The organism is Tateyamaria sp., from assembly GCF_059783535.1.
Window position 1 is genome coordinate 1 of the sequence record NZ_JBYNDP010000005.1, and the last position, 57203, is coordinate 57203.

The window sequence follows — 57203 nt, forward strand, 5'->3', positions numbered from 1 at the left end:
TGAATACGGGCGAGGCCCATGCCGATCTCGATCTGCTGCGCCGTCCCAAACGGGTTGTTATCGTTGGACAGGTCCGCAGGAGACACCGCATTCAGCAGCTCGCGCGAGCGCGGGCCCATGACGGCCAGGACGCCTTCGCCCGGAGTCACGTCAGTAATCACCACATTGAAATCGCCCACATGGCGTTCCATCCACGTTTGGTCTGCCAACCGCGTAGCTGCCGGAGTCACAACCAGATACGCCGTCTCGGTCAGTCGTGTGACGGTCACATCCGCCTCGACCCCGCCGCGATTGTTCAGGAATTGGGTATAGACGATCTTACCATTCGGCACCGAATAGTTACCGCCGCCCACATAATTCATGAACGCCTCGGCGTCGCGTCCCTCGACACGGATTTTGCCAAAGGAAGACATGTCATACATGCCTACGTTCTGGCGGATGGCCATGTGCTCTTCGCGTACGTTGTCAAAGAAGTTCTGGCGGTTCCAGCTGTATTCATATTCCGGCGTCTGGCCTGCTCGGGCAATCCAGTTGGCGCGTTCCCACCCGGCGAATTCGCCCATGACCGCGCCGCGTTCCATCAGATGCCCATGGAAGGGCGAGCGGCGAACGCCGCGTGCCGTAGCCTTTTGGCGGAAGGGGAAGTGATCTGCGTAAAGCAGGCCCAGCGTTTCCTTGGACCGTTCAGCCAGATAGGTCTTGTTACCCTGGAACGGCTGCATCCGGCTGATATCCACATCACCGAGATCAAAGGGCTTGTCACCATCTTCCATCCATTGCGCGAGCGCCATACCCGCGCCACCAGCCGACTGGATACCGATGGAGTTGAAACCACAGGCGACCCAGACATTGTCCATCTCGGGCGCAAGACCCAGGTGGTAGGCATCGTCAGGAGTGAACGACTCAGGCCCATTGAAGAACGTGTGGATGCCCGCCTCGGCCAGCATCGGCAGACGGTTCACTGCTGCTTCAAGGATCGGCTCGAAGTGGTCAAAATCTTCGGGCAATTGGTCGAATTCAAAGTCCTTCGGGATGCCATCCACAGCCCAGGGTTTGGCGTTCGGTTCAAACGCGCCCAGCAGGATTTTGCCTGCATCTTCCTTGTAGTAAGCGCACTCGTCAGGAATGCGCAGCACGGGCAATTGCTTCAGATCCTTGATGGACTCCGTCACGATGTAGAAATGTTCGCAGGCTTGCAGCGGCACGTTCACGCCCGCCATGCGGCCCACCTCGTGACCCCACATACCCGCACAGTTCACGATCATGTCGCAGGCGATGTGGCCGTCGCTGCCATCTTCGCCTTTCCAATCCACGCCGGTGACCTTGCGACCTTCACGCACGATGTTGGTGACAGCCACACGTTCCTGTACCTTGGCGCCGTTCTGACGTGCGCCCTTGGCCAGCGCCAGCGCGATGTTGGCCGGGTCGCCCTGACCGTCCAGCGGCAAGTACACACCGCCGGTCACACCGTCGATGTTCATGTGCTCGTAACGGGCTTTGACTTCGGAGGGCGAGATTTCCTCGACATCCACGCCAAAGGACCGGGCCATGCCGGCCTGACGGCGCAGCTCCTCCAACCGCTCATCGGTCAGGGCAGCCGTGATCGACCCCACGCGCTTAAACCCAGTGGCAACACCGGTTTCAGCCTCAAGCGTGCCGTAGAGTTCTTGAGAATATCGGGCCAGCTTGGTCATGTTGGCCGTCGCGCGCAGCTGGGCAATCAGACCAGCGGCGTGCCATGTGGTGCCCGATGTCAACTGCTTGCGTTCCAGCAGCACCACGTCTTTCCACCCGAGCTTGGTCAGGTGATAGGCAACCGAACAGCCAATGACGCCACCACCAATGATGACAACGCGGGCGTTGGAGGGAAGATCAGGCATAGTACATCCTCAGACGATTATATGCCCGGCGGCTTTCAGGCGTCGGGCGATTTCAGCGATATGGGCGGGGCCAACCTCGCAACAGCCGCCCACGATGGTGGCGCCTGCGTCGATCCACGACATCACGTGGTCAGCATAGAGAGCAGGGGTGAAGTCACGCCGCGCCGACAGGCTGTCGACGGTGGGCTTGTCTTCAAGAAAATCCGAGGTGATCTGTTCGAAGCCATTGGCATAGGCACCATACGGCAGCTTGCTTGTCGTCAGCGCAGCAAGGGCAGCCGAGATCGCCTCGGGCGCCGAACAGTTTACAAGCAGTGCGCTGGCACCACCGTCTTCGGCCACCGGCACGGCACTCGCAACCGGTTCGCCTGACCGCAGTTTGGACCCATCGCGATCATCAACCGTCAGGGCAAGCCAAACTGGTAAGCCCGTTGGCACGCTGGCCGCGAGAATGTCACGCGCATGAGCCACGGACGCGACCGTCTCACAGATCAGCAAATCACATGCCGGTGCAAGCAACTCTGCCACCTCGGCGAAGAGGGACACAGCCACATCCGAAGCGGGGTGCAGGTCCGGGCGATAACTTGCCCGCAACGGACCAATTGCCCCGGCAATGCGACCCGATCCGTGCTCGCGTCGCGCCGTGCGCGCTTCGTACAGCGCGCTTTGGTGAAGGGCCGAAAACGCACCCTCGACGGGTGTGTCCGTCAGACGGTCGTGATGAATGGCATAGCTGTTAGTGGTCGCAATCGTGGCGCCCGCAGCAAAGAAATCCGCGTGCACCTGCGTGACCAAACCGGGATGATCCAGCATGATCTGTGTCGACCACAGCGGCGTGGGCTTGTCCCCGGCGCGGTGCACCAGTTCCTGCCCCATGCCACCGTCCAACAGCGTAATCTCAGCCATCAGCTCACTCCGAAAGGGATTCGATCACGCCCGCAGCCGTTCGTTTTCAGGATCCCACAGCGGTTGGTCTGCCTGCACAACAGCCTTGTAGCGCTTGCCGTACATTTCGACCTCCAACTCGGTCCCCGGAGCGGCCAAATCGGTACGCACTACGCCAAGCGCAATGGACGCGTTGATCCGATAGCCCCACGCGCCGGATGTGGTTTCTCCAACAACATCGTCGCCATTCCAGACAGTGGACATGTAGGGCGCGTCCTGATCACCGGCCTCGACAAGCATGGTGACGAAACGCTTATTCGATCCCTGCTGCTTCTCGGCTTGCAGTGCCGCCTTGCCCGGGAAGTCCTGCGGCTTGTCGAGACGCACGAAGCGGTCAAGACCACCTTCGAACATGGTGTAGTCGGTCGACAGATCGCCTTTCCACGTGCGGTAGCTTTTCTCCAGACGCATCGAGTTCAGCGCATACATGCCAAACGGTGTGGCACCGGCATCGCGGATCGCCTCATAGACCTTGGCCGCCTGATCGGTTGGTGCGTGCACCTCCCAACCCAGCTCACCCACGAAGGACACGCGGGCCATGGTCACGGGCACGCCCGCCACGTTTGCGGATTGATGGGTCAGCCAGCCAAGGGACAGGTCGGCATCCGAGATTCCGGCAAACAGATCCCGCGATTTGGGACCGGTGACCAGCATGGTGGTGACCTCATTGGAGAGGTCTGTCAGCTCAACCGCTTCCGGCGCACGGCTGGCAAGGATTTCAAAGTCATGCCACTGCGCGACCGCGGCAGTCATGATCGTGAAATCATCCTCGTCATGACGGATGACCGATACCTCGGTCAGGATACGGCCGCGGCTGTCAGCGAAGTAAGACAGGTTCATACGACCCGCTTTGGGCAGCGCGCCCGTGATCTGCGTCCGCAAAAACTCCGCGGCACCCGCCCCCTTGAGCGCGTAGCGAGAGAAGCCGCACATGTCGATGACACCCACGCCATCGCGCACGGCTTCGACCTCTTCCTTGATGCGGGCCTCCCACGGACCGTTGCGGTCCCATGTCTGTGTCGCCTCTTCGGACGTGTTATCGCCGTCTTTGGCAAACCAGTTGGCCCGCTCCCAACCATTATAGGCACCCATCTGGCCGCCATCGGCGACAAGACGGTCGTGGTTCGGCGAAAGTTTCTTGTTCCGCCCGGCAGGCCATTCGTGATGCGGGAAGTGCATCGCATATTCGTGGCCGTATGTTTCCAGCGCTTTCGACAGGCAATAGTCGTGATCGGCGTGGTCGGTGTAGCGGCGCGGGTCAACGGCCCACATGTCCCACTCGGTCTCGCCATGCATGATCCACTCGGCCAAGGTCTTGCCTGCACCGCCACCCTGGGCGATGCCGAAGGTGAATGAGTGCGCCTCAAACGCGTTTTTCACGCCAGGCATCGGGCCGATCATCGGCAGACCGTCGGGCGCGTAGGGGATCGGGCCGTTGATGTTGCGACCAACGCCGGCAGTGCCCAGCGCGGGCACACGCTCCATCGCGTCTTCGATGTAGAATTCCAGACGCTCCAGATCGTCCGGATAAAGCTGGAAGCTGAAGTCTTCGGGCATCGGATCGTCGGGGGTGACCCAGTGCGCCTTACAGTTCCGCTCATACGGCCCAAGGTTCAGACCGTTCTTGTCCTGACGCAGGTAATAGCTGATGTCCACATCGCGGATCATCGGCATCTTGTGCCCCTTTTCCTTGGTCCATGCGGCCAGTTCAGGGATCTCGTCAGTCAGGAAGTACTGGTGGGACATGACCACCATGGGCACGGTGCGGCCACCGAAGGGCTTGAACATCTCACCCACGCGCTGCGCGTAGTAGCCAGCGCAGTTGGCCACGTATTCAGCGCGGATTTCACCCTTTTCAGTCTTCACGATCCACTCGTCACCATCGCGGTCGATACCAATAACGGGGCAGAAACGTTCGATCCGGCCGCCCGCATCGCGTGCGCCTTTGGCGAGGGCCTGCGTCAGCTGCGCCGGGTCGATGTCACCATCCAGCGGGTCCCAAAGACCACCGGCCAGATCATGCGTTTCCATGAACGGGTTGAACTCTTTTAACTCGTCAGGCGTGCACATCTGCATCTCAAGGCCCTGATAACGGCCCATGCCTGCAACGCGCTCAAACTCCTGCATCCGCTCCTTCGTGTGGGCGAGACGCAGGGCGCCCGTCACGTGGTAGTTCATCGGGTAATCGACGTCGTCAGCCAGCGTTCGATACATCTCGAGCCCATAGCGCTGCATGTTCATCACGGCCCAGGACGACGAAAAGTTCGGGCAGTTGCCCGCCGCGTGCCAGGTGGAGCCCGCCGTCAGTTCGTTTTTCTCCAGCAGAACACAATCGCTCCAACCCGCCTTGGCCAGATGATACAAGGTTGAGGTGCCAACGACACCACCCCCGATGATGACCACGCGGGCCGTTGTTGGAAAATCTGCCATTTGAGTAGCTCCCTATTGGTCGTGTTGCGGACGTCCATCCGCGATGTCGTAGTAGTCGCCCTTGTCGGCGACAAAGATGTGTTTTTCTGTGGTGATCCCGGTCGGCCCGTCCAAAGTCCCCGACATGACGGACACTGCACCGCCATCGTCCTCGTGCCGCCAGAAAAGGGATGAACCACAGCGGTTGCAAAACCCACGCTGCGCCTTTGGCGAGGATTGATACCAGACCAGCGTGTCGTCACGTGTGATCTCAAGCTGGTCGGGTGCAACTTGCGTTGCCGAGACATAGTGTCCGCTCGTCTTCCGACATTGGAGGCAATGGCAGGCAACGGAATTGCGCAGCTCTCCGGAAAGGGTGTAGGCGACACCGCCACACAAGCAGCTTCCTGTCTTCATGTCAGGACCTCCCCGGCGTTGCTGATGTGCCCAGAAGCAACCCGTAGACAACGAAACATGTTGCCATCACACGCCGGAACCAGACGTTGAACACCGCACTGATGGCGGCCCGCCCGATACCTGCGCCCAGCGCGGTGAAGCCCGAATAGCTGAGTGCTGTAATCGTCAACGCTGTTGGAATGATCTGCCACATCTGATCCCAAACGGGCACGTCCGGCTGCACGAATTGCGAAAAGGCAGCGAGATAACCCGCCACGCTCTTTGGATTGATCGTCGCAATTGCGAAAGCGCGGGCGTAAACGGATTTGCCAGATTGTACGGCCAACTTGGGCGGCGTCCGGGCCGTGAGCCAACCCCGCACGCCGAGATAGATCAGGAAGCCCGCTCCGATCAGTTTAGCCACGAAAAACGCAGTCGGGGACGCGGTGATCAGCGCCGTAATGCCCGCTGCCGACAAGATCAGAAACAGCAACGCTTGCGTCAGGATCGCAAGAACGCCGGGAAGCGACCGACGAAACCCCAGGGTCATGCCGTTGTTGATGCAGTTGATAGCGTTTGGGCCAGGGGTGGTGACAAAGACCACCCAGAACATCGCGAATATGACCCAGGCTTCGAACGACATCAGTACACCGGCGGCGCAATGACCCAGATCGCGACTGCAGGCGCGTCATAGGGATTCTTCCAGCGAAAGGGCTCGCCCCGGATGCGGAAACTGTCCCCCGGTGCGATGGCATACGTCTGGCCGGCAATTTCCAGGTCCAGACGACCGGAGATCAGATACCCCACCTCCTGTGTCGGTCGGGTGACGGCTTGGGCGATCTCGCTGTGCGGCTCAAAAGTCGAGTGCACCATCTCGAAATCATCGGTCAGATCCGGCGACAGCAGTTCTTCGACCAGACCTGCCGTACGCGACCCGATGGGCCGCCGCGCACCACTGCGCACGACATAACCCTCTTCGTTGGCAGGGGCCGCGCCCCGGCGAAACAGGGTCGATACGGCAATGTCCAACTCCGCCGCGATGTGGCGCAAATCCGTGATCGAAGGCTCGGACAGATCACGCTCGACCTGGCTGACCCAACCCACGGATCGACCCAATGCGTCCGCCAAATCCTGCAATGTCAGCCCGCGCGCTTTCCGCAAGGCACGCAGGTCCGCGCCAAGGCTGTGGGCAATGGTTGGATCGGATTGCAGCATGAGCCGTGAAATTCCCTTTCAGAATTTCACGTAAGGGAAGTCAAAATGAAAAATCAAGATAGATTTTCACGCGCGGGCAAAAACATTCCCAAGAATCGCTGCCAATGCGTCGGCATCGCCCTGTGTGAAGGCATCAGGTTGGTCGCTATCGATATCGAAAACTGCAATCAGTTCACCCGAGGCTGACGTGACCGGCAGCACCAATTCCGAGCGTGTCGAACTTGCACACGCGATGTGTCCCGCAAAGGCATCCACATCCGCGACCAACTGCGCCTCACCCGTCCGCGCCGCCGCGCCGCATACACCGCGCGAAAACGGAATTTGCAGGCACCCATGCCCACCCTGATAGGGGCCGATCTTCAACATCTCGGGGCTGGTCACACGATAGAACCCGGTCCAGTCGAACCGGTCGTCACTGTGATGCACCTCACATGCAACTGTCGCCATCAAGGCAATCGGATCGTCCTCGCCGTCGGTCAGACTTTGGATCGTTTTGGCAAGCAGGTCATAGTCAGGCACTGGCAGTTCCCCTTGGGTCGCAACAATCTGGGGCGCCGCCCCGAACCCTGTCGTATTTTCAGTCAGAAGAAACTCACACGCGTTCTATGGCGATGGCCGTTCCTTCGCCACCACCAATGCAAATGGCTGCGACGCCGCGTTTGAGGTTCCGTTTTTCCAACGCGTTCAGGAGAGTCACGATGATACGTGCTCCAGATGCACCAATCGGGTGACCCAAGGCGCAAGCACCTCCGTTCACATTCACGATCTCGTGGTCGAGCCCCATTTCACGCATAAACGCAAGCGGCACGACGGCAAAGGCCTCGTTCACCTCCCACAGATCCACGTCATCCTTGCTCCAACCGATGCGATCCAGCAGCTTTTTTGCTGCGGGCACGGGTGCCGTGGTAAACAAAGCGGGCGCCTGCGCGTGGCTTGCATGACCCAAGATGCGCGCGCGTACGTTCATGTTCTGCGTCTCAGCCACCTCCTCAGACGCCAGGACAAGCGCCGCAGCTCCATCGGAGATCGAGGATGAATTGGCCGCTGTTACGGTTCCACCATCCCGAAACGCCGGTTTCAGGTGTGGGATTTTGTCAGGCCTCGCGCTGCCCGGTTGTTCGTCCGCATCCACAGTTACCGAACCCTTGCGGGTTGAAATCTCAACCGGCGTCACTTCATCCGCGAAAGCTCCGGTCTGGATTGCGGATTGTGCTCGGCTTAACGAAGCAAGTGCGTAGTGATCCTGCACCTCGCGGGTGAACTGATACGTCTCGGCGCAGTCCTCGGCAAAAGTGCCCATGAGGCGACCCTTGTCATAGGCATCTTCGAGACCATCCAAAAACATGTGATCAATCACCTGTCCGTGGCCCAAACGTGCGCCGCCTCGCATCTTGGGCAGCATGTATGGCGCGTTTGTCATGCTCTCCATGCCGCCGGCCACCATGGTCGCGGTATGACCCAACGCAATTTGGTCAAACGCCATCATCGCCGCCTTCATCCCCGACCCGCACATCTTGTTCAGCGTCGTGGCGGGGACATCCTCGGCCAGGCCTGCAGCAAAACCCGCCTGACGCGCCGGGGCCTGGCCCTGACCGGCAGGCAGCACACAGCCCATCAGCACTTCGTCCACGGTTGACGCGCCAGCACCGTCCATCGCTGCCTTGATCGCGATGCCGCCAAGGGCCGACGCTGACATGTCTGACAACGCGCCCTGAAACCCGCCCATGGGGGTACGCGATGCTCCGGCGATCACAACTGGTTTCATGCTCTGGGTCTCCTGTCAGAAGGTGGCAACCGAATAGTAAGGATTGCGACCTAGACAGACAATGTAACCAGAGAATTGCAAGAGGGCGCGCATGGATCTTCGCAGCCGATCAGAAGACAGCCTGCAGGTGGTGTCTGTACATGACAGCCGCATCGATGCGGCAGTAGCTATCGAGTTCAAGGAAGCGATGCGCAGTGCCACCGACAGCGGCGACGACACCGTTGTGCTGGACCTAAGCGAGGTCCAGTTCATCGATTCTAGTGGCTTGGGCGCAATCGTCGCCGCGATGAAACAGATGGGTCAGTCGCGGAAACTGGCTCTTGCCGGCCTGACACCAACCGTGGAGAAGGTGTTCCGCCTGACACGGATGGACAGTGTTTTCCCGGTGTTCCCCACACTTGACGGGGCAATTGCCGAACTAAAAGCCTAAACTTGTCGACCCAGATGGAAGTCCGTTCGATGACCCGCACAACATTCTTGCCTGCATTTCATATTTCGGTGGTGAGTGGTCAGATGGCCGTCAGAACGGCGCTCGGCCAACTGCTTGATGGTTTAAAACCCCTGTCGCTTGATGTTGAGGAAGCAGGGACTGTTGAACTCGTGATGGCAGAGGCGCTGAACAACATTGTCGAACACGCCTATCCCGAAGACCAAAAGGCCGGGCCGATTGATATCACATGCGCCCATGCATCTGACGGCCTGCATCTGACAGTCGTGGATTCGGGGCGGGCAATGCCAGACGGCCAAACCCCCGTTGGTGGTGCTGCCGATATCGATGTGGACTTCTGTGATATGCCCGAAGGTGGGTTCGGGTGGTTCCTGATCAAGGACCTGGCCAAGGACGTCACCTATCAGCGACAGAATACAGAGAACCTGCTACAGCTCCGGCTTGCGGTTGCACTGGCATAGGCCGTCGGACACGCGCCCCGCGCGATGATTCCGCAAAACAGCCTCCCGCCGACCATAATCCTGCCCGATTCCACCGGCATACCTGTACCTGTAGCTGCAAATAGCTTCCCTCGGTGTCGCGTGTAATTGCCCCCACCCAGTGCGCGGCACCGAGGATATTTTCTCCCCCATTCTTCTGTGGACAAGACATCTGCGACAGTTACGTTGCCCGGTGCAATCAGACTATGGGGATTTCCATGCGCGACTTTCACCTGCCCGGCCGTTCACCTGTTCTTGCATCGTCCGGCATGTGCGCCACGTCACACCCGCTTGCGGCCCAAACGGCCGTGGAAATCCTGAAAGCTGGCGGCAACGCCATGGATGCGGCCATTGCAGGGGCAGTCTTGCTGGGCATCTGTGAGCCGCAGATGACCGGGATAGGCGGTGACTGTTTCGTTCTATGGTCCGATACGGACGGCAATGTGCGTTCCCTTAACGGGTCAGGCCGCGCACCGATGGCGCTCGACGCGGCCGCGCTGCGGGCCGCAGGCGAAACAACCGTTCCACCCTACAGCGCGCACGCAGTCACCATTCCGGGTGCCATAGACGCCTTCTGCACCCTGTCCGACCGCGTCGGTCGATTGGGCCTCGACCGCATTCTGGCGCCTGCAATCCACTACGCCGAAACCGGCGTGCCTGTCGCCCCGCGCGTCGCCTTTGACTGGGCCAAGGACGAAGCCGTCCTCCAAGGATCCGCCCGCGAAGCGTACCTCATCAACGGCGCTGTCCCGACAACCGGTCAGATGTTTGCCGCACCCAAGCAAGCCGACGTCCTGCGCCGCATCGCCAAGAACGGGCGCGACGCCTTCTACAGCGGAGAGGTGGCCGAAGACATGCTGGCCACCCTCAACGCCCTGGGTGGCAAACACACGGTGGACGACTTCGCATCGACCAATTGCACAGACACCACGCCGATCAGCAGCAGCTATCAGGGCCTCGACCTGATCGAACACCCGGCCAACGGGCAAGGCGCAACCGCGAACCTGATGCTCAATATCCTCAAGCAATTCGACATCGCGGATATGGCCCCGTGGGGTACCCAACGCGCGCATATCGAGGCAGAAGCCGCCAAGCTGGCATACGACGCGCGCAACCGCTTCATCGCAGATCCAGATTGTGCCACGCGCATGGACCACATGATGTCTCAGGAAACAGCGGCACAGCTCGCGGCTCTGATCGACCCCGGCAAGGCAATGCCGAACGCAACGGCGCTCAGTGAACAGGTGCACAAGGACACAATCTATATCACCGTTGTGGATCGCGACGGCATGGCCGTCTCGCTGATCTACTCGATTTTCCATGGGTTCGGGTCAGGTATCGCCAGCGACAAGTTCGGCATCCTGTTCCAGAACCGCGGCGCTGGCTTCACGTTGGAAGAAGGGCACCCGAATGAGCTCAAAGGCGGCAAACGCCCGATGCACACGATCATCCCCGGTATGTTGGCCAAGAATGGCAAACCGATCATGCCGTTTGGTGTGATGGGCGGGGCATACCAGCCCAACGGCCACGCGCGCTTTGTCTCGAACCTCACGGATTTCGGCCTCGACCCTCAATCGGCAATCGACGCACCGCGCGCCTTCTCGGATGCAGGTGACATGAAGGTCGAACGGGGCTATTCCGAACAGGTCCGGTCAGAGCTTGCGGATCTGGGCCACAATGTCAGCATCCCTGACACCGCCATCGGCGGCGCGCAGGCAATCCTGATCCGGGACGACGGCGTGCTGGAAGGCGCAAGCGACCCCCGCAAAGATGGCTGTGCGCTCGGGTACTAGGAACCGGGTAAGGCGGAGGTGTCCTCCGCCCCGCACGTCAATTCAGCTGAAAATGCAGCGGATAGGATCCGTCCTCGAACGGGCCAAAAAGATCCGGGATGTCCGGATGATCCACCGGTTGCCCGGAATAGTCGGCAACAAGGTTCTGCTCAGACACATAAGCCACGTAGTAGCTTTGATCGTTCTCAGCCAGCAGGTGATAAAACGGCTGTGCCTTTTTCGGACGGCTGTCCTCCGGGATCGCCTCGTACCACTCTTCGGTATTCGCAAACTCGGGATCCACATCAAAGATCACCCCACGAAAAGGATGCTTTTTGTGGCGGACAACCTGACCCAAGTGATATTTTGCGCGTGTTCTAAGCATAACATTGCGCCCCCTAAGGCACCTGACTACACGGTGCAAGGGACACTTGTCCAATAATTGAGCACAATTTCGCTGGAAACAGTTTGTGAACATTGCCTTAACAGTCCTGCAAATCGTCGCGCCTGTCTTCCTGCTCGCAGGGATCGGATTCACATGGGTGAAGGTCGGGCTGGAATACCGTATTCAGTTCGTCACGCAGTTGGCCATGACCCTCTCATTGCCCTGCCTCATCTTCGTCTCCCTGATGCGGACAGAGATTGATCCCGTCGCCTTGGGAACCTTGTCAGTCGCATCCGTCGTCGCCTACGTCGGCGTCACTGTGGTCATGTTGGCATTGGTGCGCATGGCGCGTCTGAACACACGCACTTATGCCGCCCCCCTGATCTTTGGAAACACTGGCAACCTCGGGCTGCCTTTGGCGCTCTTTGCGTTCGGCGATGTCGGGCTCAGCTACGCGATCATAGTGTTCGCCATCATGGCGCTCTGGTCATACACCTTTGGCATTTGGCTGGTGGCTGGGGCGGGCTCATTCGGCAAGGTGCTGCGCGAACCGCTGGTATGGGGAACCGTTCTTGGCGCGCTGTTTCTGTGGCAGGGCTGGCAGACGCCCATGTTCCTCACCAACGCGCTTGACCTGATCGGGCAAATGGCGATCCCCATGATGCTGATCACACTGGGCGTTGCCGTGGCCCGACTGTCGACCAAGGGAATGCTGCAAGCTGCGGCGCTGTCAGCGATCAAGCTGGCCCTGTGCACCGGCATTGCCTGGGTCGTTGGGCGGTTCTTCGCCCTTGATCCGATTGCGTTTGGAGTGCTGGTTCTTCAGGTCGCCACACCCGTCGCCGTAACCTCCTATCTGCTTGCAGAAAAGTATGGCGCGCAGTCGGACAAGGTCGCGGGACTCGTCGTCGCCTCAACCCTGATGGCGGTCGCGGCACTGCCTTTGATCCTCGCGCTTGTGCTTTGACAAAACGTGATTTCCACACGGCTCATTTTCCTGTAAACTAACAAAAAAACATAAAAGCGAGTGAGGCAGATGAGCAGACTCTTTCGCGCAATGGCTTTGGTTCTTTTGGCTGCCAGCTGTGGTGGCGGGTCGGGTACGGCCCCCAACCAGTTGGACAACGCCTGTTCCATTGTCCGTGAGCGCCCTGAATACCTTCGCGCCTTCAAGGCGGTTGAACGCAAATATGGCGTGCCGGTGCATGTGCAGATGGCGACCATCTATCAGGAAAGCAAATTCGTGTCGGATGCGCGCCCCCCGTATCGCTATGCGGCCGGTGTCATTCCGACGGGGCGCATTTCCAGTGCCTTTGGCTACAGCCAGGCCTTGGACGGAACATGGGATGAATATCGCACATCCACAGGCAAGCGTGTGGCCCGACGCGATCGTATCCGCGACGCAACGGACTTTATGGGCTGGTATATGGCGGAAACCAACGCACGGCTGGGCATTCCCCTCAGCGATACGCGCAACCAGTACCTTGCCTACCACGAAGGACGCACGGGCTATACACGCGGCAGTTACCGCAACAAGGCATGGCTGATGCGTGTTGCTGGTGAGGTCGATGCAAGGTCCGATTTGTACGCGCGGCAGCTACGGTCCTGCTAGGGCCCGAAGTTAGTCTGACGTGCGACGCGGCGCATCAAACAGGCGGTTCGACAGCGAACCGCCTGTTTGCAACTCACCGAGAACAACGGTTGTCTGACCGCCGCCACTGTCGTTCACAACCCATTGGCGCAATTGCACCGGGTTGCCGGTGAACTTCATTTCGATATTGCCATATTCCGGATGCTCGGGATCTTGCGCCGTGACAACCGTCGCCGTGCCATCAAAATCATGGCCAACTACCATGTTGGCCCGACCGAGGTTTACATTGCGCGCCAGGATCAGCGACAACGGCGTGCGGCGCAGCGGATATGTCTCGGGTGGCTGGTTCGACTTTGAGTCGACAATGTAAACGGCGTTCGCACTCGCAACCATCAGCGTTTCATTGGGCGCGTTGTACTCAAACCGCATCTTGCCGGGCCGCTTGATATAGATATTGCCGGTATCGACAGTTCCATCATCATTGATCTGCGTAAATGTACCCTGCACCGTGCTCAGATCGTTCAGATAGCTGGAAATCGCACTCAGCGGCAGTTTGTCCGCCCAAGCAGCAAGCGGGAAACAGCAACTAACACAAACAAGAACGAGATATCGCATAATCAGACCCTTTCATCAGTTTTCAGAACATAGGTTCGAAGACCGTGATATGCGATAGCGTCAGCGGTTCTAGGAAGCGCCTGAGGGTGTTTATTCAGCGAACAGATCAGACCTACCCGGAGCGGCCTTGGTCAACTCCTCCTTAAGTCCACCAAGATCGACCTCAAACGACACCGGGCGGTCAGCTTGGTATGCAAAGTACTGAAGTTGCATGCTCGACTGAAACAGAAGTTCGCGAAACTCGGACGTGCTCAGTGGCACCACAACACGGCATCCGTCTGGAAAACAGACGGCCAAATCAGCGTCGTAAGTCTTGTCATCCGCTAGGATCCGGATGCCGGGTTCAATTGCCAATCCAAGTGGAACAACAATAGCCATTCCTTGGGTATCTGTGTCCTGTTCGACAAGAACCTGGATCGTGGCGAGCCGTACATCGTTCTCTTGGTTGGTAACAACAATGGTGCCCCGGCAGGCACGTTCATCAGAACACGTGATCGACCAGTTCGTAGCATCGGTTGGTGTGACGGGTCCCCCCACACCAAAGGTGGACGCGTTCGCAAAACCAACAAAAAAGGTTGCACTTGCTGCCGCCAGTATAGAACCCAAAAGTCGCATACGTTGTACCTCAAAAAAATAAAGTCGCACCGACTTTGAAAGCCGGTGCGACACTTTTCAATGGTTAATCTGTATTTCAGGCAGCTTTACGACGACGACGCAGCGCACCCAAAGCACCAAGGCCACCCAGGATCAACAAGCCCGATGCAGGCACAGGAACTGATGTTGGGGTTGGATCTGGAATGATGATCGTGCCGCCAACACCCGAAAACCCGAAGATGAAGGTCGGTGTCGCTGTACCAGCCGCAGTAGAGGTTGTACCATCAGACGCACCCGTACCGAGAGGATCGGATGCCGACTGTCCAAGAGAGAACAGCTCAGCGCCAACTTCACCCAGCGCCAGCAACGCGTCGGCTTCAGTCTCAGCAGCACCATAAAAGATCGTGAATTCGAAGGCTTCGCCATCAGCAAGAGCGCCAAAGCCAAAATCAAAGTTCGATCCATGGTCAGCGGGTCCGGCATCCACGAAATCAGTATCTGCCGCAACGCCTGCAATCGTGGAACGGCTCGCAAAAGGGTCGGAATCCACAAACCCGTTGTTCACCGATGCCAGAAGCGAGGTCGTCGTTCCCGTACCAGCATGCGTTACTACTTCATTAAAAGTGTCTGGTTCGATATCCCAGTCAAATGTGCGAGTGTACCGCAGATCAGCGATATCAGCGCCCGAAGTATTCTCGATTGTCACGCTCACAGCGTAAAGACTGTCAGTCTCTGTTGCGAGGGCAAAAGAGTGCGTAACCCGCAGTTCGCCGGTGGTCAGATCAACCACCGACTCTGCTGTCGATGCCGTGCTTGAAAAGGACACAGATGTCAGATTGTCGACTCCGTCATCATTGTTTGCGGAACCCGACGCAAATGTGTCGCCAATCCCGACGCCCCAGCCTTCACAAAGACAGCCGTGCGACGTTGATTCCGTGTTGGTCGGAAGATGGCGCAATCCAACAAACGTTTCAGAGTCGGATGAAGACGGCGTTCCGCCAGCGATATTCAGCTGGCCGAACAAGTCAACGCCAAGCTGTACGTCGCCATCTTCAATGATGGCTTGTGCGCTTGCGGCAGTACCAAGAACGATCGTGGTAGCGCCAGCGATCAATAAATTTCGAATCATAATAAGCCTCGTAAATCAGGAACGAATACACGAAAGAGTTAACAATCTCTGAAAGCTGAAACAACTATTTTGCGCAGGAACTGGCCGATTGAGCGGCCATAACCAGTTGAAATGGATACAATCAACTCTCTTTAAAGTATTGTTTTCAAACACAGAACAATGACGGGTATTTCAGCTCGGACATTTTTGACGGGCCAACAACCCAATTCAATCACAGGTTATCAAAGATCAAGAATAACTACCTTGAGCTGCACAGCTTCAATGCAAAGATTCTCGGAGATCATCCATCTAGGCATTTCAAGAAGCGCTATTGCTCCGGCACCAGAATCTCGCGCTTGCCCACATGGTTGGCTGAACTGACAACACCCTCGTCCTCCATCTGCTCAACCAGACGCGCCGCCTTGTTGTAGCCGATGGCCAGTTTCCGCTGGATGTACGAGGTCGAGCATTTGCGATCCTTGATCACAATCGCCACCGCCTGATCGTAAAGCGCGTCTTCGCCATCCGTGTTGCCACCCAGACCCAGAACAGCATCAATATTGCTTTCCTTGTCCTCGGCCGGACCTTCCACCACGCCAGACACATAATCCGGCGCACCAAATGCCTTGAGGTGGTTCACGATCTCTTCGACTTCCTCATCGCTCACGAACGGGCCGTGGCAACGGGTGATTTTGGCCCCGCCCGCCATGTACAGCATGTCGCCCATACCCAAGAGCTGCTCGGCCCCCATCTCGCCCAGAATGGTGCGCGAGTCGATCTTCGACGTCACTTGGAACGAAATCCGCGTCGGGAAGTTCGCCTTGATCGTACCGGTGATCACATCGACCGACGGGCGTTGCGTCGCCATGATCAGGTGGATTCCGCTCGCCCGTGCCATCTGCGCCAGACGCTGGATACACGCCTCGATCTCTTTGCCCGCAACCATCATCAGGTCTGCCATCTCGTCCACAATCACAACGATGTAAGGCATCGCCTCGGGCGCGAATTCTTCGGTCTCGAAGATCGGTTCGCCCGTCTCATCATCGAAACCGGTTTGAACGGTCCGGCTGAACATCTCGTCCTTCGCCAGCGCTTCTTTCACCCGGCCATTGTAGCCGTCGATGTTGCGCACGCCCATCTTGGACATCTTGCGATAGCGTTCTTCCATCTCACCCACGACCCATTTCAGGGCCACAACCGCCTTTTTGGGGTCGGTCACAACAGGGGAAAGCAGGTGCGGAATGCCGTCATAAACACTAAGTTCCAGCATCTTCGGGTCGATCATGATCAACCGGCATTCCTCGGGCGTCAGCTTATACAGCAGCGACAGGATCATCGTGTTGATCGCCACCGACTTACCAGACCCCGTGGTCCCCGCGATCAGCAGGTGAGGCATCTTGGCCAGGTTCGCCACAACCGGGTCACCACCAATATCCTTGCCCAAGGCAAGCGGCAGCTTCTGGTTGCCGTCACCGAAGTCACGGGACGACAGGATTTCCCGCAGGACAACCTTTTCACGGTTCTCGTTCGGCAGTTCGATACCAATCACCGACCGACCGGGCACGGTCGACACACGGGCCGACAAGGCCGCCATGGAGCGGGCAATGTCATCGGCCAGACCAATCACACGGCTGGCTTTCAAACCGGGCGCAGGCTCCAGCTCATACATGGTGACCACGGGGCCCGGACGGACCGACACGATCTCGCCCTTCACACCGTAGTCATCCAGCACCGTTTCCAGCATCCGGGCGTTTTCTTCCAACGCCTCATCACTCAGATGGTGGCGCTGCACCACGCTTGGGCTTTCAAGCAGGTTCAGGGGCGGCAGTTCGAACCCGGGATGGGTGTCTTCGAATTTCAGCTTCGGCTGTGCTTCCAACTGCGCCCGCGTACTCGGTTGCACCGGCTTGCGGGTCGGTTGATGCACAACCGTGCGCGGCTCGGCCACGGGAATGGTTGGCGCGGCTTCGACAGGCTCCGGAATAGGCGCATCCAGTTGCTCCGGCTCCGGCGCGTATTCCTGCATGGGTTCAGGGACATAGTCTTGAACCGGCTCAGGCACATAGCCTCCGGGTGCAGCCGTCAGCGGTGGTTCGGCACGACCAAGCGAGGCGGCAGCGGTCAGCGGCGGTTCCGGCGGCAAGATCGGTTGTGACGCAGTGTTCAGCACCAGTGGATCCGGGCCGCGCCCACGGCCCTTCGTCAACGGTGCAACGCTTTCCGCCTGCACGGCCGGGTTCGACCGCACACGCGCCTTAATCACGTCGGCAATCTTGGTCTTGATCCGCTCGTCGCCGGGGCCCTCGCCCACATCCACGTCGCTGTAGGTCTCGATCAGCTCCTGTTCGGGCATCTCGTCCGGCATCTGCTCGGGGCGTTTGATCAGCCCTGGCATCCGCGACAACAAGCTTGGCTTGGCTGGCTCCTCAACAAGTGGCTCATCATAGGCAGGCATCGGGGGGACTGCAGCGGCATAGGCTTCGGCCTCTGCTGCCTCGGCCTCGCGCGCCGCACGACGTTCGGCCTGACGTTCCTGCATACTGCGCGCAGCCTGCACCGCACCGCTCGCACCACGGCCCAGAACAGTCATCAACAGGGCATAGGCCATGACCAGCCCAACCAGCATGAAACGGGTCAGACGGGCAACTTCCGCACGGGTGAAGCCGAGCACAAATGCACCAAAGACCACGATACCAATGCCCATCAAGAGCGACATCAACTTGACGGTAAAGCTCGACCCAACAGGCAAAACCGTCAGGATAAAGGCCATGACAGTATCGCCAAACAATCCACCCAGACCGAAGCCATGGGTCGCCTGCCACACGTCACCCGGTTGCAGGGTCGCGGCATAGATCGACCCGAATGCAATCGCGATGGGGGCAAAGATCAAACGACCCAGCGCCCGTTCGGTGCCCAGATGCAGACCAAAACGCACACCCCAAGCCATCAACACAATGGCAATGCCAAACACGCCCCAGCCGCCAATCATGAACAGCGGCGCGGCTATCGAGGCGCCGGTACGACCCAGCCAGTTCTGCACCGGCGCGTCGGTCGAGGCCATCCAGTTCGGATCATCCGGCGTATAGCTCAGCATCATGGCCGCAGCCATCAGGCCCGCGATCAGCAGACTAATGCCCACCAACTCGCGCCCGCGTTTTTCCAACGCCGCCTGCATTCCGTGGTCAAAAAGCGGATCCCGCCGTGTCTGATATGCCATGCTTCGCCTCGTCTTTTCTTATGTGGCGTAAAGAACGTCACGAATGGCCATCAGGCCCCGCTCCGTCTCTGCCTTTGGGGCCACAAGTGCAGCCCTTATAAACTCATGCCCGGGATTGAACCCGTCGATCTCGCGCGCCAGATACGCGCCCGGCAGCACACGCACGCCGGTCTCTTTCCACAGCTTCAACGCCGCTGCCTCACCATCGCCAGCAGGTAACCACAGAAAGAAGCCGGCTTCGGGCGACATGTATCCCGGCACATTGCCCAGGATGCGGTCGGCCATGTCATACTTCTCGTGGTACTGCGCTCGGTTTTCGATGACGTGCTCTTCATCCGCCCAAACCGCCGCCGCCGCGTGTTGAAGAGGTGAGGGCAACGGCGTGCCCGCATAGGTGCGCAACTGCTTGGCCTCGCGAATGGTCGCAGGCCCACCGACGATGAACCCGGACCGCAGACCCGGCAGGTTTGACCGCTTGGACAGAGAGTGAAAGGCCACAACCCGCTCGGGGTTCGCATCGCCAATACACTCCAGCACCCCGACGGGCGGCACATCACGATAAATCTCGGAATAACACTCGTCGGCAAAGACCTGGAAATCGTATTTCTCGGCCAGCGCAATCAGGTCCCGCCAATACTCCTTGCCTGCAACAGCGCCCTGAGGGTTCGCAGGCGAACACATGTAGCAGGCCACGGTGCGGTTCAGAATCTCCGGGTCGACCGCAGTGTAATCAGGCAAATGCCCCGTCTCCGCCGTCGCAGGTACCAAGACCGGCTCCGCCCCCGCCGAAATCGCGGCGAGCATATAAACCTGGTAAAACGGGTTCGGCATCAACACGACCGGCTGCTGCCCGTTCTTCACCTCCGGGCACAACGCCATACCTGCGTTATACAAACCCTCACGCGTGCCATTCAGGGGCATCACATTTGCATCGGCATCCATCGACACGCCATAGCGGCGGCCCAGCCAATCACAAAACGCCTGTCGCAGCTCTGGCAAACCTTCGTTCGGAGGATAGTTGTTAAAGCCCGCCGCATGCTCGGCAATCACATCCGTGACCCATGCGGGAAAGGCGTGTTTCGGCTCCCCGATAGTCATATGCACGACATCGCCGCCCGGATCGTGATGATCCAACAGGGCGCGCAAACGCGGGAACGCATAAGCCGGAAGGTTCGAAAACCGCTCGGGAAACTTCATCAAACTGCCTCAGGTTCGGGATCATTTTCGCCCCGTTTGCCTGAATGTACCCCAAGCGTGACTCCCTCGTCCAGAAAAACCACGCCAAATCGTCACCTTGTGGCAAATCCGCCAATCCATCGCTTCTTCTGGCCCAAAATACCTTGGGGGAGGCCGAAAGCCGGGGGCAAAGCCCACAATAAAATATGGTGTCGCCGCAAGGCGGCCTTTGAATTAGCCCAACGCCGCCTCTGCCGCGACCCCCAACCGCAACAGCGCCTCTTCCCCGTTCTGCATACCCATCATCATCAGGCCACAGCTCGGCACGCCCGTGGGAAGAGTCAAAGCACAAATCCCCATTAGGTTGCCCACACGCGTGTTCCGCAAGGCCAGCAGGTTCTCGGTCTTGTAGTATTCACTGTCACTGTTCAGCCGCTCCAGATTCGGCGGCAGAATCGGGGCGGTCGGCGCCAGCACCGCATCATAGGGCGCAACAGCCATATCCCATGCCTGCCGCACAGCATCCAGTTTGGCCCAGGCCGCGTTGTAATCCGGTGCGCTGAAATCCTTCCCCAGTCGGAACCGCTGCAATATCTCGGAATACATCGCGTCCGGCTGCGCCTCGATCACATCCCGCCATAACCCATAGACCTCGCCCGGCATCAACGGCCCGGCCTGCGCCATGGCCTCCTCCAACTCCGGCACCTCCAGCGGCTCAATCTCTGCCCCCGCCTCCCGCAAACGTTCGACAGCATCTTCAAATGCGGCTTTCGGCGCATCACGGATGTCATCCAGAACAACGGTTTTCAGCACCGCAAACCGCCGACCCTCCAAGGACGCACCGCGCAAATCCCCCGGATTGCGCCCCTCCAGCGCGGCCATCAGCAACGCCGCGTCCTCGACCGTCCGGGTCAGTGGTCCCACGGTGTCAAACTTCAGCGAAAGGGGCACACACCCTTCCAGCGACAGTCGCCCATGGGTCGTCTTCAAGCCCACCAAATCGTTCCAAGCCGACGGAATACGTACCGAGCCACCCGTGTCAGACCCGATGGCAGCAGGCGCCAACCCAAAGGCAACCGACGCAGCCGCGCCTGAGGATGACCCACCCGGCACAGCATCAACATCGTTGACGCATGGCGGCGTCGCGGTGGACGGGTTGTACCCAAGACCCGAAAACGCCAGCTCGCTCAAATGCGTCTTGCCCAGACACACAAGCCCCATCGCCGTCGCATTCTGCAACACGACGGCATCCCGGTCCGGCACCCGACCCGCCAACAGCTTGGACCCAGCCTCGGTGCCGTCACCAGCCGTATCAAACAGGTCCTTCCAACTGATTGGCACACCATCCAGCAAGGATAAGCGTGCACCGGCCTTGGCCCGGTCTGACGCCGCCTGCGCCTCGGCCATCGCGCGATCTTCGGTCAACCGGGCATAGATTCGGTCTGACAACTGATGTGCCTTGATCCGATCAAGAAAGGCCTGGGTCAAATTGACGGGATCAACCTCACCAGCCCCAATGGCGCGGCCCAGTTCCGCTGCACTCTTGTCCAACCACGCCTGCATGTCCTGCCCTCCGTCCTCTTTGTTCGGACGGTAGCGACGCGACAACGCATGGACAATCCCAAGCACCCGTCCATATTGCGCGACATGACGCATGACAGCGATATCCTGATCGTCGGCGGCGGGCTGTCTGGCCCCATTCTCGCCCTCGCTCTCGCACAAACCGGACAGCGTGTGACCGTGATCGACGCGCTCACGGAAAAGGTCCGCAAGAACGCGGCCTTTGACGGGCGCAGCTACGCGGTCGCGCTGACTTCGCAACGGTTGCTCGAAGGGGTTGGCGTCTGGGACGCCATCGCAGACAACAGCCAGCCTATCCTTGAGATCAAAGTTACAGATGGCCGCGCGGGCCAAGGGCCCTCATCGCCCTTCTTCATGCATTTCGATCATGCCGAGATCGAGGAAGGCCCGATGGGCTACATGGTGCAAGACCGACATATCCGGCGCGCGCTTCTGCACGCGATGGCCGCCACGGACGGCATCACGCACATGTCGGGCGAGACGGTGACGGGGCAGCATATCGATCCCGCTGCGGCATCGCTCACGCTGGCGTCCGGCAAGGTTCTGACGGGCCAACTTCTGATCGGAGCCGACGGGCGCGGCAGCGGCACGGCGGAACGGGCAGGGATCAAACGCACCGGCTGGGGCTACGGTCAAACGGCGCTGGTCTGCGCTATCGCTCATGAGAAACCGCATCACGGGATCGCGCACCAGTTCTTCATGCCCCCGGGGCCATTGGCGATCCTGCCCCTGATGGGCAATGTCAGCTCCATCGTCTGGAGCGAAACGGCTGAGACCGCGGAAGCGTTCAACGCTCTGCCGGATGCGGACTACCTGACGATGCTGCGCCCGCGCTTTGGCGACTTTCTGGGTGAGATCAGTCTTGCAGGCCAACGCTACACCTACCCGCTGTCCCTGTCGCTGGCGCATAAATTGGCAAGCGATCGACTGGCGTTGATCGCGGATGCAGCGCATGGCGTACACCCAATCGCCGGGCAAGGTCTGAATGCCGGGATGCGCGACATTGCAGCGCTGGCAGAGGTGATCACTGACGCCATGCGCAGGGGTGAGGATCCGGGCAGCATCGCCGTTCTTCAGCGATACGAAGAATGGCGGCGCTTTGACAATACAACTCTCGCCCTCGCGACGGACGGATTTAACCGTTTGTTCTCAAACGATAATACACTCGTGCGAAGCGTGCGTGACATCGGCATGGGCGTTGTGAATGCCCTGCCTGGCCTGCGCCGCAGTTTCATCCGCGAAGCCGCTGGACTGACCGGAGAGCTGCCTCGCCTGATGCAGGGCCAACCCCTCTGAGTGTAAGGCGGAGGTTCCCTCCGCCGGGCGCACGGCACGTGCGCCTTACAGTTTAAAAACACCGCTTCCAGATCATCGTCGCTGGGCCGCAGCAAGCTGCGCCTTGCTTGGCAACCGTAAGGCGGACGTGTCGTCCGCCCCGTGCGTCAGTCCAACTTGCGCGCTTCGTCTTCCAGCATGACGGGGATGCCGTTGCGGATGGGATAGGCCAACTGCGCCGCTTCCGAAACCAGCTCCTGCTTCTCAGCATCGTAGCGCAGGGTCACATGGGTGAGCGGGCAGATCAGCGCCTCCAGCACCCGACGATCAATATCAGTGCTCATTGCATCATTTCCCCTTCACCGCCACGCAACGCAAACTCGATCAAAGTGATCAAGGTTTCGCGACGGGTACTGAGGGACGGCGCTTCCAGCAAGGCCTGTTTATCCTCGGGATCGAAGTCCAGCATCATCGACAGGGAATTGATCAGCAATTCGTCATCCGCGTCCTTCAACGTCTCCCAATCTGCCGACAATGATTGTGCAGCAAAATAGCGTCCCAAAAGGTCCAGAAACGTGGGCCGATCAAAACTTGGATCTTCCTCGCAGCGGCCTTGATCACGGTCAAAACCGGACCATGACACTTCGCACCGACGATAGGGCGTAAATCCATCCACCTCATCCTGCACCCGAAAGCGCGATATGCCACTCAGGGTGATCAGGTACCGGTTGTCCTCGGTCTCGGAAAACTGCGTGACCCGGCCCGCACAGCCAATCGTTTGCAGCCCATTGCCCTTGCGCCCTTCCACCTCGTTCGGTTGCACCATGCCGATCAGGCGATGCGGTGTTTTCAATGCGTCATCAAGCATTTGCAGATAGCGCGGCTCGAAGATGTGCAGTGGTAGGCGCGACCGTGGCAACAGCAACGCCCCCGGCAATGGAAAGACCGGAATTACGCCGGGAAGGTCAGCCACTTTGATCATGGGATGTCAGCTAGCCCGGGAAACGGATCAGGCAAATATCATCGAGCTCAAACGACGACGTCCGTTCAGAACAATTGGATCGTTTGGCTTGAGCGCGTCGAATATGGTGAAAAGCTGGTCCTTGGCAGCGCCGCCGTTCCACTCGCGATCCCTGCGGAAAATCTCGAGCAGTTCATCGACTGCCGCCTCGGCATCTCCGCTGGCATGCAGTGCCTGTGCCAGATCAAAACGGGCCTGCAGGTTGCTTTCGTCGGCCTCGACCGCTGCGCGCAGCTCGGCCACCGGGCCTGCATCCTCGGCCTGACGGGCCAGTTGCAACTGGGCATGGGCGGCTTCAACCTCGGCACTCTCGGAGATTTCAGCGGGCGCGCCGTTCAGAATCGCCTCGGCCTGATCCAGATCGTCCATCGCGATATGCGCGCGAACCAGCCCGCCATAAGCGCCTGCATGGTTGGGGTCTTCCCCAAGGATCGCGGCAAAGGTCTGCGCCGCATCCACGGCCGCCCCTTCGGTCAGCATGTCTTCGGCGGCTTCGACGGCGTCGTTCAGGCTGTCGCCGGGTGCTTCACCGCCCGCCGCCTTAATCACACGATCCACAAACTCGGTGATCTCGGACCCCGGCACCGCGCCCTGGAAACCATCCACCGGCTGGCCCTGCCAGAAAGCGTAGACGGTCGGGATCGATTGGATGCGCAACTGGCCCGCAATCATCTGTGCCTCGTCCACGTTGATCTTGACCATCTTGACAGCACCCTTGGCCGCCTTGACCGCGTCCTCGAGCATCGGCCCAAGCGTCTTGCACGGTCCGCACCACGGTGCCCAGAAATCGACGATCACCGGCACGGTCTGGCTGGCTTCGACCACATCCTGCATGAAGCTTGCTTCCGAGCCGTCCTTGATCAGGTCGGCGTCATCGGGGCCTGCGGACAATCCCAAATCCATCATCGTGTCATTCCTTCTTGGCGCGGCGGGTCGCGCTTTATATGGACCCGCAGGCGTCCGGTGCCAAGCCACTAAGGTCAATCTGCATCAACGGCAGGGTGCGACCTGCTATGGCTTCGGACGGAACGCCCCCGATCACGCGGGCACCCATGCGTTCATAAAACGGCACAGCATCCGGGTCCGCTTCGATCTGCATCCGTGTGGCACCGAGCACTCGCGCCCGCTCAATGGCCCAATCCACAAGGGCCCGTCCAACGCCCTTGCCCATCGCTTCCGGGCCGACAAACAGTTTGTCGAGATCCGCGCCGTCCTCACGCACCACCAGCTTGCACAGACCCTGCAGACCGTCATCGTCAAACACGCGCAGTTCCCCGGTCTCAACATCTTTCGGTGTCAAAACCAGCACGGCACGGGCGGCCTGCATGAAGTCTTCGTCATAGCCCCAATGGGCCTTTGACCGATGCATCAGATCGGTCAGTGCATCCAATTCATCAAGACGTGCAGGCCTGATCAAAGGTCGAACGTGGCAAAGACCGGCGCGTGGTCGCTGGGCTTTTCCCAGCCACGGGCGCCGCGCAGGATACGGCTGGAATGGGCAGCGTTCGAGATATCTGGCGTGGCCCAGACGTGATCCAGGCGGCGGCCCTTGTCAGCGGCATCCCAATCCTTGGCCCGATAGGACCACCACGAATAGAGCTGTCCCTCAGGGATGTCGGCCCGTGTGACGTCGACCCAGCCACCGGCATCCTGCGTTTCGGCAAGGTGTTCGACCTCGATCGGCGTGTGGCTGACGACTTTCAGAAGTTGCTTGTGGGACCACACGTCATCCTCGCGCGGGGCGATGTTCAGGTCACCCACGAGAATGGATTTCTGCGGCTTGTCACCGTGGAACCAATCGCGCATGTCGGTGAGGTAGTCGAGTTTCTGGCCAAACTTCTCGTTCTTTTCCCGATCCGGCACGTCGCCCCCCGCAGGGACATAGAAGTTGTGGACCGTCACGCCATTTTCGAGCTGTCCCGCAATGTGGCGCGCGTGGCCGAGGCCCGCGAAATCCTGTGCGCTGGATTCGACCATCGGTATTTTGGACAGGATCGCGACACCGTTGTATCCCTTGTCGCCCCGCGCGACCATGTGGGTGTAGCCCAGCGCCTCAAACCCTTCGCGAGGGATCTTTTCGACGGGGCTTTTGCATTCTTGCAGGCACAGTACATCTGGGCCTTCTTCCTTGAGCAGCTTGAGCACGATGGGTTCGCGCAGGCGGACCGAATTGATGTTCCAGGTGGCGAGGGTGAAGGGCATGGGCGGCTCCAGAAATCCGGGTTTGGCGGCCAGAGTAGACGCCGGAAACCGCAGTCTCCACCCGGAAAATGCGTTTTGTCCCCGCGGGGACAAGCCCTTCGCCCTGTTCACGGGATTTCAATGGTTTCGTTATTGTCACGACGTGGCAGTAGGTTGGGTGCGCGGACGGTGGATTATGCCGATTTTAACCGGTGCAGAGACAGACTGACCCACGAAGGCGGGCGGTTTCGCGGATCAAGCGCGGCACTGAGTGCTTGTGATCGTCCCGACTTCAGCGCGTTTGATCATTCTCGTCAGGTAAATCGTAAATGCCGCCAGTGAGCCAGGCGGGCCAATCCCGTTCGAAAAAGGATTTCGCATTGGGGTCAAAAGCGCGGTTGGGGCGGGTCGAGATCACGATGTCTGTACCGTCGAGCCGCACGAGGATTTGTTCGTTCATGTCTGCGTCACGCTCGGGGCGGAATCGCACATTTGGCAGCGGCCCTGTCCGGGCCATGGGCAAGGCGGTGCCGGCCGGATCGCATATAGCCCTTGCGCCGCGGCTGCCCCCGCCGTTCGAGATGTAGTGATCAAGGGCGGTCAGAACAGCCTCGGACGCGAGTGCCATTTGTTGCCATTGCAGGGCACGACCAATTTCATTTTCACGCGTGTATGCAATTCCCTTCCGGCGGATGGCGTCGTTCAGGTGCTGCGCCTCTGAACGTGCCGATGTCACGTTCTTGGCGGTGCAGAGAATGCCTGCGTGATCGCTCATCCGGGCCTGTATGCTGGCGCGGAGGTCTTTGATCGTGTGCGGACTGTCGGTTTTGAGGACGGCCCGTATTTCAGTGATGGTGCGGTCGATGTGCGGCTTAGTATCTGAAGGCGCGTGGGCTTTGCCGCTGGCGGCCACATGTTCGGCCACGCGGGTGCCAAACACCTGACCGGCATTCAAAGCCGACCCACCGGGCCGCGTCGCCCCGTGCGTACCTGACGCTTCGCCCACCGCGTAAATGCCTGCGATGTTGGTCCGCCCCCAGGTATCGACCGCGATACCGCCGTTCATGTGCTGGTTGTTGACCGCAAACTCCAGCGGGTCCGAGGTGATGTCGACCTTGTAGCGTTTGTAGAGCTCAATCGCGAGCGGGTTCATGTGGCGCAGCCGATCAATGGGCAGCTCGTGCGAGGCACCGGCATTTGACAGGTACGTGCGCACATCGTCATCCAACCGTGCAAGATCAAAGCCCTGATCCCCCGGCACGGGCAGCGGGTTACGGTTGAAGTCCATAAAGACCCGCCGCCCCTTTTGGCTTTCTGTGAAGATCGCAAGGTCCACGAGGCTGGACTGGAAATCGAGCATTCGACTGGCATGGAAGGGCCATTGATAGCCCTTGCGGAAGATGTTCGAGGCCATTTCCTGTGTGGTGCGATAGTAGTCGGCGAGAAAGTGGTGCTCGGCCCCGGTGTCATCCACGGAATAGATATGCGGTATCACCTGCACGTAGGTGCCGGACAGGTTCCATGGGAATCCTTCACGGCGGGTGCCGATGCCAAACTGGCTTTCCGTGATGTTGACCAGTTCGAGCCCGGTTTCCAGTGCGAGGCCAAGTGTGCCGAAGCACCCGTTGGGGAACACGCTGTCGCGATAAAGCTCGCCCGGGCCACCTGCCGCAAAGACGAGCGCCGCGCATTGGAACAGCGCGAGGCCAAGCGGGTTGGCATCTGTGCGTGCCTTGGGCCGGATCGTCAGCACACCGGTCACCTGCATCTGGTCCCCCTGCCCTTCGGTCAACACCTTCACGGCGGTGGTGTGATTGAACAGGGGGATGCCAAGGCCAATCGCTTCCTTTGCTAGCACCTTGACCATGAGCCGGGAGGTGCGCGGCCCGCAGGACGTGGCGCGCCCAACCTCGTCATGGTCGGTCTGATACCGGAGCGTGCCGCCAAGATCGTCCTGCGGCAGCGGCAGGCCGAGATATTGCAATGACGCCATGGCGCGGATCGAGCCGACGGCTTCGATGTATGCCATGTCTTCGTCCATCGCGCCGCCTGCGCGGATGGCGGCGGCCATGGCCTGGAAATTGTCGCCCTGATCCTTGGTATTGGCGGTGTGCAGCGTTTGCTTGTCCGACCCGGAACAGGCCGACGTTCCACCCCATGCGCTTTGACTGATGACGACGACATCCACATCGCGGCGCTTCATCTCGACCGCTGCGCGCAGGCCCGCGGCGCCGCTGCCGATCACGATGGCGCCACATGGAAACACGGGGATGTCGTAGCCCGAAGCTGTTACGTGCCGGTCCGGTGCAGGCTCTGCCAGCAAACGCGGCATGACCACGTCCGTGAGCGCATCAAGAATGTCTTGTGGGACGGAGAGAGCCACTTGGTCTTCCTTTCACTGATCAGATGTCGACCCATGCACGCTGCTTCGCAGAGGCCATGCAGGCATCCACGATTTGGCAGATATGGTGACCGGTCTCGAAGGTGGGCCACATGTGCGTGCCAGTTGTGATCGACTTAATGACTTCGGCCACTTCGATGATCTTGCTCTCGTTGTAGCCCAGCGCGAAGTTGGGCAGCGGCAGGAACGCGCCATAAGTCGGGTGTTCAGGGCCCACGTCGATCTCGCGGAAACCCCGTCGCCCGGTCGGGTCATCGTTGGAATAAAACCGCAGGCGATTGATCTCGTCGAACGTGTACGCGAGGCTGCCTTTCGTGCCGTAGATTTCATATGTTTGCATGAACTTGCGGCCAGTGGCGACGCGACTGAAATCGACGATGCCTTTTGCGCCGTTCTCAAAGATACAGAGCAGGTTTGTGCCATCCGGGTTGGTGACATCACCCCACTCGGTCCGATCCGTGATCTCCGGGGCTGCGCCACCAAAGTCCACCCCTTCGATCTTGGGACGCTTTGGGGCGGTGATGTAGCTGTCGGCGATCAGCGATGAAACGCGCCCGATCAGAAAGTCCATGAAGCTGAACACATGGCTTCCCGTGTCGCCGATGATCCCTGTGGGAGCCAGATCGCCATTGGCGCGCCACATGTAGGGGACGAGCGGGTCGCCAAACACGTCAATGTGCTGGCAGCCCTTGAACAGCTTGATCTCGCCAATTTCACCCGCATCGATGATCTCTTTGGCGCGTTCATGGATTGGGTTGCGGGGAAAGGAGTGACCGACGCGCGTGATCAGGCCCTTTTCACGTGCTATGTCCGCCAGCTCGCGCGCCTCTTTGGCGGTGTCGGCCAGAGGTTTTTCACAATAGACGTGCTTTCCCGCCAGAAGGGCCGCCTTGGCGACGTCATAGTGCAGGTTGTCCGGCAGGCAGATGTCGATCAGGTCGATGTCGGGATCGTTGACCGCCTCTTGCCAATTGGACAGGATCTTGGCCCCCGGGGCACGAAAGGCCAGATCCTTGGCCGCATCGGGGTTGGCCTCGACCAGGGCCGTGACGCGGGCTGTCCCACCGCCGTTTCCGAAGAAATGCGGAAAGGACTGGTAGGCCATGGTGTGAACCTTGCCCATCCAGCCAGACGCGCCCAGAACTGCGACTTTTACTTCCGTCATGTGCTTTTCCTTCTGTGTTGCTGGCGCTTGGAACGTTCCATCGTTTTGGCGCAGCGTGTTTCGGGGCCACCCACTGTCGGGCGCGTTGTAATCAGGGTCCGCTAGAGGCCCTTTTGATCAGTTGGACCGGGCTGCGGGCAGTCAGCGCAGGGCGTTTGCCATCCTTGATCCAGCCGAGGATTTGCGCAGCCGTTGATTTTGCAAAGTCAGGGATGTTGCAACTGACCGAGGTCAGGGACGGATAGCTGTCGCGGCAATCTTCGATATCGTCAAAGCCCACGACCCGCAGGTCGGTGCCGACGCGCACGCCAAGTTCAGGACAGGCCGCAAGCACGCCCAGCGCCACAAGGTCGTTGAAACATAGGACGCCATCGACATCCGGGTGTTTGGCTTGCAGGTCGGCAGCCATGGATTTGCCGAAGGATCGCGTCGCCTGCCCGGTCAGGACAAGCGGTTCAATCCCAGCCTCGGACAAGACCGCGAGGTACCCGCTCATGCGTTCCTCGGTGACCGGGCGGCCATCCAGTCCGCCAAGGAAGGCGATGCGCTTGCACCCCATCTCCAGCAAATGCTCGGTCGCGAGGCGCCCACCGCGTTCATAATCCGGCGCAACGAATGGAAACTTGCGGTCACTTGCATCGAGCGCCCGGAACACCTGTAGCGTGGGGGTATTGGAGGCTTCGAGAACGGCGAGGGCGTCCTGTTCGGAGCCATAGCTGGGCGAAACGATGAAGCCGGACACACCATGTTCAACCAGCGAAGAGATCATGCGCGTCTGCAGGTCTGGGTCTTCGTCCGAATTGGCAAGCACGGTCGCAAACCCGTTCTTGGCCAGTTCCATCTGAAACAGGGCCGCGAATTCGGTGAAGAACGGGTTGCGCAGGTCGTTGATCACCAGACCGATCAGACCGGACGAGGACGAGCGCAAAGTTGCAGCCGAACGATTGTAGACGTAGCCGATGTCGGCCATCGCCTGCCGCACCGCTTGCCGGGTCGATTCCTTGACCGTCTTGTTGCCTTGCAGGACAAGGCTGACGGTCGATTTCGACACGCCCGCCTGTTTGGCAACATCCAGTATGGTTGGTCTTTGACCCATCTGCAGGCGTCCCTTCGTTATCAGCCTTTGCTGGTCTCAGACATCAAGGTCGAGCACAAGGATGCCGTCGATCCCACCCACGGCATTTTCAACCAGTTGCCCGCCAAGTGCCTTGTGTTCATCATTGTCGGCATAGGTTTGCAGCGCATCCCAGCCGTCGAAATCAATCACGAAACCATGCATGTAGCCGCGTTCGATCTGTTCGGGGCTTTCGGACCGGCCGCCAGTGAAGTTCTGTGCGCCGGGCAGGCTGTCCGCCAGTGCAGACAGGCCCGCGTAGATACCGGCAATCTTGTCTTCGGACGTCTCCGGCTTGAACTTGGTGAGAACGATATGGCGGATCATTGCATGAGTCCCTGGTCTTGCTTGATCATGTCAGCGGCCTTTTCACCGATCATGATGGATGGAGCGTTGGTGTTGGAGGAGTTGACCGTGGGCATGACCGAGGCGTCGGCCACGCGCAGCCCTTCGATCCCATTGAACCGCAGCCGGGAGTCCAGCACGGCATCGGCATCACCGCCCATGCGGCAGGTGCCTGCGCAGTGGTGCGATGTTTTGGAGTGCACGCAGATGAAGTTGAAGTAATCCTCATCCGTCTGCACATCCGGCCCGGGCAGGCGTTCGGCCATGATGAAGGGTTTCAGAGCATCCTGCGCCAGAATATCCTGTACCAACTTCAGGCCGCGGATCGACATTTCGCGATCATAAGGGTCTGACAGGTAGTTCGGGTCGATCAGGGGCATATCGGCGGGATTGTCGCTTTGTAGCCTGACACTGCCCCGGGAGCGCGGGCGCAAATGGCAAGCGTTGAGGGTCACGCCGCCGTTTGGCATGGCTTCGACCCCGGCCTCGATCCCCGTGCCAAGCCCGAGATGCATCTGGATATCGGGCGAGCGCGCGTTTTCATCGGCATACCAGAAGCCACCGGTTTCAAAGAGGCTGGAGGCAACCGGCCCCTTGCGTGTGAAGAGGTATTGCAGCCCGGCCAGGGCGCTCAGGTGCAGCTTGGCAAAGCGGTCATAGGTGTGTGGGCCGGTCACTTCGCAGATCGCGTAGAGATCAAGGTGGTCTTGAAGGTTTGCGCCGACGCCCGGCTGATCCAGCACCACGTTGATTCCCAGCCCCTGCAGGTGATCCGCCGGACCGATACCCGACAGCTGCAGAAGGCGAGGTGATCCGATGGCGCCAGAGGACAGGATGACTTCGCGATCTGCAGTGACCTTGGTGCCGTCCGCCATCTCGACCCCGGTGGCGCGCCCGTTTTCGACCGTGATGCGACGGACCTGCGCCTGCATCTGGATGGTCAAGTTAGGCCGTGACATGGCCGGGACCAGAAACGCCATCGCAGCCGAGGACCGGCGCGCTTTGCGCTGTGTCAGTTGATAGTACCCTGCCCCGTCCTGTCTGGCCCCGTTCACATCTGTGGTCTTGGGGATGCCCAGTTGTCCTGCGGCCTCGATAAACGCGTCACAGATTGGCAGCGGCGCGGCGGGCATGGAGACGCCCAGTGGACCGCCCACACCGTGATACTCTCCATTGTAAGTGTCGTTATCCTCGGACTTCTTGAAGTAGGGCAGAACATCTTCATAGCTCCACCCCTCGCACCCCATTTGCCGCCACTCGTCGTAGTCCTGTGCCGCGCCGCGCGTATAGATTTGGGCGTTGATGGCCGAACCACCGCCGATCACCTTGGCCTGGGTATAGTTGAAGACCTTGTCCTGCATGGATCGCTGCGGCGTAGTGGACCACCCCCATGATCCGATACCCTTGGTCATCTTGGCAAAGCCTGCGGGCAGATGGAAAAACGGGTGGCGGTCGCTGCCGCCAGCTTCGAGCAGCAAGACACGCGCATCAGGGTGTTCTGACAGCCGCGCCGCGATCACCGACCCTGCCGACCCGCCGCCGATGACAATGAAATCGTAGCCCTTGGCCGTCATGCCGCAAACTCCGTCTGAGCAATGTGCCGCCCTGCCCGGTGTGCAAGTGCCGCGATGGTCAATGCGGGGTTCACGGCGGCAGAGGTCGGCAGGACCGAAGCGTCGACGATAAACAGGTTCTTGTGATCGTGGCTGCGGCAGAAGGTGTCCACCACGCTTGCGGTCGGGTCGGTGCCCATGCGGGCCGTGCCACATTGGTGGGATGGGGTACGCCGGTCGAATGGCCGCGCCATCACGATGGGGAAGCCGGCCTGCTTCAGCTTGGTGGTGAGGCTTTTGACCAGACGCTTGTGCGCGGCCCAGTTCGACCGCTGCCAGTCGAGTTTGATCTTTCCGTCCTTCAGCGTGACCCGGCTGTCGGGGTTCGGCAAATCCTCAGACATGGCGTAGAAATCAAAACTGCGCGTGGCGATTTGGTGGGCCAGCCAGCGCGGCAGGCGCGCATTCGCCGCAAGGATGGGGCCGGTGATTTTGCCGAGCAACTGGATGTTGCCCAGAGGCCCGTCGCCATCGCTGCCCAGGTAGTAGTCATTCACCATCAGCGTTTTCTGGTACACAGCACGGTTGCGCCGGAACGGATGCAGGGCCAGCACCGCACTGCAGTTGTGGTTCATGAAGTTGCGCCCCACCTGGTCCGAGCGGTTGGCAAGGCCGGTCGGGCAGTTGTCATTGGCCGAGGCAAGCAGCAATGCCGCCGTCTGCACCGCACCGGCGGCCAGCACGATGATTGGCGCTGTCAGCGTTTCTGTGCCGCCATCCACCGCGCAAGTCACCCCTGTCACCTGACCGTTCGGGTCAGCGATCAGGGCTGTTGCACGGCATCCGGTCCGGATCTGGACGTTGTCATGGGCCAGTGCGTTGGAGAGGCCGCAGGTTTCCGCGTCCATCTTACCCCCGCAGGTGTCGGGATAGGCATCCCACGTGGTCTGTCCCGCCGACAGCCAGCGGTCGATATCGACGCCGAGCGGGAGGTGGCTGGGTGTCAATCCAACCCGTTTCAACCGGGCGCGCAGATCGGCGATGTCGTCCTCATCCCGCACCGGTTTGTGCGGGTAGGTGCCGGAATGGGGCGGCTCTGTCGGGTCATCGCCCAAGGCACCTCGCACGGCATAGAGCTGTTCAGCTGCCTGATAGTCAGGTTCAAGATCGTCATAGCTGATCGGCCAACCGGGCGTCGCTCCACCTGCATGCTGCACCGCATCAAAATCCTCGGCCCGGTATCGGATCAGCACGGCACCGTAGAATTTCGAATTGCCGCCGACATTGTAGTAGTTGCCGGGGTTGAAAGGCTGGTCTTGGCCATCCAGCCAAACCTCGTTCGGGCGAAAGACGCCGTCCCGGAAAATCGCCTGCGCGTCACGGTCCCGTGGCGACGGGCGCAGGTGGTCCCCCCGCTCAAGGATCAGGATGCGGCGGCCCGTCGGCGCAAGCACTGCGGCCAGTGTCGCGCCGCCCATGCCCGAGCCGATTATGATGACGTCAGGCTGCATCAGGGTGCGATGCGCGCCTCGGTCGCGGGATCAAAGGCGACCGCTTTTTCCATGTTCACGGCAAATGTGAAATCCGCGCCCGGATGCACCTCGGCATCAGAGCGCATCCGCGCGATCACGTCCTTGCCACCCATGGTCATCGTCACGAAAGTGTCGGAGCCAGCGGGTTCCGTCACCACAATCCGATTGGTCATATGCGCGATGTTCGAGGATTTGCGGTCTGCCGCGTCTTCGTCCGTGATCGTTTCGGGGCGGATACCCAGAAGGATGTCTTTCCCGTCCCAGTCCGCCATGTTGTCCTGGCTGAACGGCAGGGCGGTTTCGGACCCGTCGTGCAATGCAACGCTCGCCATGGGCTTGCCATTCTCGACGGCGACCCGTGCCGGTACCACATTCATCGCAGGCGACCCCATGAAGGTCGCCACAAAGATGTTCGCGGGCGTGTCGTAGATATCCTGCGGCGTGCCAAGTTGCTGGACATAGCCGCCATTCATCACGGCAATGCGTGTCGAGAGCGTCATCGCCTCGATCTGGTCGTGGGTCACGTAGACGATGGTGGTGCCCAGCTTCTGGTGGAGCTTCTTAATTTCTGTCCGCATGTCGACACGCAGTTTTGCGTCGAGGTTGGACAGCGGTTCGTCAAACAGAAACACATCCGGATCGCGCACCAATGCGCGGCCCATGGCAACCCGTTGCCGCTGCCCACCGGAGAGGGCGCCTGGTTTGCGGTCAAGCAGCTGTTCGATCTGTAGAAGGTTGGCCACCTCCCGCATCGCCTTCTCGCGCTCAGGCTTGGGTGTGCCGTGCATTTCCAGCCCGAAGGTGATGTTCTGCCCAACCGTCATGTTCGGGTAGAGCGCGTAGGACTGGAACACCATCGCGATGTTGCGCTTGGACGGGTGGACCCCGTTCATCACCTGATCCTTAATCCGGATCTCGCCGCTGCTGATCTCTTCCAGACCGGCGATCATGTTCAGAAGCGTGGATTTGCCACAGCCTGACGGGCCAACAAGGACAAGAAACTCCCCCTCTTCGACCGAGATGTCCACGTTGTGCAGAACTTCGACCGCGCCATAGGACTTGGTTGTGTTGTCGATATCGAGAAAGCCCATAGGTCTTATCCTTTGACGGAGCCAGCCATCAGACCGCGCACAAAATAGCGGCCCGCGACGATGTAGACGAGGAGTGTGGGAAGTGCGGCCAGGATCGCACCGGCGAAGTGAACGTTGTATTCCTTCACCCCGTGGCTGGCCTGAACCAGATTGTTGAGCGCAACCGTCATGGGCTGGCTGTCAGCGCCCGCAAAGGAAGCGCCAAAGAGGAAGTCGTTCCAGATGTTCGTGAACTGCCAGATGATCGACACCACTGCGATGGGGCCCGACGAGGGCAGAAGAATACGCCAGAAGATCTGGAAAAACCCTGCTCCGTCGATCTGCGCTGCGCGCACCAGTTCGGTCGGGAAGACGGCGTAGTAGTTGCGGAAGTACAGCGTCGTGAACCCGATCCCGTAGACCACGTGCACCAGCACCAGCCCCCAGGTCGTTCCGGCCATCCCCATCAGGCCCAGCATCCGCGCCATCGGGATCAGAACGATCTGGAACGGGATGAAACAGGCAAAGAGCATGAGACCAAACAGGATTGTATCGCCCCGAAACCGCCATTTGGTCAGCACATAGCCATTGAGCGCGCCGAGAATGGTCGAGATGGCAACAGCGGGCACGACCATCTTGATCGAGTTCCAAAAGTAGGGGGACAGGCCCGTCGGCTCGACCCCGATCTGCGCCGAGGACCACGCCTTGGCCCACGGCGCAAGCGTCCAGACCTGCGGCAGGTTCATCATGCCGCCGCCGGTGATCTCTTCCAGCGGCTTCACCGAGTTCACCAGCATCACGTAAAGCGGCAGCATGTAGAACAGCGCGAACAGAACCAGCACGAGATAGATCAGCATGCGCACGGCGCGCCCTGTGCGGATGGCGGTATCTTGGGTTGCGTGCGCCATCATTTCTTCTCCCGCAATTCGGCGTAGAGATAGGGGATCATGATGGCCGCAATGGTCATCAGCATGATCGTGGCCGAGGCCGCACCGATCCCCATCTGGTTCCGCGAGAACGTGTAGGAATACATGAAGGTCGCGGGCAATTCAGTTGCCCGTCCGGGCCCACCACCTGTCAGGGCGATCACCAGGTCAAACGTCTTGATGGCGAGGTGGCTGAGGATCACGAAGGCCGACAGGAAGGCGGGCCGCAGCTGCGGAATGATGATCCGGCGATAGAGGTTCCAGTTGGAGGCGCCATCCATCTGCGCCGCCTTGAGGATTTCGTTGTCGATCCCACGCAAACCCGCAAGGAACATGGCCATGACAAAGCCGCTGGTCTGCCAGACGGCGGCTAGAACCACGGTGTAGATGGCAAAGTCCCGGTTCTTGATCCAATCGAATTCGAAACTGGTCCAGCCCCAGCTTTGCATGACATTCTCAAGTCCAATGCCGGGATCGAGAAACCATTTCCACGCCGTGCCTGTCACGATGAAGCTGAGCGCCATCGGATAGAGGTACACGGTGCGAATGAACCCTTCGGCCCGGATTTTCTGATCGAGGAAGATCGCAAGGCTGAGCCCGAGGACCGTGCAGATCCCAATGTAGAGCAGGGCAAAAACACCCATGTTGGTGATTGACGTTTCCCAATGGCTGAGGCGCCAGAGCTTGGAATAATTCTCCCATCCGACCCAGCCGAAGGACGGCAGAAGCCGACTGTCGGTAAAGGACAGATAGACCGAGAACGCGATAAAGCCGTAAACAAAGATCAGGACCATAGCCAGCGACGGTGAAAGCACCAGCTTGGGCAACCATGTCTGTAGCCGTGTCTTGAAATCCGCGTTGGCAGCCTGTGCCATGACGCGCCCTCCTCACCCAGAAGTCATTGGTTTGTTTTGTATCCAAAGTGTCGGGGCGACGGCATTGTGCCACCGCCCCGCCAAGGGAGGATCACTTGGCGATGGACACCGCGTCGACCAGTTCTGCGACGGCGGTTTCGCTGTCATACTCGCCGTTGAAATGCGCCGTGACTACGTCGTAGATCGCGTTCTTCACCGATGCCGGGTTGGCGTGGCCATGGGCCATGGAGCCAAAGAGGTTGCCCGAAGATGCGGCGGCTGCCAGATCGGCCATGCCTTTCTTGCCGCAATCGTCAAACGCCTCGTTCGACACATCGGTCCGTGCGGGCACCGACCCTTTGACAACGTTGAAGGCCGACTGGAATGAAGGCGACAGGATCGCTGTGGCCAGCTTGGCCTGTTCCGGGGAAACGGCCCCGCCCTGGTCGAACATCATGAACTGGTCCGCGTTGAACGTGACCTGATCAGACGTGCCGGGGAAGCGGAAGCACAGGAAGTCCTGACCCGGTACCTTGCCCGCGTTCAGAAACTCGCCCTTGGCCCAGTCGCCCATCATCTGGAAACCGGCTTCGCCATTGATGACCATCGCTGTTGCGAGGTTCCAGTCACGGCCTGAGAAATTCTCGTCCACGTTTTCGCGGATCACGGCCATGCGGTCGAACGCCTCTTTCATGCCGTCGCCACCCAGAACGCTTTCATCAAGGTCGATGAACGCGGCCTTATAGCCATCTGGCCCAAGCACCGACATCGCGACCGCGTCAAAGACAGTCGCCTCTTGCCAGGCCTGCCCACCGTGCGCGACCGGCGTGACACCGGCTGCCTTGAGCGTATCCAGAGCGGCGGTGAACTCTTCCCACGTGGTTGGGACCGCGATGCCGTTGGCGTCAAGCACTGCCTTGTTGGCCCAGACCCAGTTGGTCGAGTGCACGTTCACAGGCGCCGAAACCCACTTGCCATCCACTTTGGCGAATTGCTGCAGGGCGGCTGGGATCACGTCGTCCCACCCTTCTGCCGCGGCAACATCATTGAGGTTCGCCAGAGCGCCCTGATTGGCCCAGTCGAGAATGTCAAAGCCGAGGCCCTGAACGGCCGTGGGGGCATTGCCAGCGGTGACGCGCGCGCGCAAAACCGTCATGGCCTGTTCGCCGCCGCCCCCTGCAACGGGCATGTCGGTCCAGCCGACACCCTGACCTTCGAGGTCGTCCTTCAGAACGTTCAGCGCTGCGGCCTCACCGCCTGATGTCCACCAGTGCAACACCTCGACACCGCCGTGCCCATCTGCGTGAGCGGCACCGGCGCTGACCGTCAGCGCCAGCGCGATTGCTGTTTTGGTCTTCAAAAAAGAACGCATTGGTTTCCTCCCATTTTGCGTTTGTTGTGACGCGCGCTAGGCGCACGCCTCGACCCAAGGTGCCCGGCTGCGTCCGATGCGCATGACCATTGATTTCACCTCGAGAAATTCATCAAAGCCGTAGCGGCCAATTTCGCGCCCTTGGCCGGACTGCTTCATGCCGCCAAAGGCCAGTTCAGGGTATCCGTCCATCCAGGTGTTGGTCCAAACCGTACCCGCTTCGGCGCGGCGTGCAAACTCCAGACAGGTGTGGACGTTTTCGCTCCAGACGCCAGCGGAGAGGCCGTAGTTGCTGTCGTTGGTCAGCGCGATGGCCTCGTCCAGCGTGCGGAAGGTCAAGACCGACAGAACCGGGCCAAAGACCTCTTCCCGCGCAATCGCCATGTCGGGTGTCACGCCGCTGATGATGGTTGGTTGATAGAATTGTCGGCCAAGCCCGTCTACGGACAGAGCACCCCCACCAAGCTCAAGCGTGGCACCGGCGGCAGTGGCGGCCTGCACGTATCCGTCAATCTTGGCGTTGTGCTCGGGTGTAACGATGGCACCGACCTGCGTGGACGGATCAAGCGGATCGCCAAACTTCACCTGTTTGGACAGCGCAACCACGCGGGCCACAAACGCCTCCGCGACATCCTCGTGCACGATGATCCGGCTGGACGAATTGCAGCACTGTCCAACGTTGAAATAGACGCCGAAGGTCACAGCATCAGCAGCGCTTTCCAGATCAGCGTCGGGAAAGATCACCTGCGGGTTCTTTCCGCCCAGTTCCAGCGCAACCTTCTTCAGCGTCCCGGAGGCACTTTGCGTGATCAGCTTGCCCACCGCGGTTGAGCCGGTGAAGGTCACCATATCGACGTCAGAATGGGTCGACATCAGGCTGCCGACCGGCTCACCATAGCCCAGGACGATGTTGCAAACGCCCGCGGGCAGGCCCGCCTCCATTAGCAGTTCCCCCATCATCACGGTCGAAGAAGGTGTCATCTCGGACGGCTTGACCACCACCGTGCAACCAGCCGCCAAAGCGAAAGGCAGCTTCTGGGACAGGATCCAGAACGGGAAATTCCAAGGCGTGATGATGGACACCACGCCAATTGGTTCTTTGACGACGACACCCAGCATATCCTGGCCAAGCGTATTGTGGCTGTCCCCATGCGTTGTTCGCGCAAGGGATGCGGCGTAGCGCCAGAGGTCTGCCGCACCGCCCACTTCGCCACGGGCCTGGGAGATCGGTTTGCCACTTTCCAATGTCTCCTGCACCGCGATGCGTTCCACATTGGCATCGATCAGATCAGCGACCCGAAGCAGAACCGTTGCACGCTCCTTGCCCGAGATGCGGCTCCAGACCCCTGCATCGAAGGCACGCCGCGCGGCGAGAATGGCATGCTCTGTAACCGCAGCGTCGCCCTTGGCCGAGACACTGACAACCGAGCCATGCGACGGCGACACACGTTCGAATGTCTCGGTGCCTTCAACCCATTTGCCATCAATCAGATGACGTCCGGCAAAGGCGGAGGGCAGTGCGTAGTCAATCGCGGTGTTGATCGTCAGGTCATTCATCGTCTCAAGATCCATCAAAACTGGCTGCGCGCTTTTCAAGGAAAGCCTGCACGCCTTCATCACGGTCGGCGCTGGCGGCGGCTGCCGCACTGCCAAGCACCTCGATTGCGGCGCCCCGATCTTCGCCCACGCCACCGTGAATCATTGCCTTGGTCAATTCATTTGCGCGTGGCGATAGGTCACTCAGAGATGCAGCCATGTCTTTTGCGGTGGCCAGCGCATCGTCGGTTACATCCGCCGCAAACCCGAGCATGTGGGCGCGTTCCGCAGTGATGCGCCGCCCGAATATAGCCATTTCTTTTACAACGGGCTCCGACAGAAGCCGCACAAGGCGCTGTGTGCCGGACCACCCCGGCACAATTCCGACCTTGCCTTCGGGAAGCCCAAGCGTCGCTCGAGTAGACATCACGCGCACATCACAGCAGGCGGCCAGTTCCAGACCACCGCCAAATGCGTGGCCGTTGATGGCCCCGATGGTCGGCTTGGATAGCCGTGCCAGCATGTCAAAGATGCGGTGACCGTCCCGGACCCAATGGCGCGCAAACTCAGCCGGGCCAAGTGCGCCCCATTCAGCGATGTCTGCACCACAGCAAAACGCTTTTGGGCCCGCGCCAGTCACAATGACAGCTCGAATGTCCGGGCGGTGTTCAATGTCGATCAGATGCGCCTCAAGCGACCTGAGCATTGCCGTTGTGAAGGCGTTCAGCTTCGCTTCATTTGACAGCGTCAGAACGGCTGTGTCCTGATGATAGGTGCAGACAACCTCACTCATAGTGCGAGGCCTATGGGAGTATCGGCAAGCAGGTCCTTCGGCATGATCTTGGCGTTCTCCGCCACTTGCACACGGCCTTGGGAGGGGCCGATGATATGCTCTGCCGGATCTATGCCTGGCATGATTTCGGTTGCGACCAGACCGTTGCCGGTTAGCGCGATCACACAGCGCTCGGTGATGTAAAGCACGTTCTGCCCTTGCGCGCGTGCCCGCTTTCCCGAGAACGTCACATGCTCCACCTCGTCCACCATCTTGGTGAACTTGCCGGGTTCCGCGATTTCGATCTTGTCTTCGTGCAGGTTGACCTTGGCCCCTGCCTCAAACCACCCCGAGAATACAATGTTCTTGGCCCGGGCTGTGATGTCCACAAATCCGCCGCATCCCGCCGTCAGATATGGTTTCTTGCCCAGCTTCGAGACGTTGACGTTCCCTTCGACATCAACCTCGAGGAAGGACAGGAACGACATGTCAAAGCCGGCGCCTTGAAAGTAGATGAATTGCTGCGGTGAGGGCACAAACGCATCCGCGTTCGACGCGCATCCAAAGGCAAAGCCGGTCAATGGCACACCCCCGACGGCGCCCTGCTCGATGGCCCAGGTCACGGCGTCTGGATGCCCTTCCTCCAACAAAACACGCGGCACCATCGCGCTAATCCCGAAGCCAAGATTGGCGGTCATCCCACGACGCAGTTCCATCGCGGCGCGGCGGGCGATCACTTTTTCGATGCCATGGTCCGCCAGCGAGAAGCTGTCCCAGGGCCGCATGATTTCTCCGGAAATTGCCGGGTCATAGGGTGTTTCGGTGGTTTGTTTTTGATCCGCATCGACCACCACGTAATCGACCAGATGGCCGGGAACCCGCACATCATGGGGTCGAAGGCTGCCGTTGGCGGTCACGCGTTTGACCTGCGCAATGACCACGCCGCCGTTGTTGCGCACGCAAATGGCCTGTTCCAGGCCGCCCAGATAGGCACCTTCGTGTTCGTAGGTGAGATTGCCGCGTTCATCCGCCGTGGTGGCCCGAATGATGGCCACATTCGGTATGACATTCGGGAAATGCAGCCAGGTTTCGCCGTTGAATGCCACGCGGTTGACGATGGGCGCTGCAGCGCCCTTGTCGTTCATCGCGCAGCCCTGAAGCTCTGGATCCACGAAGGTTTCAAGCCCGACCTTGGTCAGGACACCGGGACGATGCGCCGCTGCCTCACGATGCATGTCGAACATGATGCCGGACGGAACATTGTAGGCGGCAACGCGATCCTCGACGATCATCTTCCAGATCTTAGGCATGTCGACACTGGATGGACCGGACGGATAGGACCCGGCCAGAACGCGGGCGAGCAAACCATCCTTGGCAAGATGATCCATGCCCTTAACGCCGTACACATCCCCGGCGGCAATCGGATGCAGTGAAGTGATATCGCGCGGGTGCCCTTCGGTCGTGAACCGTTCGCCAATGGCCTTGAGCGTCGCGTCCGGACACCCCAACGTCGAAGAAGAAGATACGGACAGTACGGCCCCGTCCGGAATCTGACGCGCGGCTTCGGCAGCTGGCACGACCTTCTTCATAGTATCCTCCCCACGCCAAGCTTATCGCTTTTTGGAACGTTCCACCAATCATTACTGGAACGTTCCAATTTCTGCAAGGTGTAATCTCACATCCGGCAAAGTGTTCAATTTACGGGACGAACACTGGGTTTACTGCGTTAACAGCTGTGCGTCGCGCTTCACTCAGGATGAAGAACACAATCACCAGTGCAGTGACCGATTCGACTGGAGAATTTGCGTCGCCGACCTCAGAATCGAACCGCAATAAAAAAACCCGGGCACTCAGGCCCGGGCAAGTCCAACAGGGAGGTACATGCTTTGCCGCGCGGCGGCCCCGGCATGTGCGGGCTTTCGTGCCTTCAATCTGAGCCAGGGCAAAGATGTCTGCCTTGACCCAAATCAATCTCAGGCCATCAAACGATACCCACCAGATTCGGTCACAAGAAGGCGGGCATTGGACGGATCTGGTTCAATTTTCTGACGCAGACGGTAGATATGCGTCTCGAGCGTGTGGGTCGTAACCCCGGCGTTGTACCCCCATACCTCGTGCAGCAGCACGTCACGCGCCACGACACCCTCGGTCGAGCGGTACAGGAACTTGAGGATGTTTGTTTCCTTCTCCGTCAGGCGGATTTTGCGGTCATCCTCGGTGATCAGCATCTTGACGGAAGGTTTGAACGTGTACGGCCCGAGGGTGAATACGGCATCTTCAGACTGTTCGTGCTGGCGCAGCTGGGCGCGGATTCGAGCGAGCAGAACAGGGAATTTGAACGGCTTGCTAACGTAGTCATTGGCGCCTGCATCGAGACCCAGGATCGTGTCCGCATCGGTGTCGTGGCCAGTAAGCATCAGGATCGGCGACTTGACCCCCTGCTTGCGCATGACCCGGCACAGTTCGCGACCGTCTGTGTCGGGCAGGCCGACATCGAGGATCACAAGGTCGTAGATCGCCTCCTTGGCCTTGACCAATGCGTCCTGACCGTTGCCAGCTTCGAACACGTCGAAATCTTCGGTCATGATCAGCTGTTCGCTGAGCGCCTCGCGCAGATCTTCGTCATCGTCGACCAGCAGAATTTTCTTCAGTTGCGCCATGGGCTTCGTCTCCCTTGATGTTGGATGATAGATGCGCTGCCTTCACTGTTTCAGCAAGTTGTGGGCCTTTTGTTTCACGCCCATGTGTCGGTGAACGGGCAAATGTTTCAATTCTCGTGCGATTTGCTTATGTCGGGCGGGATATAGAAGAGGATTTGTTACATGAGGCTGGGCCCGGATATCGTAGAGACGCTGGCGCGGGCACGGGCCGATCTGCGGATGGGCGTGCCGATTGTGGTTCTGGGAGACACCCATATGCTGGCCGTTGCGGTCGAGACGTTGACCGCAGAACGGCTGGTTGGGCTGCGCGCCCTCGGCACACCGCCGGAGCTGGCGTTGACAGGCTGGCGTGCAGATACGCTCAAGGCTCGTGTGTATGATGGGGATGTGGCCCGTATTTCGGTGCCTGATGCTGCTGCACTGGGATGGTTAAAGTCGCTGGCCGATCCGGCTGATGATTTGGCGACACCGATGAAAGGGCCCTTGCGTTCGATCCGTGACGGGGATGCGGCACCACATCGCGCCGCGTTGCAGCTTTGCAAATCAGCCCAATTGTTGCCTGCCGCCCTTTGCGTTGAGATCACCGATGGCTTGGCGTTTGCAGCCACACATGGCCTGACCGCAGTACCGCTTGCCTTGGCAGCACCCCTGCTGGGCGGCTCGAGCCTGTTGCATCCAGTGGTGCAGGCCCGCCTGCCGGTCGAAGCGTCCGAAGCCGGACGTTTGCATGTCTTCCGACCCGAAGATGGGGGTGAAGAGCACTATGCGTTCGAAATTGGGCGCCCAGACCGCAGTCAGCCCGTTTTGGCGCGATTGCATTCGGCCTGTTTTACCGGCGACGTGATGGGCAGTTTGAAATGTGATTGCGGGCCACAATTGCGTGGCGCCTTGGCCCAGATGGGAACGGAGGGCGCTGGCGTGTTGCTTTACATGAACCAAGAGGGGCGCGGAATCGGCCTCGCCAACAAGATGCGCGCTTACGCATTGCAGGATCAGGGTTTCGACACAGTGGATGCGAACCACCGGCTTGGGTTCGAGGATGACGAACGGGATTTCCGGCTTGGGTCAGATATCCTGAAGTCCATGGGGTTCACGTCCGTGCGCTTGCTCACCAATAACCCCGCGAAAGTGAAGATGATGGAAGCGAGCGGCATTACAGTGGCTGAGCGTGTGCCGCTGAAGGTCGGGGAAAACCGGTTCAATCGAGACTACCTTGCGACCAAAGCGGCCAAGTCGGGACACCTGCTGTGAAACCGACGGACATGGTGGTGACGCCGCGCGGGATGCGCTTTGCCGGGCGATGGTTTCCCTGCACGATTGGCAAGGGCGGCATCAGCGACGCAAAGCGCGAGGGTGATGGGGCTACGCCGCGAGGCTGCCACCGGATTGTCGGTATGCTTTATCGCCCGGACCGCATGGCTCCCCCGACAGATTGGGCTGTGCCCATTCGGCCCGGGGATCTTTGGTCAGATGACAGCGGCGATGACGACTACAACCAAATGGTGCGCGCGCCTTATGCACCAAGTCATGAACGGTTGCGCCGGGCTGATCCGCTTTATGATCTGGTCATCCTGACCGATTGGAACTGGCCCTATGCCGTAAAGGGCTGCGGATCGGCTATTTTCATGCACCGTTGGCGCAGACCCGGCTACCCGACCGAAGGGTGCATCGGGTTGCGGCCAAACGATCTGCACTGGATCGCCCCACGGATCGGTTACGACACCCGATTGATTGTTCTCTAACGGTTGGGCAGGCCCGCAGCGCGGCGCTGCGCGCGCAATTCAGATTTTGATGGGATCGCCGCGATCAACTCATCCAGACCGGCAAGCTCATCAGCGTGGATGGCGCCGTAACGCCTGCGCGGATAGTCCGGGTCGTCGTTTTGAGCGGCCCATGCGCGGGCGCATTTTAATGCCGCAATCCAGTCGTCGCGATCCCCACCCAGCCATTGATTGATCGGTCGCGCCACGGCTTCGTTCATGGATGCAAACAATGCTGGCCCGCCGTCAGGCGACTGGTTTGGGTCTGCCAACAACATCAACCGCGCCCGAAACTGCGCGCGATACATAACGCACCCCGCCTGCACGCGCGCACCTGAATTGAAGAGTTCCGCAGCACGCCGGTAGTCATCCCAAGCGCTCGGAGTGATAGGACCCGGTTTCACGCCTTGAGCAAGTGCGAGAACCGGCAAAAACATGAAAAGAAACAAGAGATACCGCATCATGTGGCCTGCCGTTCGCCAAAGATCGCGGAGCCCACGCGGACGTGCGTCGCGCCGAGCGCGATCGCACTTTCAAAATCACTGCTCATGCCCATTGATAATCCGGTCAGGTCATTGCGCTTTGCAATCTTGGCCAGAAGCGCAAAATGCAACGAAGGCTCTTCATCGACAGGCGGGATGCACATCAGCCCGTGGACGGGCAGGTCAAGCGCACGGCATTCGGCAACGAAGGCGTCAGCCTCTGCCGGAAGCACACCGGCTTTCTGCGGTTCTTCACCAGTGTTGACCTGCAGAAAGATGTCGGGGCATTTACCGATCTCTTGCGCAAGGCGAGCGACGGTTTTCGCTAGCTTGGGCCGGTCAACAGAGTGGATAGCCTGAAACAGCTCCATCGCCTGCCGGGCCTTGTTGCTTTGCAATGGACCAATCAGGTGCACATCGATCAGGCCATAGCGTTCCCGGAAATAAGGCCATTTGCCCGCCGCTTCCTGCACGCGGTTCTCGCCGAACAAGCGGTGCCCTTCGTCCAAGACGGCCTGAACCCGGTCAAGCGGCTGCACCTTGCTGACGGCGATCAGGTTGACCGTATCTGCTGCCCGCCCTGCCTTGCTACAGGCAGCTTCGATCTTGGATCTGACTTCAGAAAGAGACATGCGAGTACCTGTTGCATCTAGCTATCACGCAGAAAGCACGGTGTGCCGACAATTGCAAAGGTCCAGAAACGAAAAGGGGCAGGCCAAAGGCCCGCCCCAAATCATTAGGCTGTGCTTGACTTAGAAGTCGAAGCGAACACCCAGGTCTGCAACGGTGTCGCCAGCAACTTCCGCAACACCACCTTGCAGCGATACACCGCCGCCCAGCGAGTGGCGGAAGCCGATGCCGTAAGCGTCGGTGTCGGAGCCAGCTGCGCCGGTGTCGGAGTACGCAAAGCGGATTTCTGTCGCTGCTCCAACATCGTACTTGGCCGACACACCGTATGCGGTGTCGGGGTTCGCGTCGGTGTCTGCAACCAGCAAGGTGAAGGCGAATGCGCCAATTTCACCACCGAAGCCCAGGGCCCAGAAGTCGTTGTCAGCGTTCGAAGTCGCCGCTGCGCCACCGTCTACAACTGTCACGGTTGTGACGTCTTCGTTACCGAAGGCGACGCCAACGCTGTAGTTGCCGAAGTTGTAGCCAAAGCCGATCTGCCATTCTTCACGCGAAACAGTTGTGTCTGTCACAACAACAGCGCCGGAGTCAGCTGCGTTAACGACCGACTGCGATGTCACGTCACGGTCGTCGGTGATCGACGCTGCAACTGTGAAGTCGCCTGCGGTGTAGCGCAGTTTGATGGTTGCAGGCACATCGTCGTCGCCGCTGATGCCGGAAACAGGCAAGCCAAAGCCAGTCGATGTTTCAACGATCGCTGTCAGACCAACACCGTATCCGTAGTAGTCCAGAACGTCGCCGGAATCGATCACGTCGGAAGTGTTACCGATGTCCAGACGGAAGCCGCCGGATTCAACGTTGAATTCAGCCGCGCGAACGTCGGAGTCTGCACCGTCATTGGTCTCGATACGTGCACGCGCACCAAATTCCAGACCGTTGTCGGATGTTGCAGTACCTGTGATGTTCAGGCGGAAACGCTGCTCGATGCTGGTTTCGTCGTCAGCACCGTCGTTGTAGATCAGGCCGAAACGGCCAAAGCCACCAAAGCTAATGTCTGCAGCTGCCATGCCCGTGGTGGCAATCAGCGCAGTTGTAGCGAAGAGAACTTTTTTCATGAGTTTTCCCTCGGTTTTCAGTCACACGCCCTAACCGGGGAATCCGGCGAGGGGATGGATGCTGTCTCAACCATTTGCCTCAGCATCTCAAGCGACGCATCGGGTCGTAACCGCAATTCCAACATGGTTGGTGCAGCTTTGCCACAGTACTGCCATCCTGCGCAGGTCACTTTTCCGACCGACCTGCCTAGCATGTGACCCTGTCTTGCGAGCACAGGTCAACTTGGCTATCACGGGCGTCAACGAATATGGGTTGGGAATTCCGATGCGTAAAACGCGAATGGTAGGCCGGATGGTCACGATGTGCATGGCCATGTTTCTGGCTGGATGTGGGGGGTTAAACTTCCGTGGAAGCACGCCATCTTCCGACCCTGAAACATCCGGGCGCGAAAGAGGCCAGAGAAACGAAACCACGCTTGGTGAAGCCTTGCGTGCGCGGCGCAACCAGGAATCAATCGTTCGCGTCAACAAGTACATATGGTCTGCAAGCCTTCAGGTGCTGGATTTTCTTCCAATTCAATCCGTTGATCCATTCACGGGTGTGATTGTAACAGGCTTTGGCACCCCACCCGGTGGCGGTCGCGCTTATCGCGCCACGGTCCTTATCAGTGATCCTGCATTGGATGCCCGCTCGCTTAACGTGGCCTTGCAGACGCGCAATGGTCCTGCCAGCACAGCAACCGTGCGCGCAATCGAAGATGCGATCCTGACCCGCGCCCGCCAGCTACGGGTGGCTGATAACCGCCTTTAGGCCCTTTCAGCGCAACCCATTCCCTATTATCAGATGCGCCGGGCTTCATGCCCGGCGTTTTTTCATTCAGGACCAGAACCCATGGCCACCTATACCCCATCCGAGATCGAAGCCCGCTGGCAGGCCGCCTGGGACAAAGCAGGTGTGTTCACCGCAACTCGCAGTGCCGACAAGCCAAAATACTACGTACTCGAGATGTTCCCCTATCCATCGGGTCGCATCCACATCGGCCACGTACGCAACTACGCGATTGGTGATGTGATTGCGCGTTACAAGATTTCGACAGGTCATAACGTGCTTCACCCGATGGGATGGGACGCGTTTGGGATGCCCGCCGAAAACGCCGCCATGGCCATCGGAGGCCACCCCAAGACGTGGACATATGACAATATTGCCGACATGCGCGGTCAGATGAAGCCGCTGGGCCTGTCTATTGACTGGTCCCGCGAATTCGCCACTTGCGACCCGGAGTACTACGGCCAGCAGCAGGCGCTGTTCCTAGATATGCTCGATGCCGATCTTGTCTATCGCAAGAACGCGCAGGTGAACTGGGACCCGGTCGACATGACCGTCCTCGCCAACGAGCAGGTGATTGACGGCAAGGGCTGGCGGTCGGGTGCTGAGGTGGAGCGCCGCGAGCTAACGCAATGGTTCTTCAAGATCAGCGACATGGCCGGTGAGTTGAAAGATGCACTTTCATGCCTCGACAACTGGCCACCCAAGGTGCGGTTGATGCAAGAGAACTGGATTGGCGAGAGCCGCGGGATCGAGATCACGTTCCAGCGGACGGATGGGAATGGCACGATTCTTTGCTACTCAACACGTCCCGACACAATGCGCGGCGCGTCATTCATCGCCGTATCGCCGGATCATCCGGTGGCAAAAGAGCTTGAAGCAAAGAACTCGGACCTCGCAGCATTCATCAACGAATGCCGCAAGATGGACACCACCGAAGCGGCCATGGAAAAGGCGGAAAAGAAAGGGGTCGACACCGGCATCCGGGTCAAACACCCCGTCTATGCCGACCGTGAATTGCCCGTTTGGATCGGTAACTTCGTCCTTATGGACTACGGCACCGGCGCTGTCTTTGGCTGCCCGGCACACGATCAGCGCGACCTCGACTTTGCGCGTAAGTATGATCTTCATATCCAGAACGCTTTCTACATGCCGGGCGACACGACCGAGGTGGAAAACGAAGCATTGGTGCCTGCCAAGACGGAAAAAGTGGCGTATATCGACCATTTCGCCGGAATTGCCGAAGTGACGAGCCAGGACGGCATTGACGCCACCATCGACTATTTCGAAGCAAACGGGCTGGGCAAAGGCCAGACCCAGTACCGCCTCCGCGATTGGGGGCTGTCCCGCCAGCGCTATTGGGGCTGCCCGATTCCAGTTGTACACTGTGACGATTGTGGTGTGGTGCCCGAGAAAAAGGAGAACCTGCCGGTAGAGCTGCCTGAAGATGTCAGCTTTGACATTCCAGGTAATCCGCTGGATCGCCATCCGACATGGCGCGACGTGCCCTGTCCGTCTTGCGGCAAGCCCGCCAATCGCGAGACAGATACGATGGACACCTTCGTGGATTCGTCGTGGTACTTCGCGCGCTTCACCGCGCCGCGTGCGTCGACGCCCACCGATCTGGATGAGGCTGCATACTGGATGAACGTGGACCAGTATATCGGCGGCGTCGAACACGCGATCCTGCACTTGCTTTATTCGCGGTTCTTTGTGCGAGCCATGCGGATCACCGGGCACCTGCCTCAAGGGTGCGAAGAGCCATTCAACGCGCTCTTTACTCAGGGGATGGTCACGCACGCCATCTACCAAACCCGCGATGACAAGGGGCGCCCGATCTATCACCTGCCCGAGGATGTGACTGACGGCAAACTCGCAGATGGAACGGAGGTTGAGGTCATCCCCTCGGCCAAGATGTCGAAGTCGAAAAAGAACGTGGTCGATCCGTTGAGCATCATTGCCAGCTATGGCGCCGATACTGCGCGCTGGTTCGTCCTGAGCGATTCACCTCCGGAACGGGATGTGGAATGGACCGAAAGCGGAGCAGAAGCGGCATTCAAACACCTCGGCCGTGTTTGGACTCTGTCGGACAAGATCGCCAAGATGAGCTCCGGCGCTGAGGGCAGCGGGGATGACGATTTGTTGCGCACCATGCACAAGACGATTCATGACGTTACAATCGGTATCGAATCCTTCGGCTTCAATGCGGCCATCGCTAAGCTTTATAGCTTCACAGCGGTGTTGCAGAAGTCCAAGGCCAGCCATGCGGCACAGCGCGAGGCCGTGATGACGCTTGCCCAACTTATGGCCCCCATGACCCCGCACCTGTCCGAGGATATCTGGGCCCATCAAGGCGGTGAGGGACTGGTTATCAACTCCCCTTGGCCGAAGACGGACGAGGCGATGCTGGTGTCTGACACCGTCACCCTGCCCATCCAAATCAATGGCAAGCGGCGTGGTGAAATCACCGTTCCTGCAGACATGGACAAGGCCGAGGTTGAAAAACAAGCGCTGGCGACCGAAGCTGTACAAAAGGCACTGGACGGCGGAACCCCCAAGAAGGTGATTGTCGTGCCGGGCCGTATCGTCAACGTGGTGGTCTGACCGACATGCGCATCATTGCAGCTCTTGCCTTGACCCTGATCCTGACAGCCTGCGGGTTCGAACCCGTCTATGGCCCGGGCGGCACGGGGACTAAGCTGCAAAACCGTGTGTTGGTCGACACGCCCATTGACCGCGAAGGCTTCCTTCTGGTGCGGCAGTTGGAAGAGCGGTTGGGGCGCGCGGGTGACCCCGCCTACAGGCTCGGCATCGATCTGGCGGTACGGGAAGAAGCGCGCGCCATCGACCCTGACGGTGACATCCGCAGATTCCACGTGATTGGCGATGCCACATATACGCTTTCCGACACCGCGACAGGCGCTGTCCTTCAATCAGATGCTGTGGATAACTTTGTGGGCTATTCGGCAACCGGCACAACTGTTGCGACCCTTGCAGCCAAACGAGATGCCGTAGAACGGCTGATGACCATCCTTGCGGATGAAATTGTGCTGCAATTGCAGGCCTCTGACCTGTGAAGCTGAACACGGCCCAGGCGACCGCGTATTTTGCCAAGCCGGATCCGGATGCGGCGGGCCTGTTGATATACGGTGCCGATGGCATGCGCATCGCGCTGAAGCGCCAACAAGTCGTATCCGCGCTGATCGGCCCGCAGGGTGAAGAGGAAATGCGGCTGACGCGCATCCCGGCAGGCGATTTGCGCAAGGAACCCGCGCTTCTGTTAGACGCAACCAAGGCCATCGGCTTTTTCCCCGGCCCCCGCGTTGCGCTGGTTGAAGATGCAAACGAAACCGTCGGGCCCGTCATCACCGAGGCCCTGTCGGATTGGGTGGCCGGGGATGCGCAGATCGTGGTGACTGCAGGTGCGCTGAAACCCACGTCAAAGCTGCGCAAGGCGTTCGAGGCACATCCGTCGGCCTACGCTGCGGGAATCTACGACAATCCCCCGACAAGGGACGAGATCGAACGCGACCTGACTGCCGCAGGCATCACCAACCCGCCACAAGAGGCGATGCACCTGTTGATGGACCTCGCCCGGCAACTAGAACCTGGAGATTTCCGTCAAACTCTCGAAAAGGTTGGGCTCTATAAACTCAACGATTCCGAACCGCTGAGTGCAGACGACATCAGTGCATGCGCGCCCGCGTCAATCGAGGCAGACGTGGATGATGTGTTGCTGGTCGTCGGCGACGGAAATGCAGCAGCCATCGGTCCCGTCATGCAGCGCCTTCAAGCGCAGGGGGTGAACGCGGTCAGCCTGTGCATTGGTGCCATGCGCCATTTCCGGTCACTGCATCGCGCGGCTTGCGATACATCGGGCCGCCCACAAATCTGGGGACCGAACCGCGACAAGATGCTTGCACAAGCGCGGAACTGGGGCGCACCGAAGCTGGAACTTGCGCTGACAGAGTTAACGGATACAGACTTGCAACTGCGCTCTGCTGGTCAGAATGCACCAGCCCTCGCACTGGTCGAACGCTGCTTCATCCGGCTCGCCATGCTTGCCCGCCGCTAAACCAGACCGCCTTTGTGCCCCAGACCTTGGGGACCGCGCAGCGTAGGCCAAACCCCATTAAGGATGTCGTTGCCGCAAGACGGTCTTGAGATTACGCATGTTCCTCGGGCGGAGCGGAGAACATAGCGATCACTTCGGCCTCGGTCATCTGGTGCCGCCCTTCACCTGCAAAGGCGTATCCATCCGGCTTGCGATCAATGTAGATTTCACCAGTTAGTGGGATACCCGAAGGATCGTCCAAAGTGCCCATGCCAACATGCATTTCTCCATTCATCGGACCCGGCGCCGTTACCCGGTAGAACACCGAAGAACCACAGGTTTTGCAGAACGCCCGCTCTGCCCATTCGGATGAGGGGTAGATCGCCAGGTTTTCCTCACCGTCGATCTTCATTCCCCCCTTAGGCACGCGAATACCCAAGAACACACCGCCAGACCATTTGCGACACATGCCACAATGACAGGCTCCGGTTTCGGTGACAGGTTCAGTGATGGTGAACTTGACTGCCCCACAGACGCAGGATCCTGATTTTGTCATTGTGACCTCCTATGGCTTGGATGTCTTTTTCTAATGCATCCCACTGTCAGAATCTGACAGGAACCTTGCAGCCTTTTGCGATGCCTGCGATCTTGCATCCTATCAAGATTGGAGAGTTCATGTACCGCGTCATCGGAACCGTCAAAAGTCGCGCCTTTCGCGTGCTCTGGATGCTGGAAGAGTTGGGGCAGCCCTACGAATTGGTAGAAGCTTTCCCTCGCTCGGAAGAGGCACGCGCACATAATCCATTGGGCAAGATCCCAGCCCTGGTAGATGGCAATGATGTGCTGACCGACAGCGTCGCCATTATGACGTATCTTGCCGACAAGCATGGTGGACTAACGGCCACCGCCGGAACCGCTGCCCGCGCCCGACAGGACGCAATGACCCTTTGGCTGATCGACGAATTGGACGCGCTCCTCTGGACACAAAGCAAACATGCATTTGTCCTGCCAGAGAAACTGCGGGTACCTGAAATTTCATCGACGCTGCACAAGGAGTTTGCCCGCAACGCCGACACCTTTGCCGGTATGCTGGAACAGTCCGGAGACTTCATCATGGGCGACGAGATCACTTTGCCGGACCTGCTTGCCGTGCATTGTTTCGGCTGGGCTTTTGGGGCCGATTTCCCAGCGCTGCCCGACAGCGTAAAAGCATACGCGAAGCGCTTGCGTGCCAGGCCAGCGTTTCGCGCAGCGGCAGGTCACTAACGCTTCAGGTAGCTTACCACACCCAGTCCAGCCGAGCGCCCGGTGGCAAGGCACGCTGTCAGAAGATAGCCACCTGTCGGTGCTTCCCAATCGAGCATTTCCCCAGCACAAAACACACCCGGCCGTGCCCGCAGCATGAACGCACCGTCCAGCGCAGACGTAGGCACTCCTCCGGCAGTTGAGATTGCTTCGTCCATCGGGCGCAATCCATCGTGCGCAATCCGCAGCTTTTTCAAGCGCCGGGCAATTCTCAGGCTCTCACTTGGCCAAGGTCGCCCCCACTCCTGAGCCAGTGCGATTTTCAAGGGCGACAGGCGCAGCGCTTTACGTAGATGATTGGCAAGGCTTGCCTTCCCACGTGGACGGCTCAGTCGGGCGGAAACATCATCCACACTCAAATCGGGCAGCAGGTCCACATACAAATCGGCACCTTCACGCACCCCGCGCGAGACGGAGTAGATACCGCCGCCTTCGAGACCGCGATGTGACATCACCGCTTCCCCCCGCGAGCGATACGGACCTGAACGCCAAGCGACGCCCTTGATCGGTTGGCCCAGGTATTTGGTCATATGATCGGACCATCCAACCGCAACTGCGGCATTCGCCGCCGCGAAGGGGCGCGTGTCGACCCCGATCCATTCCGCCCATGCCCCATCAGACCCGAGCCGTGCCCAACTTGCCCCGCCGCAGGCCAAGACCACAGCGTCGGTTTCCACGGAGGACACAGCGCCATCCGGCCCTTTTATTATTGGTCGCTTGCCGTCCCAGCCGACCCACCGATGTCGGGGCAGGGTGCGCACTCCCAACCCATCCAGCTTTTGCAACCAAGCCCGTAAAAGCGGTGATGCCTTCATCGCCTTGGGAAATACGCGACCGGTTGAACCTGTGAACATCTCTTGCCCCAAGCCTTCGGCCCAGCGGACGACAGCGGCGCTGTCCCACGCCTGCAGCGCCGGGGTCAACCAATCCGTTGCATCCGAGTAGTGCGGCAACATGGTGCTCAAGTCTTCGGCCTTGGTCAGGTTCAACCCTGACTTCCCAGCCATCAGGAACTTGCGCGCAACACTTGGCTTGGCCTCGTAAACTGTGACGGCCAGGCCCGCCTCGGCCATCACTTCCGCAGCGGCCAACCCCGCCGGCCCACCACCGATCACGGCGACACGGCTCACTCTGACGTGGTCCGCAGCTCACCCTTCATCTCGACCACGCGATGCGGATATGGAATTTCGATGTCGTTGTCCTTGAGTGCATTCCAGATCGCGAAAAGCACATGGCTCTTGTACTTGTTCTTTCCGTCGTCAATTCCGTTGACCCAGTATTCAACCGCAAAGTCGATACCGCTGTCGCCAAAGCCAACGAGTTCGCAATCCGGCCCTTCCGGTTTGTCGAGGACGAAAGGCAACTTGGAGACAGCGGTGTTGATGATATCCGGTAACGCATTGATGTCGGTGTTATAGCTGACCGAAAACGGTGCCTCGTACCGGTTTGCCGAACCGCTGTCAGAATAGTTGACGACCCGCGTAGTGATGAAATCCTCGTTCGGGACAACGATCCACCGGCCATCGTATGTTTCAAGGATTGCGGCACGGGCGGTCATCTTGACGATTGTGCCTGCCTCGCCTCCATCCAGCTCAACATAGTCGCCGACAGTCGCCTGCCCTTCGACCAGAAGGATGACGCCGGAAATGAAGTTCGACGCGATCTTTTGCAGCCCAAACCCCAGACCGACACCGATCGCGCCCCCAAGAACGGCAAGGGCAGACAGGTTGATACCCATGATGTTCATGAGCAGAAGGAAGGCGACGCCGAAAATCAGGAACTCGATGGACTTGGCCACGAGCTGCCGAAGTGATGGGCGCATCTCCTGCTGTTTCTGGATGAAGGTGCTGGATTGGCTGTTTGACCATTGGCCAAGCCAGAAAATCACGCCAGCAACAGCTACGAATTGCAACAGCCAAAGAAGATTGAATGACAGGTTGCCCAAGGGAACAACCGTCGCCTCGAGGCGTGCTGCCGCGGGTTCCAGAAGGCCGAGTGCATAAAGCGCTGCGACCGGGATCAAGACATAGCGCCCCAGCAATTTGAGCAACGGATCGGTGACGATGTCCCGGACAAGCGCTCGTACGGCAAGGAACAGGAACACCCGCTTGCCGAAGGCAATCACGGCCCCACTGTCAAAGATCGATCGGACGACGCTTTCGCCGATCCCGGTCAGTACATAAGCAAGAAGCGGCAGAATGAGGGGCAGAAATTGTGCCACGAACCGGCGCACTTTGGCGACAACCGTTTCGCTGTCGCCGGGGTCGAGCATACGGGCCAGTGCAGGTTGCAGGCGGCGCGTGATCAAAACCGCAGCCAGATAGGCGACGATCAACAGGGCAAATTGCGACCATGCAGCAGGGCTGAGCAACCAAGAAAGGGCCAGTTCCCATCCTTGCATGGCGTAGCCCGCAATGGTTTGCACAATCTCGGGCTGGCTTTCGAGATCAAACTCCACGGCGTACCTCTTGCCTCATTCAAACAACGCGCCAATTGTCACGGGCAACGCCATCTGTGCAAGAGAGCATAGAACTGTCAGACCCGACCAACGCCCCAATTTGTCCGCTCTGTGGCCGTCCTATCCCACCAGGCGTGCCGCAAAGCCTGCATCACCTGATCCCGAAGCTAAAGGGGGGTAAAGGCGGCCCGACCGTGTTGCTGCATCACATTTGCCATCGCGAGATCCATGCAACACTGACAGAAGCCGAGCTGGCCCGCGACTACAACACGCCCGCGGCGCTGCGGACGCATCCGCGGTTGGCCAAATTCTTTGGGTGGGTCGCAAAGCGTCCGCCTGGCTTTGCATCAAAGGTCCCCGGGACCCGCCGAAAACGTTAGCGTTTGCGCGCGGAAGTATCGATTGTGCGCTTTTCTTCGAGCCGAACGCTGACGTCACGCAATACGCCGGACACCAGCAATTCCACACGCTCATACGTCGTCAGCTCCCGCGACTCCTGGGCAGGTTTGGGGTCGCGCCTTGCGTAGTCTATGCGTCCGTCACGGGCCATCGACTGAAAGCCTACAACGTGTAACGTAAAGTTGACAACTGTTGTGTTTTAATTATTTACACATCACTTTTATTGCGCGCGCCGTTTCACCCTGTGCCGCCGCAATATCGATGCACAACTGTTGAGCGCGATCCAGCACGGCTCCGCTCTCGACCAGTTCATCAACCAAGCCAAATTCATAAGCCGTTGCTGCAGACAGCTTTTGACCACCGAGGAAAACCATCTTCGTCCGTGCGGGACCAATGAGGGCCGCCATGCGAACCGGATCGCTGGGTTGTGGCAAGTACCCCAGCTTCATGACCGGATAAAAGAACTTGGCTGATGGCACAGCAATACGCAGATCGCAGGCAAGCACCATTCCGGTTGCACCGCCCGCCACCGTGCCGTTCACGGCTGCAATGGTCAGGCCAGGCAAGTCGGCGATGGCCGTGGAAAGCTCCTCCCACAGAGGAGAGGTTGCCAGTCCCGCCCGCGCAGCGTCCAAATCCGCACCCGCACTAAACACTTTACCTGTCCCGGTCAGGATGACGGCAGCGGCCTGCCTTGCATCCCGGGCGGCGTCACGCAGATCAATCAACATCTGTTCAGTCAGCGCGCCCGCCTTGTCCGGGCGGTTGATCGTGATGGTCCAGATCGGGGCAGAGCGGTCAACTTCGATCATGTCAGGCCCACCCGCGCACGAATGTCCGGATCTCTCAAAGAAATCTCCTGTCCGATCCAATCGTCGGCGTCG

Annotated in this window: 56 protein-coding genes (1 of these 56 running past the window's edge); 14 read left to right on the top strand and 42 right to left on the bottom strand. The window is 59.5% G+C overall.

The window, feature by feature from the left end:
* The 8 genes from AC6RA8_RS01875 to AC6RA8_RS01910 form a co-directional block, all read right to left on the bottom strand.
* The coding region (locus AC6RA8_RS01875) for an FAD-dependent oxidoreductase (protein WP_500350433.1) at window positions 1-1880 on the bottom strand (1880 nt) is incomplete at its 3' end.
* Between the two features lie 9 nt (window positions 1881-1889).
* Entirely contained in the window at window positions 1890-2786 is an 897-nt protein-coding gene (locus tag AC6RA8_RS01880; RefSeq protein WP_500350434.1) for a homocysteine S-methyltransferase family protein, read from the bottom strand.
* A 24-nt stretch (window positions 2787-2810) separates the two neighbouring features.
* Window positions 2811-5255 (bottom strand): GcvT family protein, encoded by a 2445-nt coding sequence (locus AC6RA8_RS01885; RefSeq protein WP_500350435.1) that lies wholly within the window; start codon window positions 5253-5255, stop codon window positions 2811-2813.
* Window positions 5256-5267: 12 nt separating this feature from the next.
* Window positions 5268-5651, bottom strand: coding sequence for a GFA family protein (locus AC6RA8_RS01890; protein ID WP_189367511.1), 384 nt, complete (start codon window positions 5649-5651; stop codon window positions 5268-5270).
* Between the two features lies 1 nt (window position 5652).
* Window positions 5653-6273, bottom strand: a complete 621-nt coding sequence (locus AC6RA8_RS01895; protein WP_500350436.1) for a LysE family translocator — start codon at window positions 6271-6273, stop codon at window positions 5653-5655.
* Complete coding sequence (locus AC6RA8_RS01900; RefSeq protein WP_299600398.1) at window positions 6273-6845, bottom strand: helix-turn-helix domain-containing protein; 573 nt, start codon at window positions 6843-6845, stop codon at window positions 6273-6275. The genes AC6RA8_RS01895 and AC6RA8_RS01900 overlap by 1 nt, the downstream gene beginning before the upstream one ends.
* Before the next feature lie 66 nt (window positions 6846-6911).
* Entirely contained in the window at window positions 6912-7364 is a 453-nt protein-coding gene (locus tag AC6RA8_RS01905) for a GAF domain-containing protein (protein WP_500350437.1), read from the bottom strand.
* A gap of 73 nt (window positions 7365-7437) precedes the next feature.
* Window positions 7438-8610, bottom strand: coding sequence for a thiolase family protein (locus tag AC6RA8_RS01910; RefSeq protein WP_500350438.1), 1173 nt, complete (start codon window positions 8608-8610; stop codon window positions 7438-7440).
* Between the two features lie 91 nt (window positions 8611-8701).
* On the opposite strand from AC6RA8_RS01910, the gene AC6RA8_RS01915 reads away from it, so the two are divergent.
* The 3 genes from AC6RA8_RS01915 to AC6RA8_RS01925 all read left to right on the top strand — a co-directional run bounded on the left by AC6RA8_RS01915 (window position 8702) and on the right by AC6RA8_RS01925 (window position 11330).
* Window positions 8702-9040, top strand: coding sequence for an STAS domain-containing protein (locus tag AC6RA8_RS01915; RefSeq protein WP_500350439.1), 339 nt, complete (start codon window positions 8702-8704; stop codon window positions 9038-9040).
* Between the two features lie 29 nt (window positions 9041-9069).
* Window positions 9070-9519: an ATP-binding protein gene (locus tag AC6RA8_RS01920; RefSeq protein ID WP_500350440.1), complete on the top strand. Its 450-nt coding sequence runs from the start codon at window positions 9070-9072 to the stop codon at window positions 9517-9519.
* A 236-nt stretch (window positions 9520-9755) separates the two neighbouring features.
* Complete coding sequence (locus AC6RA8_RS01925) at window positions 9756-11330, top strand: gamma-glutamyltransferase family protein (protein ID WP_500350441.1); 1575 nt, start codon at window positions 9756-9758, stop codon at window positions 11328-11330.
* Between the two features lie 37 nt (window positions 11331-11367).
* On the opposite strand, the gene hspQ is transcribed toward AC6RA8_RS01925, so the two are convergent.
* The gene (hspQ, locus tag AC6RA8_RS01930; protein ID WP_500350442.1) at window positions 11368-11694 is read right to left on the bottom strand and encodes a heat shock protein HspQ; all 327 of its coding nucleotides are present in this window, start codon (window positions 11692-11694) and stop codon (window positions 11368-11370) included.
* Between the two features lie 85 nt (window positions 11695-11779).
* Between hspQ and AC6RA8_RS01935 the strand changes: the two genes are divergently transcribed.
* Together AC6RA8_RS01935 and AC6RA8_RS01940 are read left to right on the top strand one after the other, a co-directional pair.
* Entirely contained in the window at window positions 11780-12661 is an 882-nt protein-coding gene (locus AC6RA8_RS01935; protein ID WP_500350443.1) for an AEC family transporter, read from the top strand.
* Window positions 12662-12730: 69 nt separating this feature from the next.
* Complete coding sequence (locus tag AC6RA8_RS01940) at window positions 12731-13306, top strand: transglycosylase SLT domain-containing protein (protein WP_500350444.1); 576 nt, start codon at window positions 12731-12733, stop codon at window positions 13304-13306.
* 9 nt (window positions 13307-13315) lie between these two features.
* Here the strand turns inward: AC6RA8_RS01940 and AC6RA8_RS01945 are convergent, their stop codons facing one another.
* The 6 genes from AC6RA8_RS01945 to AC6RA8_RS01970 all read right to left on the bottom strand — a co-directional run bounded on the left by AC6RA8_RS01945 (window position 13316) and on the right by AC6RA8_RS01970 (window position 21558).
* Window positions 13316-13900 carry a LolA family protein gene (locus AC6RA8_RS01945; RefSeq protein ID WP_500350445.1) on the bottom strand — a complete coding sequence of 195 codons (585 nt, stop codon included), beginning with the start codon at window positions 13898-13900 and terminating at the stop codon, window positions 13316-13318.
* A gap of 90 nt (window positions 13901-13990) precedes the next feature.
* On the bottom strand, window positions 13991-14515 hold the full coding sequence (locus AC6RA8_RS01950; protein WP_500350446.1) for an invasion associated locus B family protein: 525 nt from the start codon (window positions 14513-14515) through the stop codon (window positions 13991-13993).
* 76 nt (window positions 14516-14591) lie between these two features.
* The gene (locus AC6RA8_RS01955; RefSeq protein WP_500350447.1) at window positions 14592-15206 is read right to left on the bottom strand and encodes a VPLPA-CTERM sorting domain-containing protein; all 615 of its coding nucleotides are present in this window, start codon (window positions 15204-15206) and stop codon (window positions 14592-14594) included.
* 724 nt (window positions 15207-15930) lie between these two features.
* The gene (locus tag AC6RA8_RS01960; protein ID WP_500350448.1) at window positions 15931-18819 is read right to left on the bottom strand and encodes a DNA translocase FtsK; all 2889 of its coding nucleotides are present in this window, start codon (window positions 18817-18819) and stop codon (window positions 15931-15933) included.
* 18 nt (window positions 18820-18837) lie between these two features.
* Window positions 18838-20016: an aminotransferase class I/II-fold pyridoxal phosphate-dependent enzyme gene (locus AC6RA8_RS01965; protein WP_500350449.1), complete on the bottom strand. Its 1179-nt coding sequence runs from the start codon at window positions 20014-20016 to the stop codon at window positions 18838-18840.
* A gap of 213 nt (window positions 20017-20229) precedes the next feature.
* Window positions 20230-21558: an amidase gene (locus AC6RA8_RS01970; RefSeq protein ID WP_500350499.1), complete on the bottom strand. Its 1329-nt coding sequence runs from the start codon at window positions 21556-21558 to the stop codon at window positions 20230-20232.
* A gap of 84 nt (window positions 21559-21642) precedes the next feature.
* Between AC6RA8_RS01970 and AC6RA8_RS01975 the strand changes: the two genes are divergently transcribed.
* Complete coding sequence (locus AC6RA8_RS01975) at window positions 21643-22872, top strand: FAD-dependent monooxygenase (protein WP_500350450.1); 1230 nt, start codon at window positions 21643-21645, stop codon at window positions 22870-22872.
* Window positions 22873-23018: 146 nt separating this feature from the next.
* Here the strand turns inward: AC6RA8_RS01975 and AC6RA8_RS01980 are convergent, their stop codons facing one another.
* The 19 genes from AC6RA8_RS01980 to AC6RA8_RS02070 form a co-directional block, all read right to left on the bottom strand.
* Window positions 23019-23195, bottom strand: a complete 177-nt coding sequence (locus AC6RA8_RS01980; RefSeq protein WP_500350451.1) for a Trm112 family protein — start codon at window positions 23193-23195, stop codon at window positions 23019-23021.
* Complete coding sequence (locus tag AC6RA8_RS01985; RefSeq protein ID WP_500350452.1) at window positions 23192-23833, bottom strand: LON peptidase substrate-binding domain-containing protein; 642 nt, start codon at window positions 23831-23833, stop codon at window positions 23192-23194. Before AC6RA8_RS01985 ends, AC6RA8_RS01980 begins: the two co-directional genes overlap by 4 nt.
* Before the next feature lie 27 nt (window positions 23834-23860).
* Window positions 23861-24778, bottom strand: coding sequence for a thioredoxin (gene trxA, locus AC6RA8_RS01990; protein WP_500350453.1), 918 nt, complete (start codon window positions 24776-24778; stop codon window positions 23861-23863).
* A 34-nt stretch (window positions 24779-24812) separates the two neighbouring features.
* On the bottom strand, window positions 24813-25289 hold the full coding sequence (locus AC6RA8_RS01995) for a GNAT family N-acetyltransferase (protein ID WP_500350454.1): 477 nt from the start codon (window positions 25287-25289) through the stop codon (window positions 24813-24815).
* Entirely contained in the window at window positions 25286-26074 is a 789-nt protein-coding gene (locus AC6RA8_RS02000) for an exodeoxyribonuclease III (RefSeq protein WP_500350455.1), read from the bottom strand. The genes AC6RA8_RS01995 and AC6RA8_RS02000 overlap by 4 nt, the downstream gene beginning before the upstream one ends.
* 271 nt (window positions 26075-26345) lie before the next feature.
* Entirely contained in the window at window positions 26346-28436 is a 2091-nt protein-coding gene (locus AC6RA8_RS02005; RefSeq protein WP_500350456.1) for an FAD-binding protein, read from the bottom strand.
* Window positions 28437-28455: 19 nt separating this feature from the next.
* Window positions 28456-29619: a Gfo/Idh/MocA family protein gene (locus AC6RA8_RS02010; protein ID WP_500350457.1), complete on the bottom strand. Its 1164-nt coding sequence runs from the start codon at window positions 29617-29619 to the stop codon at window positions 28456-28458.
* Between the two features lie 91 nt (window positions 29620-29710).
* Window positions 29711-30715, bottom strand: coding sequence for a LacI family DNA-binding transcriptional regulator (locus AC6RA8_RS02015; RefSeq protein ID WP_500350458.1), 1005 nt, complete (start codon window positions 30713-30715; stop codon window positions 29711-29713).
* Between the two features lie 36 nt (window positions 30716-30751).
* Entirely contained in the window at window positions 30752-31060 is a 309-nt protein-coding gene (locus AC6RA8_RS02020; RefSeq protein WP_500350459.1) for a Dabb family protein, read from the bottom strand.
* A complete protein-coding gene (locus tag AC6RA8_RS02025; protein ID WP_500350460.1) occupies window positions 31057-32652 on the bottom strand; it encodes a GMC family oxidoreductase in 1596 nt (531 codons plus the stop codon). Before AC6RA8_RS02025 ends, AC6RA8_RS02020 begins: the two co-directional genes overlap by 4 nt.
* Window positions 32649-34142 (bottom strand): FAD-dependent oxidoreductase, encoded by a 1494-nt coding sequence (locus AC6RA8_RS02030; RefSeq protein ID WP_500350461.1) that lies wholly within the window; start codon window positions 34140-34142, stop codon window positions 32649-32651. Before AC6RA8_RS02030 ends, AC6RA8_RS02025 begins: the two co-directional genes overlap by 4 nt.
* Window positions 34142-35254, bottom strand: a complete 1113-nt coding sequence (locus AC6RA8_RS02035; RefSeq protein WP_500350462.1) for an ABC transporter ATP-binding protein — start codon at window positions 35252-35254, stop codon at window positions 34142-34144. The genes AC6RA8_RS02030 and AC6RA8_RS02035 overlap by 1 nt, the downstream gene beginning before the upstream one ends.
* A gap of 5 nt (window positions 35255-35259) precedes the next feature.
* Window positions 35260-36141 carry a carbohydrate ABC transporter permease gene (locus tag AC6RA8_RS02040; protein ID WP_500350463.1) on the bottom strand — a complete coding sequence of 294 codons (882 nt, stop codon included), beginning with the start codon at window positions 36139-36141 and terminating at the stop codon, window positions 35260-35262.
* On the bottom strand, window positions 36141-37034 hold the full coding sequence (locus AC6RA8_RS02045; RefSeq protein ID WP_500350464.1) for a carbohydrate ABC transporter permease: 894 nt from the start codon (window positions 37032-37034) through the stop codon (window positions 36141-36143). The genes AC6RA8_RS02040 and AC6RA8_RS02045 overlap by 1 nt, the downstream gene beginning before the upstream one ends.
* A 91-nt stretch (window positions 37035-37125) precedes the next feature.
* Window positions 37126-38385, bottom strand: coding sequence for an ABC transporter substrate-binding protein (locus AC6RA8_RS02050; protein WP_500350465.1), 1260 nt, complete (start codon window positions 38383-38385; stop codon window positions 37126-37128).
* A gap of 36 nt (window positions 38386-38421) precedes the next feature.
* Window positions 38422-39957, bottom strand: coding sequence for an aldehyde dehydrogenase family protein (locus AC6RA8_RS02055; protein WP_500350466.1), 1536 nt, complete (start codon window positions 39955-39957; stop codon window positions 38422-38424).
* Window positions 39947-40714, bottom strand: a complete 768-nt coding sequence (locus AC6RA8_RS02060; protein WP_500350467.1) for an enoyl-CoA hydratase/isomerase family protein — start codon at window positions 40712-40714, stop codon at window positions 39947-39949. The genes AC6RA8_RS02055 and AC6RA8_RS02060 overlap by 11 nt, the downstream gene beginning before the upstream one ends.
* Complete coding sequence (locus tag AC6RA8_RS02065; protein ID WP_500350468.1) at window positions 40711-42282, bottom strand: acyl CoA:acetate/3-ketoacid CoA transferase; 1572 nt, start codon at window positions 42280-42282, stop codon at window positions 40711-40713. The genes AC6RA8_RS02060 and AC6RA8_RS02065 overlap by 4 nt, the downstream gene beginning before the upstream one ends.
* A 384-nt stretch (window positions 42283-42666) precedes the next feature.
* Complete coding sequence (locus AC6RA8_RS02070) at window positions 42667-43353, bottom strand: response regulator transcription factor (protein WP_189367454.1); 687 nt, start codon at window positions 43351-43353, stop codon at window positions 42667-42669.
* Between the two features lie 162 nt (window positions 43354-43515).
* Here AC6RA8_RS02070 and ribA point away from each other — a divergent pair, with 162 nt between their 5' ends.
* On the top strand, window positions 43516-44604 hold the full coding sequence (ribA, locus tag AC6RA8_RS02075; protein WP_500350469.1) for a GTP cyclohydrolase II: 1089 nt from the start codon (window positions 43516-43518) through the stop codon (window positions 44602-44604).
* On the top strand, window positions 44601-45095 hold the full coding sequence (locus tag AC6RA8_RS02080; protein WP_500350470.1) for a L,D-transpeptidase family protein: 495 nt from the start codon (window positions 44601-44603) through the stop codon (window positions 45093-45095). Before ribA ends, AC6RA8_RS02080 begins: the two co-directional genes overlap by 4 nt.
* Here AC6RA8_RS02080 and AC6RA8_RS02085 read toward each other — a convergent pair.
* The 3 genes from AC6RA8_RS02085 to AC6RA8_RS02095 form a co-directional block, all read right to left on the bottom strand.
* Entirely contained in the window at window positions 45092-45517 is a 426-nt protein-coding gene (locus AC6RA8_RS02085; RefSeq protein WP_500350471.1) for a hypothetical protein, read from the bottom strand. The two genes, AC6RA8_RS02080 and AC6RA8_RS02085, sit on opposite strands and share 4 nt — an antisense overlap.
* Window positions 45518-45573: 56 nt before the next feature.
* Window positions 45574-46227, bottom strand: a complete 654-nt coding sequence (locus AC6RA8_RS02090; RefSeq protein WP_500350472.1) for a YggS family pyridoxal phosphate-dependent enzyme — start codon at window positions 46225-46227, stop codon at window positions 45574-45576.
* A 120-nt stretch (window positions 46228-46347) separates the two neighbouring features.
* On the bottom strand, window positions 46348-47337 hold the full coding sequence (locus AC6RA8_RS02095) for a porin (protein ID WP_500350473.1): 990 nt from the start codon (window positions 47335-47337) through the stop codon (window positions 46348-46350).
* Window positions 47338-47602: 265 nt separating this feature from the next.
* On the opposite strand from AC6RA8_RS02095, the gene AC6RA8_RS02100 reads away from it, so the two are divergent.
* The 4 genes from AC6RA8_RS02100 (at window position 47603) to holA (ending at window position 52178) form a co-directional block, all read left to right on the top strand.
* Complete coding sequence (locus tag AC6RA8_RS02100) at window positions 47603-48088, top strand: DUF3576 domain-containing protein (protein WP_500350474.1); 486 nt, start codon at window positions 47603-47605, stop codon at window positions 48086-48088.
* Window positions 48089-48169: 81 nt separating this feature from the next.
* A complete protein-coding gene (gene leuS / locus AC6RA8_RS02105) occupies window positions 48170-50707 on the top strand; it encodes a leucine--tRNA ligase (protein ID WP_500350475.1) in 2538 nt (845 codons plus the stop codon).
* 5 nt (window positions 50708-50712) lie between these two features.
* Complete coding sequence (gene lptE, locus AC6RA8_RS02110) at window positions 50713-51180, top strand: LPS assembly lipoprotein LptE (protein WP_500350476.1); 468 nt, start codon at window positions 50713-50715, stop codon at window positions 51178-51180.
* Window positions 51177-52178: a DNA polymerase III subunit delta gene (gene holA, locus AC6RA8_RS02115; protein WP_500350477.1), complete on the top strand. Its 1002-nt coding sequence runs from the start codon at window positions 51177-51179 to the stop codon at window positions 52176-52178. The genes lptE and holA overlap by 4 nt, the downstream gene beginning before the upstream one ends.
* A 91-nt stretch (window positions 52179-52269) precedes the next feature.
* On the opposite strand, the gene AC6RA8_RS02120 is transcribed toward holA, so the two are convergent.
* A complete protein-coding gene (locus AC6RA8_RS02120) occupies window positions 52270-52713 on the bottom strand; it encodes a GFA family protein (protein WP_500350478.1) in 444 nt (147 codons plus the stop codon).
* A 119-nt stretch (window positions 52714-52832) separates the two neighbouring features.
* Here AC6RA8_RS02120 and AC6RA8_RS02125 point away from each other — a divergent pair, with 119 nt between their 5' ends.
* Entirely contained in the window at window positions 52833-53423 is a 591-nt protein-coding gene (locus AC6RA8_RS02125; protein ID WP_500350500.1) for a glutathione S-transferase, read from the top strand.
* Here AC6RA8_RS02125 and AC6RA8_RS02130 read toward each other — a convergent pair.
* Both AC6RA8_RS02130 and AC6RA8_RS02135 read right to left on the bottom strand, forming a co-directional pair.
* On the bottom strand, window positions 53420-54592 hold the full coding sequence (locus AC6RA8_RS02130; protein ID WP_500350479.1) for a TIGR03862 family flavoprotein: 1173 nt from the start codon (window positions 54590-54592) through the stop codon (window positions 53420-53422). The genes AC6RA8_RS02125 and AC6RA8_RS02130 overlap by 4 nt on opposite strands.
* Complete coding sequence (locus tag AC6RA8_RS02135) at window positions 54589-55863, bottom strand: mechanosensitive ion channel family protein (RefSeq protein WP_500350501.1); 1275 nt, start codon at window positions 55861-55863, stop codon at window positions 54589-54591. The genes AC6RA8_RS02130 and AC6RA8_RS02135 overlap by 4 nt, the downstream gene beginning before the upstream one ends.
* A 131-nt stretch (window positions 55864-55994) precedes the next feature.
* Here AC6RA8_RS02135 and AC6RA8_RS02140 point away from each other — a divergent pair, with 131 nt between their 5' ends.
* Window positions 55995-56300, top strand: coding sequence for an HNH endonuclease family protein (locus tag AC6RA8_RS02140; protein ID WP_500350502.1), 306 nt, complete (start codon window positions 55995-55997; stop codon window positions 56298-56300).
* Between the two features lie 222 nt (window positions 56301-56522).
* On the opposite strand, the gene AC6RA8_RS02145 is transcribed toward AC6RA8_RS02140, so the two are convergent.
* Both AC6RA8_RS02145 and AC6RA8_RS02150 read right to left on the bottom strand, forming a co-directional pair.
* The gene (locus AC6RA8_RS02145) at window positions 56523-57131 is read right to left on the bottom strand and encodes an enoyl-CoA hydratase/isomerase family protein (RefSeq protein WP_500350480.1); all 609 of its coding nucleotides are present in this window, start codon (window positions 57129-57131) and stop codon (window positions 56523-56525) included.
* Window positions 57128-57203, bottom strand: partial view of an SDR family oxidoreductase gene (locus AC6RA8_RS02150; RefSeq protein WP_500350481.1) — the final stretch only. Its footprint extends 677 nt past the window's final position; only the last 76 of its 753 coding nucleotides appear in the window; its start codon lies off the right edge, out of view — the gene reads right to left on this strand; it ends in the stop codon at window positions 57128-57130. Before AC6RA8_RS02150 ends, AC6RA8_RS02145 begins: the two co-directional genes overlap by 4 nt.

Excerpts from the sequence above, each read along its gene's own strand:
- AC6RA8_RS01920 (WP_500350440.1), top strand. The coding sequence starts at position 9,070 with ATGACCCGCACAACATTCTTGCCTGCATTTCATATTTCGGTGGTGAGT.
- ribA (WP_500350469.1), top strand. The coding sequence starts at position 43,516 with ATGAGGCTGGGCCCGGATATCGTAGAGACGCTGGCGCGGGCACGGGCC.
- AC6RA8_RS02010 (WP_500350457.1), bottom strand. The coding sequence starts at position 29,619 with ATGACGGAAGTAAAAGTCGCAGTTCTGGGCGCGTCTGGCTGGATGGGC.
- AC6RA8_RS01945 (WP_500350445.1), bottom strand. The coding sequence starts at position 13,900 with ATGCGATATCTCGTTCTTGTTTGTGTTAGTTGCTGTTTCCCGCTTGCT.
- AC6RA8_RS01985 (WP_500350452.1), bottom strand. The coding sequence starts at position 23,833 with ATGATCAAAGTGGCTGACCTTCCCGGCGTAATTCCGGTCTTTCCATTG.
- AC6RA8_RS01960 (WP_500350448.1), bottom strand. The coding sequence starts at position 18,819 with ATGGCATATCAGACACGGCGGGATCCGCTTTTTGACCACGGAATGCAG.
- AC6RA8_RS02055 (WP_500350466.1), bottom strand. The coding sequence starts at position 39,957 with ATGGATCTTGAGACGATGAATGACCTGACGATCAACACCGCGATTGAC.
- AC6RA8_RS01885 (WP_500350435.1), bottom strand. The coding sequence starts at position 5,255 with ATGGCAGATTTTCCAACAACGGCCCGCGTGGTCATCATCGGGGGTGGT.
- AC6RA8_RS01910 (WP_500350438.1), bottom strand. The coding sequence starts at position 8,610 with ATGAAACCAGTTGTGATCGCCGGAGCATCGCGTACCCCCATGGGCGGG.
- AC6RA8_RS02035 (WP_500350462.1), bottom strand. The coding sequence starts at position 35,254 with ATGGGCTTTCTCGATATCGACAACACAACCAAGTCCTATGGCGCGGTC.
- AC6RA8_RS01890 (WP_189367511.1), bottom strand. The coding sequence starts at position 5,651 with ATGAAGACAGGAAGCTGCTTGTGTGGCGGTGTCGCCTACACCCTTTCC.
- AC6RA8_RS02065 (WP_500350468.1), bottom strand. The coding sequence starts at position 42,282 with ATGAAGAAGGTCGTGCCAGCTGCCGAAGCCGCGCGTCAGATTCCGGAC.
- AC6RA8_RS02145 (WP_500350480.1), bottom strand. The coding sequence starts at position 57,131 with ATGATCGAAGTTGACCGCTCTGCCCCGATCTGGACCATCACGATCAAC.
- AC6RA8_RS02070 (WP_189367454.1), bottom strand. The coding sequence starts at position 43,353 with ATGGCGCAACTGAAGAAAATTCTGCTGGTCGACGATGACGAAGATCTG.
- AC6RA8_RS01915 (WP_500350439.1), top strand. The coding sequence starts at position 8,702 with ATGGATCTTCGCAGCCGATCAGAAGACAGCCTGCAGGTGGTGTCTGTA.
- AC6RA8_RS02135 (WP_500350501.1), bottom strand. The coding sequence starts at position 55,863 with ATGCAAGGATGGGAACTGGCCCTTTCTTGGTTGCTCAGCCCTGCTGCA.
- AC6RA8_RS01980 (WP_500350451.1), bottom strand. The coding sequence starts at position 23,195 with ATGAGCACTGATATTGATCGTCGGGTGCTGGAGGCGCTGATCTGCCCG.
- AC6RA8_RS02120 (WP_500350478.1), bottom strand. The coding sequence starts at position 52,713 with ATGACAAAATCAGGATCCTGCGTCTGTGGGGCAGTCAAGTTCACCATC.
- AC6RA8_RS01900 (WP_299600398.1), bottom strand. The coding sequence starts at position 6,845 with ATGCTGCAATCCGATCCAACCATTGCCCACAGCCTTGGCGCGGACCTG.
- AC6RA8_RS01970 (WP_500350499.1), bottom strand. The coding sequence starts at position 21,558 with ATGCAGGCGTGGTTGGACAAGAGTGCAGCGGAACTGGGCCGCGCCATT.
- AC6RA8_RS01965 (WP_500350449.1), bottom strand. The coding sequence starts at position 20,016 with ATGAAGTTTCCCGAGCGGTTTTCGAACCTTCCGGCTTATGCGTTCCCG.
- AC6RA8_RS02030 (WP_500350461.1), bottom strand. The coding sequence starts at position 34,142 with ATGCAGCCTGACGTCATCATAATCGGCTCGGGCATGGGCGGCGCGACA.
- AC6RA8_RS02090 (WP_500350472.1), bottom strand. The coding sequence starts at position 46,227 with ATGTCTCTTTCTGAAGTCAGATCCAAGATCGAAGCTGCCTGTAGCAAG.
- trxA (WP_500350453.1), bottom strand. The coding sequence starts at position 24,778 with ATGATGGATTTGGGATTGTCCGCAGGCCCCGATGACGCCGACCTGATC.
- AC6RA8_RS01895 (WP_500350436.1), bottom strand. The coding sequence starts at position 6,273 with ATGTCGTTCGAAGCCTGGGTCATATTCGCGATGTTCTGGGTGGTCTTT.
- AC6RA8_RS02045 (WP_500350464.1), bottom strand. The coding sequence starts at position 37,034 with ATGGCACAGGCTGCCAACGCGGATTTCAAGACACGGCTACAGACATGG.
- AC6RA8_RS01975 (WP_500350450.1), top strand. The coding sequence starts at position 21,643 with ATGACGCATGACAGCGATATCCTGATCGTCGGCGGCGGGCTGTCTGGC.
- AC6RA8_RS02020 (WP_500350459.1), bottom strand. The coding sequence starts at position 31,060 with ATGATCCGCCATATCGTTCTCACCAAGTTCAAGCCGGAGACGTCCGAA.
- AC6RA8_RS01880 (WP_500350434.1), bottom strand. The coding sequence starts at position 2,786 with ATGGCTGAGATTACGCTGTTGGACGGTGGCATGGGGCAGGAACTGGTG.
- leuS (WP_500350475.1), top strand. The coding sequence starts at position 48,170 with ATGGCCACCTATACCCCATCCGAGATCGAAGCCCGCTGGCAGGCCGCC.
- AC6RA8_RS02000 (WP_500350455.1), bottom strand. The coding sequence starts at position 26,074 with ATGCCCTTCACCCTCGCCACCTGGAACATCAATTCGGTCCGCCTGCGC.
- AC6RA8_RS02095 (WP_500350473.1), bottom strand. The coding sequence starts at position 47,337 with ATGAAAAAAGTTCTCTTCGCTACAACTGCGCTGATTGCCACCACGGGC.
- AC6RA8_RS01940 (WP_500350444.1), top strand. The coding sequence starts at position 12,731 with ATGAGCAGACTCTTTCGCGCAATGGCTTTGGTTCTTTTGGCTGCCAGC.
- AC6RA8_RS02050 (WP_500350465.1), bottom strand. The coding sequence starts at position 38,385 with ATGCGTTCTTTTTTGAAGACCAAAACAGCAATCGCGCTGGCGCTGACG.
- AC6RA8_RS02025 (WP_500350460.1), bottom strand. The coding sequence starts at position 32,652 with ATGACGGCCAAGGGCTACGATTTCATTGTCATCGGCGGCGGGTCGGCA.
- AC6RA8_RS01950 (WP_500350446.1), bottom strand. The coding sequence starts at position 14,515 with ATGCGACTTTTGGGTTCTATACTGGCGGCAGCAAGTGCAACCTTTTTT.
- AC6RA8_RS01925 (WP_500350441.1), top strand. The coding sequence starts at position 9,756 with ATGCGCGACTTTCACCTGCCCGGCCGTTCACCTGTTCTTGCATCGTCC.
- AC6RA8_RS02015 (WP_500350458.1), bottom strand. The coding sequence starts at position 30,715 with ATGGGTCAAAGACCAACCATACTGGATGTTGCCAAACAGGCGGGCGTG.
- lptE (WP_500350476.1), top strand. The coding sequence starts at position 50,713 with ATGCGCATCATTGCAGCTCTTGCCTTGACCCTGATCCTGACAGCCTGC.
- AC6RA8_RS02100 (WP_500350474.1), top strand. The coding sequence starts at position 47,603 with ATGCGTAAAACGCGAATGGTAGGCCGGATGGTCACGATGTGCATGGCC.
- AC6RA8_RS02060 (WP_500350467.1), bottom strand. The coding sequence starts at position 40,714 with ATGAGTGAGGTTGTCTGCACCTATCATCAGGACACAGCCGTTCTGACG.
- AC6RA8_RS02040 (WP_500350463.1), bottom strand. The coding sequence starts at position 36,141 with ATGGCGCACGCAACCCAAGATACCGCCATCCGCACAGGGCGCGCCGTG.
- hspQ (WP_500350442.1), bottom strand. The coding sequence starts at position 11,694 with ATGCTTAGAACACGCGCAAAATATCACTTGGGTCAGGTTGTCCGCCAC.
- AC6RA8_RS02125 (WP_500350500.1), top strand. The coding sequence starts at position 52,833 with ATGTACCGCGTCATCGGAACCGTCAAAAGTCGCGCCTTTCGCGTGCTC.